The 56,302-nt window shown below is 66.5% G+C and carries 56 protein-coding genes (1 of these 56 cut by a window edge); 20 read left to right on the top strand and 36 right to left on the bottom strand.

The window, feature by feature from the left end; translation table 11 throughout:
* Positions 1-78 precede the first annotated feature (78 nt).
* Together L1787_RS12340 and L1787_RS12345 are read left to right on the top strand one after the other, a co-directional pair.
* Positions 79-1,022 (top strand): IS630 family transposase gene (locus L1787_RS12340; RefSeq protein ID WP_235708155.1). Its coding sequence is split into 2 segments (ribosomal slippage): positions 79-421 and positions 421-1,022, totalling 945 coding nucleotides; the frame shifts between segments, so codons are not numbered across the junction.
* Positions 1,023-1,103: 81 nt separating this feature from the next.
* Positions 1,104-1,373: a spike base protein, RCAP_Rcc01079 family gene (locus L1787_RS12345; RefSeq protein WP_235709168.1), complete on the top strand. Its 270-nt coding sequence runs from the start codon at positions 1,104-1,106 to the stop codon at positions 1,371-1,373.
* A gap of 17 nt (positions 1,374-1,390) precedes the next feature.
* Here L1787_RS12345 and L1787_RS12350 read toward each other — a convergent pair whose 3' ends face one another.
* From L1787_RS12350 to L1787_RS12365, 4 genes are all read right to left on the bottom strand, one after another.
* Positions 1,391-3,691 carry a xanthine dehydrogenase family protein molybdopterin-binding subunit gene (locus L1787_RS12350; protein WP_235709169.1) on the bottom strand — a complete coding sequence of 767 codons (2,301 nt, stop codon included), beginning with the start codon at positions 3,689-3,691 and terminating at the stop codon, positions 1,391-1,393.
* Complete coding sequence (locus L1787_RS12355; RefSeq protein WP_369415092.1) at positions 3,688-4,173, bottom strand: (2Fe-2S)-binding protein; 486 nt, start codon at positions 4,171-4,173, stop codon at positions 3,688-3,690. The genes L1787_RS12350 and L1787_RS12355 overlap by 4 nt, the downstream gene beginning before the upstream one ends.
* A 19-nt stretch (positions 4,174-4,192) precedes the next feature.
* Positions 4,193-5,050 (bottom strand): FAD binding domain-containing protein, encoded by an 858-nt coding sequence (locus tag L1787_RS12360; protein ID WP_235709170.1) that lies wholly within the window; start codon positions 5,048-5,050, stop codon positions 4,193-4,195.
* Between the two features lie 120 nt (positions 5,051-5,170).
* Entirely contained in the window at positions 5,171-6,187 is a 1,017-nt protein-coding gene (locus tag L1787_RS12365) for a GTP cyclohydrolase II (protein ID WP_235709171.1), read from the bottom strand.
* Between the two features lie 294 nt (positions 6,188-6,481).
* Here L1787_RS12365 and L1787_RS12370 point away from each other — a divergent pair, with 294 nt between their 5' ends.
* A complete protein-coding gene (locus tag L1787_RS12370) occupies positions 6,482-7,771 on the top strand; it encodes a CaiB/BaiF CoA transferase family protein (protein WP_255720494.1) in 1,290 nt (429 codons plus the stop codon).
* Between the two features lie 2 nt (positions 7,772-7,773).
* Positions 7,774-9,381, top strand: coding sequence for a thiamine pyrophosphate-binding protein (locus tag L1787_RS12375; protein ID WP_235709324.1), 1,608 nt, complete (start codon positions 7,774-7,776; stop codon positions 9,379-9,381).
* A 41-nt stretch (positions 9,382-9,422) separates the two neighbouring features.
* Here L1787_RS12375 and L1787_RS12380 read toward each other — a convergent pair whose 3' ends face one another.
* The 4 genes from L1787_RS12380 to L1787_RS12395 all read right to left on the bottom strand — a co-directional run bounded on the left by L1787_RS12380 (position 9,423) and on the right by L1787_RS12395 (position 11,459).
* Positions 9,423-10,328, bottom strand: coding sequence for an SDR family NAD(P)-dependent oxidoreductase (locus tag L1787_RS12380; RefSeq protein WP_235709172.1), 906 nt, complete (start codon positions 10,326-10,328; stop codon positions 9,423-9,425).
* Position 10,329: 1 nt separating this feature from the next.
* Positions 10,330-10,809, bottom strand: coding sequence for an SsrA-binding protein SmpB (gene smpB / locus L1787_RS12385; protein ID WP_235709173.1), 480 nt, complete (start codon positions 10,807-10,809; stop codon positions 10,330-10,332).
* 21 nt (positions 10,810-10,830) lie between these two features.
* Positions 10,831-11,163 carry a hypothetical protein gene (locus tag L1787_RS12390; RefSeq protein ID WP_235709174.1) on the bottom strand — a complete coding sequence of 111 codons (333 nt, stop codon included), beginning with the start codon at positions 11,161-11,163 and terminating at the stop codon, positions 10,831-10,833.
* A 92-nt stretch (positions 11,164-11,255) separates the two neighbouring features.
* Complete coding sequence (locus tag L1787_RS12395) at positions 11,256-11,459, bottom strand: DUF2842 domain-containing protein (RefSeq protein WP_235709175.1); 204 nt, start codon at positions 11,457-11,459, stop codon at positions 11,256-11,258.
* A 204-nt stretch (positions 11,460-11,663) separates the two neighbouring features.
* Here L1787_RS12395 and L1787_RS12400 point away from each other — a divergent pair, with 204 nt between their 5' ends.
* A complete protein-coding gene (locus tag L1787_RS12400; RefSeq protein WP_235709176.1) occupies positions 11,664-12,707 on the top strand; it encodes a COX15/CtaA family protein in 1,044 nt (347 codons plus the stop codon).
* Positions 12,708-12,760: 53 nt separating this feature from the next.
* On the opposite strand, the gene L1787_RS12405 is transcribed toward L1787_RS12400, so the two are convergent.
* The 12 genes from L1787_RS12405 to L1787_RS12455 form a co-directional block, all read right to left on the bottom strand.
* Positions 12,761-14,041 carry an O-acetylhomoserine aminocarboxypropyltransferase gene (locus tag L1787_RS12405; RefSeq protein ID WP_235709177.1) on the bottom strand — a complete coding sequence of 427 codons (1,281 nt, stop codon included), beginning with the start codon at positions 14,039-14,041 and terminating at the stop codon, positions 12,761-12,763.
* 110 nt (positions 14,042-14,151) lie between these two features.
* Entirely contained in the window at positions 14,152-14,538 is a 387-nt protein-coding gene (locus L1787_RS12410) for a hypothetical protein (protein WP_235709178.1), read from the bottom strand.
* Positions 14,539-14,614: 76 nt separating this feature from the next.
* The gene (locus tag L1787_RS12415) at positions 14,615-15,685 is read right to left on the bottom strand and encodes a class I SAM-dependent methyltransferase (protein ID WP_235709179.1); all 1,071 of its coding nucleotides are present in this window, start codon (positions 15,683-15,685) and stop codon (positions 14,615-14,617) included.
* Positions 15,682-16,821 (bottom strand): class I SAM-dependent RNA methyltransferase, encoded by a 1,140-nt coding sequence (locus L1787_RS12420; protein ID WP_235709180.1) that lies wholly within the window; start codon positions 16,819-16,821, stop codon positions 15,682-15,684. The genes L1787_RS12415 and L1787_RS12420 overlap by 4 nt, the downstream gene beginning before the upstream one ends.
* Positions 16,818-17,537: a TlyA family RNA methyltransferase gene (locus tag L1787_RS12425; RefSeq protein WP_235709181.1), complete on the bottom strand. Its 720-nt coding sequence runs from the start codon at positions 17,535-17,537 to the stop codon at positions 16,818-16,820. Before L1787_RS12425 ends, L1787_RS12420 begins: the two co-directional genes overlap by 4 nt.
* A gap of 5 nt (positions 17,538-17,542) precedes the next feature.
* Entirely contained in the window at positions 17,543-17,674 is a 132-nt protein-coding gene (locus L1787_RS25740) for a hypothetical protein (RefSeq protein WP_255720495.1), read from the bottom strand.
* Positions 17,671-18,339: an SCO family protein gene (locus L1787_RS12430; protein WP_235709182.1), complete on the bottom strand. Its 669-nt coding sequence runs from the start codon at positions 18,337-18,339 to the stop codon at positions 17,671-17,673. The genes L1787_RS25740 and L1787_RS12430 overlap by 4 nt, the downstream gene beginning before the upstream one ends.
* Before the next feature lie 5 nt (positions 18,340-18,344).
* On the bottom strand, positions 18,345-19,781 hold the full coding sequence (locus tag L1787_RS12435) for an MFS transporter (RefSeq protein ID WP_235709183.1): 1,437 nt from the start codon (positions 19,779-19,781) through the stop codon (positions 18,345-18,347).
* Positions 19,782-19,956: 175 nt separating this feature from the next.
* The gene (locus L1787_RS12440) at positions 19,957-20,319 is read right to left on the bottom strand and encodes a PRC-barrel domain-containing protein (RefSeq protein ID WP_235709184.1); all 363 of its coding nucleotides are present in this window, start codon (positions 20,317-20,319) and stop codon (positions 19,957-19,959) included.
* Between the two features lie 77 nt (positions 20,320-20,396).
* A complete protein-coding gene (locus tag L1787_RS12445) occupies positions 20,397-20,675 on the bottom strand; it encodes an exodeoxyribonuclease VII small subunit (protein ID WP_235709185.1) in 279 nt (92 codons plus the stop codon).
* An 11-nt stretch (positions 20,676-20,686) separates the two neighbouring features.
* Positions 20,687-21,613 carry a histone deacetylase family protein gene (locus tag L1787_RS12450; RefSeq protein ID WP_235709186.1) on the bottom strand — a complete coding sequence of 309 codons (927 nt, stop codon included), beginning with the start codon at positions 21,611-21,613 and terminating at the stop codon, positions 20,687-20,689.
* A complete protein-coding gene (locus L1787_RS12455) occupies positions 21,610-22,617 on the bottom strand; it encodes an L-threonylcarbamoyladenylate synthase (RefSeq protein WP_235709187.1) in 1,008 nt (335 codons plus the stop codon). The genes L1787_RS12450 and L1787_RS12455 overlap by 4 nt, the downstream gene beginning before the upstream one ends.
* A gap of 288 nt (positions 22,618-22,905) precedes the next feature.
* On the opposite strand from L1787_RS12455, the gene L1787_RS12460 reads away from it, so the two are divergent.
* The 6 genes from L1787_RS12460 (at position 22,906) to L1787_RS12485 (ending at position 30,663) form a co-directional block, all read left to right on the top strand.
* Positions 22,906-24,672: an acyl-CoA dehydrogenase family protein gene (locus tag L1787_RS12460; RefSeq protein WP_235709188.1), complete on the top strand. Its 1,767-nt coding sequence runs from the start codon at positions 22,906-22,908 to the stop codon at positions 24,670-24,672.
* Between the two features lie 323 nt (positions 24,673-24,995).
* Positions 24,996-26,219: an ABC transporter ATP-binding protein gene (locus L1787_RS12465; RefSeq protein ID WP_235709189.1), complete on the top strand. Its 1,224-nt coding sequence runs from the start codon at positions 24,996-24,998 to the stop codon at positions 26,217-26,219.
* 120 nt (positions 26,220-26,339) lie between these two features.
* On the top strand, positions 26,340-27,386 hold the full coding sequence (locus tag L1787_RS12470; protein WP_235709190.1) for an ABC transporter substrate-binding protein: 1,047 nt from the start codon (positions 26,340-26,342) through the stop codon (positions 27,384-27,386).
* 160 nt (positions 27,387-27,546) lie between these two features.
* Positions 27,547-28,839, top strand: coding sequence for an ABC transporter permease (locus tag L1787_RS12475; RefSeq protein ID WP_235709191.1), 1,293 nt, complete (start codon positions 27,547-27,549; stop codon positions 28,837-28,839).
* Between the two features lie 4 nt (positions 28,840-28,843).
* Complete coding sequence (locus tag L1787_RS12480; protein WP_235709192.1) at positions 28,844-29,686, top strand: ABC transporter permease; 843 nt, start codon at positions 28,844-28,846, stop codon at positions 29,684-29,686.
* Positions 29,687-29,937: 251 nt separating this feature from the next.
* The gene (locus L1787_RS12485) at positions 29,938-30,663 is read left to right on the top strand and encodes a hypothetical protein (RefSeq protein ID WP_235709193.1); all 726 of its coding nucleotides are present in this window, start codon (positions 29,938-29,940) and stop codon (positions 30,661-30,663) included.
* 21 nt (positions 30,664-30,684) lie between these two features.
* Here L1787_RS12485 and L1787_RS12490 read toward each other — a convergent pair whose 3' ends face one another.
* The 16 genes from L1787_RS12490 to L1787_RS12565 all read right to left on the bottom strand — a co-directional run bounded on the left by L1787_RS12490 (position 30,685) and on the right by L1787_RS12565 (position 46,376).
* On the bottom strand, positions 30,685-31,356 hold the full coding sequence (locus tag L1787_RS12490) for a phosphoribosylanthranilate isomerase (protein ID WP_235709194.1): 672 nt from the start codon (positions 31,354-31,356) through the stop codon (positions 30,685-30,687).
* A gap of 14 nt (positions 31,357-31,370) precedes the next feature.
* Positions 31,371-31,955, bottom strand: coding sequence for a biotin transporter BioY (locus tag L1787_RS12495; protein ID WP_235709195.1), 585 nt, complete (start codon positions 31,953-31,955; stop codon positions 31,371-31,373).
* Positions 31,956-31,964: 9 nt separating this feature from the next.
* Positions 31,965-32,936, bottom strand: a complete 972-nt coding sequence (locus L1787_RS12500; RefSeq protein WP_235709196.1) for a 5-oxoprolinase subunit C family protein — start codon at positions 32,934-32,936, stop codon at positions 31,965-31,967.
* Positions 32,933-33,802, bottom strand: coding sequence for a 5-oxoprolinase subunit B family protein (locus L1787_RS12505; protein ID WP_235709197.1), 870 nt, complete (start codon positions 33,800-33,802; stop codon positions 32,933-32,935). The genes L1787_RS12500 and L1787_RS12505 overlap by 4 nt, the downstream gene beginning before the upstream one ends.
* Before the next feature lie 13 nt (positions 33,803-33,815).
* Positions 33,816-35,177 (bottom strand): acetyl-CoA carboxylase biotin carboxylase subunit, encoded by a 1,362-nt coding sequence (locus tag L1787_RS12510; protein WP_235709198.1) that lies wholly within the window; start codon positions 35,175-35,177, stop codon positions 33,816-33,818.
* Positions 35,178-35,414, bottom strand: coding sequence for an acetyl-CoA carboxylase (locus L1787_RS12515; RefSeq protein ID WP_235709199.1), 237 nt, complete (start codon positions 35,412-35,414; stop codon positions 35,178-35,180).
* 46 nt (positions 35,415-35,460) lie between these two features.
* Positions 35,461-36,189 carry a LamB/YcsF family protein gene (locus L1787_RS12520; RefSeq protein ID WP_235709200.1) on the bottom strand — a complete coding sequence of 243 codons (729 nt, stop codon included), beginning with the start codon at positions 36,187-36,189 and terminating at the stop codon, positions 35,461-35,463.
* A 15-nt stretch (positions 36,190-36,204) separates the two neighbouring features.
* The gene (locus L1787_RS12525) at positions 36,205-37,191 is read right to left on the bottom strand and encodes an ABC transporter permease (RefSeq protein WP_235709201.1); all 987 of its coding nucleotides are present in this window, start codon (positions 37,189-37,191) and stop codon (positions 36,205-36,207) included.
* Positions 37,191-38,705 carry a sugar ABC transporter ATP-binding protein gene (locus tag L1787_RS12530; RefSeq protein ID WP_235709202.1) on the bottom strand — a complete coding sequence of 505 codons (1,515 nt, stop codon included), beginning with the start codon at positions 38,703-38,705 and terminating at the stop codon, positions 37,191-37,193. The genes L1787_RS12525 and L1787_RS12530 overlap by 1 nt, the downstream gene beginning before the upstream one ends.
* 20 nt (positions 38,706-38,725) lie before the next feature.
* Positions 38,726-39,796: a TMAO reductase system periplasmic protein TorT gene (torT, locus tag L1787_RS12535; protein ID WP_235709203.1), complete on the bottom strand. Its 1,071-nt coding sequence runs from the start codon at positions 39,794-39,796 to the stop codon at positions 38,726-38,728.
* 291 nt (positions 39,797-40,087) lie between these two features.
* Positions 40,088-41,146 carry a sensor domain-containing diguanylate cyclase gene (locus L1787_RS12540; protein ID WP_235709204.1) on the bottom strand — a complete coding sequence of 353 codons (1,059 nt, stop codon included), beginning with the start codon at positions 41,144-41,146 and terminating at the stop codon, positions 40,088-40,090.
* Between the two features lie 214 nt (positions 41,147-41,360).
* Complete coding sequence (locus L1787_RS12545) at positions 41,361-42,311, bottom strand: ABC transporter permease (protein WP_235709205.1); 951 nt, start codon at positions 42,309-42,311, stop codon at positions 41,361-41,363.
* Positions 42,308-43,246, bottom strand: a complete 939-nt coding sequence (locus L1787_RS12550; RefSeq protein WP_235709206.1) for an ABC transporter permease — start codon at positions 43,244-43,246, stop codon at positions 42,308-42,310. The genes L1787_RS12545 and L1787_RS12550 overlap by 4 nt, the downstream gene beginning before the upstream one ends.
* Before the next feature lie 18 nt (positions 43,247-43,264).
* The gene (locus L1787_RS12555; RefSeq protein ID WP_235709207.1) at positions 43,265-44,770 is read right to left on the bottom strand and encodes a sugar ABC transporter ATP-binding protein; all 1,506 of its coding nucleotides are present in this window, start codon (positions 44,768-44,770) and stop codon (positions 43,265-43,267) included.
* A gap of 4 nt (positions 44,771-44,774) precedes the next feature.
* On the bottom strand, positions 44,775-45,788 hold the full coding sequence (locus L1787_RS12560; protein ID WP_235709208.1) for an ABC transporter substrate-binding protein: 1,014 nt from the start codon (positions 45,786-45,788) through the stop codon (positions 44,775-44,777).
* A 135-nt stretch (positions 45,789-45,923) separates the two neighbouring features.
* Positions 45,924-46,376: a Fur family transcriptional regulator gene (locus L1787_RS12565; RefSeq protein ID WP_235709209.1), complete on the bottom strand. Its 453-nt coding sequence runs from the start codon at positions 46,374-46,376 to the stop codon at positions 45,924-45,926.
* A 191-nt stretch (positions 46,377-46,567) separates the two neighbouring features.
* Between L1787_RS12565 and L1787_RS12570 the strand changes: the two genes are divergently transcribed.
* From L1787_RS12570 to L1787_RS12610, 9 genes are all read left to right on the top strand, one after another.
* Positions 46,568-47,368 carry a DeoR/GlpR family DNA-binding transcription regulator gene (locus L1787_RS12570; RefSeq protein ID WP_235709210.1) on the top strand — a complete coding sequence of 267 codons (801 nt, stop codon included), beginning with the start codon at positions 46,568-46,570 and terminating at the stop codon, positions 47,366-47,368.
* Positions 47,369-47,501: 133 nt separating this feature from the next.
* The gene (glpD, locus tag L1787_RS12575; RefSeq protein WP_235709211.1) at positions 47,502-49,022 is read left to right on the top strand and encodes a glycerol-3-phosphate dehydrogenase; all 1,521 of its coding nucleotides are present in this window, start codon (positions 47,502-47,504) and stop codon (positions 49,020-49,022) included.
* A gap of 285 nt (positions 49,023-49,307) precedes the next feature.
* Entirely contained in the window at positions 49,308-50,396 is a 1,089-nt protein-coding gene (locus tag L1787_RS12580; RefSeq protein WP_235709212.1) for an ABC transporter ATP-binding protein, read from the top strand.
* A gap of 2 nt (positions 50,397-50,398) precedes the next feature.
* Entirely contained in the window at positions 50,399-51,466 is a 1,068-nt protein-coding gene (locus L1787_RS12585; RefSeq protein ID WP_235709213.1) for an ABC transporter ATP-binding protein, read from the top strand.
* Positions 51,463-52,338 carry a carbohydrate ABC transporter permease gene (locus tag L1787_RS12590; protein ID WP_235709214.1) on the top strand — a complete coding sequence of 292 codons (876 nt, stop codon included), beginning with the start codon at positions 51,463-51,465 and terminating at the stop codon, positions 52,336-52,338. The genes L1787_RS12585 and L1787_RS12590 overlap by 4 nt, the downstream gene beginning before the upstream one ends.
* Positions 52,339-52,454: 116 nt before the next feature.
* Positions 52,455-53,207 (top strand): carbohydrate ABC transporter permease, encoded by a 753-nt coding sequence (locus L1787_RS12595; RefSeq protein WP_235709325.1) that lies wholly within the window; start codon positions 52,455-52,457, stop codon positions 53,205-53,207.
* Between the two features lie 54 nt (positions 53,208-53,261).
* The gene (locus L1787_RS12600) at positions 53,262-53,543 is read left to right on the top strand and encodes a DUF2160 domain-containing protein (RefSeq protein WP_235709215.1); all 282 of its coding nucleotides are present in this window, start codon (positions 53,262-53,264) and stop codon (positions 53,541-53,543) included.
* A gap of 84 nt (positions 53,544-53,627) precedes the next feature.
* Positions 53,628-55,358, top strand: a complete 1,731-nt coding sequence (locus tag L1787_RS12605) for an ABC transporter substrate-binding protein (RefSeq protein ID WP_235709216.1) — start codon at positions 53,628-53,630, stop codon at positions 55,356-55,358.
* Positions 55,359-55,579: 221 nt separating this feature from the next.
* Positions 55,580-56,302 carry the 5' portion of a calcium-binding protein gene (locus tag L1787_RS12610; protein WP_235709217.1) on the top strand. Its footprint extends 3 nt past the window's final position, so only the first 723 of its 726 coding nucleotides appear in the window; its start codon is at positions 55,580-55,582; the stop codon falls past the right edge of the window.

Consider the following 56,302-nt stretch of genomic DNA (forward strand, 5'->3'; position numbering starts at 1 on the left):
CTAGAGCACTTTCGGCTTGCGGAGAATCGGGCAAATCAGATTCTGAGATGGTCGTGATCGCGTTCGGGAGTTCGCACGATGGCGCCGCTGTCCCATGATTTGAGGGTTCGTCTCGCAAGAGCCGTCGATGCCGGCGGCTCGGCTCGCCAGGTGGCGGCCCGCTTCGATGTGAGCCCGTCGACCGTCGTCAAGCTGATGCAGCGAGTGCGGGCGACCGGCAGCGTCGAGCCGGCCCGGATCGGCGGGTATCGCAAGCCGCTGCTGGCCGCTCACGAGGCAACGATCCGGGAGCTGGTGGCGGCAAACGGGAGCATCACGCTCGTCGAGCTGAGGGCGGCCATCATCGCGCGCGGCGGCCCGGCGGTGTCGCTGTGGGCGGTCTGGTCGATGCTGCAACGGCTCGGGCTCAGGCACAAAAAAAGTCGCTGAAGGCGGCAGAGCAGAACCGCCCCGACGTCGCGAAGGCGCGCCGGCGCTGGCGCGGTTTCCAGGGTTTCATGGATCCGGACCGCTTCGTCTTTCTCGACGAGACCGGAGCCTCAACCAACATGGTCCGCCGCACGGGCTGGGCCCCGAAGTCCGAGCGGCTCGTCGACCACACCCCGCACGGACACTGGCACACGACGACGTTCGTCGCTGGCCTCCGGGCGTCTGGGATCGTCGCGCCGCTCGTGCTGACCGGGCCGATGAACGGGCGGACCTTCCTCGCCTATGCCGAGCAGTTCCTCGCGCCAGCACTCTCGCCGGGCGACGTCGTGGTGATGGACAACCTCGCGGCGCACAAGGTCGCCGGGGTGCGCGAGGCGATCGCCGCGGCCGGCGCCAGCATCCTCTACCTGCCGCCCTACAGCCCCGACCTCAACCCGATCGAGATGGCCTTCGCCAAGCTGAAGGCGCTCCTGCGAAAGGCGGCCGCACGAACCCGCGACGAACTGTGGGATACGATTGGCGCACTCCTCGCCCGCTTCGATCCCGACGAATGTCGCCGCTACATCCGCCACTGCGGCTATGAGTACGACTGAGCCGAAAGTGCTCTAATCCCCGCCTGCGAAGGCGGCCGTACCCTTCTCGCGCGAAACGCAGCATCGAGAAGGACACCGACCATGCCTGCCGACAATCCCTTCCAATCCTATCAGCGGAGCGCATCGGCGCCCGCGAGCGACGCCTTCACCGTGACGCCGAGCGACGGGACCGATCTCGCCACCGTGGCGCGCGGTCTCTTTGTCGGCGGTGCCGGCAACGTCAACGTGGTGACCCTTGGCGGGACGACGGTGATGTTTCCGGGCGTCGCCGCCGGCACCATCCTGCCGTGCGGCGTCACGCGCGTTCTTGCGACCGATACCACCGCGACCAACATCGTGGCGCTCGTCTGAGGCCACGAAGGCCGTCGCTAAGCGGTTTCCCTCGCGCGGATCTGGGCCATGATGCGGGCGGGGGAGATCGGCAGGTGCGTCACGAACCCGGGTGCGGACAGGGCGGCATCGACCGCCGAGGCGATCGCCGCGCCGATTCCGGTGAAGCCGCCATCCATCGCGCCCTTGATGCCGAGCGGGTTGAGCGGCGTCGGCGCGGCCTCGGAGACCAGAACCTCGATATCGGGAAGCTCGCACGCGGTCGGGACGGGATAATCCGCATAGTTGATGGCGCGCGGATCGCCGAGCCCCGACACGTCGAGAGCCGTATAGAGCGCGCCGGCGATGCCTTCGAGGGCGCCGCTCGCAAGCTGGCTCTCGACGAGCGCCGGATTGACCGCGTTGCCGACATCGTAGGCGACGAAGGCGCGCGGAATGCGGACCATGCCGGTCTGCTTGTCGATCTCGGCGAGAACGATATGGACGCCATAGGGGAAGCTCAAGCCGTCGGCCTTCGCCGAGCCTTCGGTGACGAGGCCGCGCCCGCCCCGGTCCGACAGGAGGCCGCCGGGCTCGAGTGCCGCCGCGATGTCGCCGAGCGAAAGCGCGACGCCGAAATGACGGTCCGCCTCGCGAATCCGGCCGGACTGGATGGTGAGACGGTCGCCGGTATCGTCGAGAAGCGCTTGCGCGGCGTCGAGGATCAACTCGCGTGCCGCCTCGGCCGCATATTGCGCCGCGGTGATGACGAGTTCAGCGCTTGGCGGCACCGGCGATGACACGGTGTGGATCCGGTCGGTCTCGCCGGTCCTCACGCGGACCGTGTCGTAGTCGACGCCGACGATATCGGCGACGACCTGGGCAATCGTCGTCGGCATGCCCTCGCCGAGATCGCTCGCGGCGGTGACGATCTCGACGATGCCGATGCGGTCGACCGACAGGCGGACATGGGCGGCCTCGCCCATTCCGGCGACGTCCACGAACGCCGCGCAGCCGAGGCCGACGAGCTCGCCCTTCGCGCGCCGGTCGTCGGTGCGCTGGCGCAAGAGCTCGAGCGAGAAATGCTTCATCGTCTGGTCGACGAGATGCTGATAGCGGCCGCTGTCATAGACGATCGGGCGGCCGAGCGCGGCAAGGTGGCGATCGTGCGGCAGATCTTCGGGGGCGAGAAGGTTGCGCGTGCGGATCTCGAACGGATCGGCGCCCAAAGCGGCGGTGACGGCGTCGAGCAGGCGCTCGCGCACGAATGTCGCCTCGGCCCGTCCCGCGGCCCGGAAGCTGCCGGCGGGGGTGCGGTTCGTCATGCGCACGTGGGCGGTGCCGCGAAAAGCCTTGAAGCGGTAGGGGCCCGGCAGCATCGCGGTGAGGAACTCGGCGACCATCATGCCCTCGGCGCGGACATAGGCTCCGGCGTCGATCATCACGTCGACATCGAGGCCGAGGAGCGTGCCGTCCGGACCGACCGCGGCGCGCGCCTTCGCGGTCATGCCGCGGGTCTGAGCGGCGGCGTGAAGGTGTTCGCGCCGATCCTCCACCCAGGCGACGGGGCGCGCCAGAACGCGTGCGGCATGGGTGACGAGCACGTCTTCCGGGTCGATCTCGCCGTGCGCACCGCTGCCGCCGCCGAGATTGGGGACGTGGACGGCGATCCCGGCGCGCGGGAGGCCGAGCATCGCGGCGAGCGTGTCGCGATGATGGGGTGCCGAGCGGGCCGGGGCCCACAGGTCTACGATATCGCGCGCCGGATCCCATTGGGCGAGGAGGCTGCGCGTTTCCGCCGGAACGGCCCCGTCACGGGCGAGATCGACCTCGATGGCGACGACATGGGCGGCGCTCTGGAAGGCGCTGCCGAGATCGCCGAAGGCCTTGCGCACCGTCGCCGCTTCGTTGGACCGGGCGGCGTCCATCACGTTGGGGATCGGTCCGGCAGGGTCGAGTGTCGGCTCGAGCGGCGCGATGTCGAGTGCGACGCGCTCGGCCGCGTCGTCCGCGGCGGCCGCGCTCTCGGCGAACACCGCTGCGACGGGCTCGCCGACATAGCGCACGAGATCGCGGGCGAGGATGGGCTGGAGGAATGACGCGATCGCGGCCGGCGCCGGGCCGCGCACCGGGATCGGCGGGATCGCCGCGATGTCGGCCGCAGTCCACACCGCGACGACGCCTGCGACGTCGAAGGCGGAGCTGGTGTCGACGTCCTTCAGCCGGCCGAACGCCACAGGGGAGCGCACGATGCGCATATGGAGCTGACGCGGAAAGGCGAAATCCGCCACGAATCGACCGCGTCCGGTGACGAGCGCGCGGTCCTCGATGCGGGAGAGGGAGCGGCCGGAGTGCTTCATGATCCGTCCGCGCGCATCGCGATCTGTCCGGCCTTCAACGCCCGCAACACGGTCTGATATCCCGTGCATCGACACAGATTCGCGCCGAGGAGGCGGGTGAGGGCGGCCTCGTCCATGTCGGGCTCGCGCGTCAAGGCGCCGACGGCGAGCATCAGGAGGCCGGGCGTGCAGTAGCCGCAGCCGACCGCATTGTGGTCGAGGAGCGCCTGTTGCAGCGGGTGGAGCGTCTCCCCGTCGGAAAGGCCCTCGACGGTGCAAATGGCGCTCCCGTCGGCCTGGACCGCGAAGAGGAGGCAGGCCCGTATCGGCGCGCCGTCGAGAAGAATGGTGCAGGCCCCGCACACACCCTCGTCGCAACCGACATGCGTGCCGGTGAGGCGGCATTCGTCGCGCAGGGCATCGGCGAGGCTGGTGCGCGGCTCGACGCGGATCGTGCGCCGCTCGCCGTTCACCTCGAAGGTGACGTCGACCATACCGGTCATGAGGCTGTCCGCGGCGCGATCACCGGAACGACCTGTCGAGCGCGCGCGAGACGGCCGCGCGGGTCAATTCGCGCCGATAATCGGCGTCGGCGGCGAGGTCGGACACCGGATCGACGGCGCTCGCCACGAGGTCGGCGACCTCGCGAAAGAGCTGCCGGGTCGGCTCGCGGCGCTCCAGCATCGCCTCGGCCTCGGGGATCCGCCGGGGCGTCGCCTCGACGCCGCCGACGCCGAGGCGGACCTTGGTCATCTCGTCCTCGTCGCGCTGGTAGACGACGAGTGTCGAGGCGAGCGCATAGTCGCCGCTGCGTCGGCAGATCTCGGAAAAGCCGTAGCGGGTCGCGGCGGGGAGGAGGGGAATCTGCGCCTCAATGATCATCTCGTCGTCGGCGAGGGTGGTGTCCATCATGCTTTCGAAAAAGTCGGCCGCTTCGATATTGCGCACGCCGCGCGTCATCGAGCGGACGAGGAGCTCGGCGCCGAGAACAACGCTCGCGAGACACCATTCCGCCGCGGGGTCCGCATGGGCGAGCGCGCCGCAGAAGGTGCCGCGCATGCGGATCGGAAGGTGGCCGATATGGCCGGAAAGCTCGGCGAGGATGGTGGAGAGCGGGCCGTTCGCCGACAGGCGCTCGAAATCGGCATGCCGCATCAACGGGGGAACGCGTAGACGACCGGCCGATATCGTGGGCAACGCGGCATTCTCGATCCGGTTGAGGTCGATGAGGACGGTCGGTCGCGCGAGGCGCGCGGTCATCGTCGGCACGAGGCTCTGACCGCCGGCGAGAAGGCGTGCGTCATCACCATGCTGCGACAGCACGGTCAACGCCTCGTCGATCGACGTCGGTGCATGGTAGGCGAATGCTGCCGCTCTCACAGCGCTCCCCCTGCGCCCTATCGTGTCGGAACAGTGTGCGAAGCCGGTGAGAGGGTGCAAGCCAAGGGGCGCCGCCCGGCCTCGCGTTTCACAGTTATCGCAGGTTCGACCCGTGCACCGTCAGAGACGGTGCCCGCTTCGGCGACGCTTGGTTGCGAGATAATCCGCGTTCTGCGGCGTCACCGGCCCGATGAGGGGGACCGGGGTGACGCGGATGCCGGATGATTCGAGGCCGGCCGCCTTCGCCGGATTGTTGGTCATCAGGCGCACCTCCTCGAGGCCGAGCCGAGCGAGCACGGCCGCGGCGGCGGCATAATCGCGCTCATCATCGTGGTAGCCGAGCGCGACGTTGGCGTCGACGGTGTCGAGGCCGGCGTCCTGCAGGGCGTAGGCGCGCAGCTTGTTGACGAGGCCGATGCCGCGCCCCTCCTGCGCCGTATAAAGGAGGACGCCGCCGTCACTCGCAATCCGGTCGAGGGCGAGGCGGAGCTGGGCGCCGCAATCACATTTCAGCGAACCGAAGATGTCGCCGGTGACGCACGAGGAGTGGACCCGCACCAGCGTGCAAGGGACCATGTCGCCGACGGCGACCGCGCTGACACAGCCGCCGATCGCATTGCGGAACGCGGTGACGTTCGCCGTCGCGCCCGCTGCGAGGGGAACCGGGGCGCTCGCGATCGGCACGAAGGTGGAGGCAAGGGTCCGGCGGAAGGCGAGGACGTCGGCGACATCGACGGACAGTGTGCCCTCGGGCGCCGCGTCGACATGGCCGACGGTCATCGCGGGCAGTCGCTCGGCGAGCTTGGCGAGCTCGGTCGCCGCGCTCGCGAGGGCGCCGCCTTCGGTGATCTCCGCGCCGGCGAGTTCGGCCTCGCGGGCGCTCGCGAGCGCCATCAAGGCGGCGGCGTCCGCGCCGGGCAGGCGGATGAAGGACGGCGCTTCGCCGAGCGTCAGAAAGCTCGCCCGCGCGGTCGAGATCGCCAACGTGTCGGACAAAACCACGCCGCCATCGAGGGGCGCGACGAGGATTTTGCGCGTGCCGTCATCGAGGATCACCGGACGGCCCGCCCCGACCTCGCCGACACAGCGATGGGCGGCGATGAAGCCGGGCTCGTCGATCCGGCGGCGCGGCGTCATCGCGCCATCCCTCTGGGGCGAGAGGTGGGCGCCATGGGCGCGTCCGTCCTGGGCGGCGCTGGTGGGCATACGCAAAGTCTCACGCTCTTCGTCTCGATCCGGTCGTTCATGGTCCCGTCAGGTGAATTCGCGACGATCGGGCCGCGTGGCACCGACGGACACGGGAGCGGACTTGACATGGCCTTCAATTCGCGGCGAGGCAAGCCGAGGATGACATGCCAGCCGCCCGCAAGACTTTGTCGACGGGGCCGCGGCCCGGTATCGTGATGCCTCTCAATGCGCCTGGAGTTCCCCTTGGACAACGTTTCCTCCGCTCCACAATCGTCCGCGGGGCCGCTCGCCGGCATCCTCGTGCTCGACATGTCTCGCATTCTTGCCGGGCCGACTGCGACACAGCTTCTCGGCGATCTCGGGGCGGACATCATCAAAATCGAGCGCGCCGGCGTCGGTGACGACACACGCCGCTGGGGCCCGCCCTTCGTGCAGGATCACGAGGGCAAGGATACCGCCGAAAGCGCTTATTATCTTGCGGCAAATCGCAACAAGCGGTCGCTCGCGTTGGATCTTTCCACCGCGGAGGGGCAGGAGATCTGCCGCCTGATCGCGGCGAAGGCCGATTTCGCGATCGAGAATTTCAAGGTCGGCGGCGCCGCGCGCATGGGGCTCGATTATGCCTCGCTCTCGGCGATCAATCCCCGCCTGATCTACGCTTCGATCACCGGCTTCGGGCAAACCGGACCGCTCGCGAGTCGTGCGGGCTATGATTTCATGGCACAGGGGCGCGGTGGCATCATGAGCGTCACCGGCGAGCGGGACGACAAAGGCGGCACGCCGCAAAAGGTCGGCGTCGGCATCGCCGACGTGATGACGGGGATGTACGCGACCGTCGCGCTCCTCGCCGCCCTCGAGGCCCGGCACCAGACGGGGCGCGGGCAGTATATCGACCTGTCGCTGTTCGACTGCCAGCTCGCCTGGCTCGTCAACCAGGGAACGAGCCACCTGATGACCGGCGAGACGCCGACCCGTCTCGGCAACGGCCATCCGACCATCGTCCCTTATAATGCGTTCGAGGCGTCGGACGGGATGTTCATCCTTGCGATCGGCAATGACGGTCAGTTCGCGAAATTCTGCGCGGCGGCCGGTGAGCCGGCGCTCGCTCACGACCCGCGCTTTCAGACGAACCGGGCGCGCGTCGAGAATCGCGATGCGATCGAGGCGGAGGTCAACCGGCTGACGCGGCAGAAGACGGCGGCCGAATGGTCGGCGATCCTCGACCCGCTCGGCGTGCCGACCGGGCCGATCAACACGATCGCACAGGCCTTCGCCGAACCGCAGGCCGAGGCGCGCGGGGCCCGTGTGCGCCAGCCGCACCCGATCTCGGCGACCGGCTCGGTCGATACCATCGGCAACCCGATCAAATATTCCGACACGAAAGTGACCTATCGCCGTCCGCCCCCGATGGTCGGCGAACATTCGCGCGAGGTGCTGCGGGAAATTCTCGGCTTCGACGAGGCGCGGATCGATGCGCTCGCCGAAGCGGGCGCCGTCGATCTCGGCAAGGCCGAGCGGGAGGCCGTGTCGTGACGATCCGCAACGCCGACATCATCGCCCAGAAGCTTGCCGCGACCGGCGCCTCCCACGCCTTCGGCATTCCGGGCGGCGAGGTGCTCACCCTGATCGACGCGCTGGAGCGGGCGGGCATCCACTTCACGCTGACGAAGCACGAGAATGTCGCCGGCTTCATGGCCGAGGGCACGTGGCACGCGACCGGCGCGCCGGGCATCCTCGTCGCCACCATCGGGCCGGGCGTCGCGAACGCCGTCAACGTGATCGCGAACGCCTTCCAGGATCGCGTGCCGCTCATCGTATTGACCGGATGCGTCGACGATGCCGATGCCGACACCTACACCCATCAGGTGTTCGACCATGGCGCCCTTCTGTCCTCGATCGTGAAGGGCACGTTCAAGGCGAACGGCAAGAGCCTCAATCAGGTGATGGACAAGGCGCTGACGCTCGCCACCACGGGCCAGCCGGGGCCGGTCCATATCGACCTGCCGATCGCCGTCGCCGACGCGCCGGCCGAGACCGAGGCGACCGCGCCGATCGTCATCGGGGCGGGCTTCCGCCCAGTCGAGGGCCCGGAAATGCGCCGCGCCCGCCGCTGGATCGCCGAGGCGGAGCGTCCGCTCGTCATCGCCGGCGTCGATGCCGTCAACGACGACGCGGGCGAGGCGCTGCAGACCTTCTGCCGCCGTATCGGCGCCTCGCTGATCACCACCTACAAGGCGAAGGGCCTCCTCGACGAGAGCGACCGGCTCTCGCTCGGCGCGGCCGGCCTCTCGCCCCTCGCCGACAGGCACCTGATGCCGCTGGTGGAGGCGTCCGACTGTATCGTCCTCGCCGGCTATGATCCGATCGAGATGCGCCTTGGCTGGCGCAATCCCTGGCCGGACGACGCGAAGGTGATCGACGTCACGCCGGTGGTGCGCACCCACGGAATGCACCAGGTGGCGATCACCCTGTTCGGGGGCATCGCGGTGGCGCTCAACGATCTCGTCGACGGGGTCCATACGCCGCCGACCTGGGCGGGGGGCGAGCCGCAAAAGGTGCAGGTGGATCTGCGCCACGCTTTCGCGGCCGAGCCGGAGGGGTGGGGGCCGGCAACCGTCTTCCACACCCTGCGCGACGCGCTCCCCAAGGCGGCGGTGGTGACGGCCGACAGCGGCGCGCACCGTATCCTCCTCAGCCAGATCTGGCGCTGCGCGACGCCGCGCACCATGCTGCAATCCTCGGCGCTGTGCACGATGGGCTGCTCGGTCCCGCTCGCCGCCGGCTACAAGTACGCCAAGCCCGAGACGCCGGTCGTCGCCTTTGTCGGCGATGCGGGGCTCGAGATGGGGCTCGGCGATCTCGCGACGGTCCGTGATCTCGGCATCGCGCTGCCGATCGTCGTCCTCGTCGATGAAAGTCTCGCCCTCATCGAGTTGAAGCAGCGCGGCCAGCAACTCGCCAATCTGGGGGTGGACTTTGCGAAGACCGACTTTCCGGCCGTCGCGACCGCTCTCGGCGGGTACGGCGTCTGGATCGATGATGCCGAGACCTTGCGCACGGCGATGGCGGAGGCGCTCGAACGGCCGACCTTCACGCTCCTGTGCGCCCGGATCGGCCGGCGCGCTTATGACGGGAAATTCTGACCCGGACGATACCGCCGCCGCGGCCCGAGGGCCGGGGCGCGTCAGTCGGTTTCGTCGCTCTCGGCCCGTGGACGATCGAGGCGCTGGCTGAAGCCCGGCTCGACGCGCGGGTCGGGCTGGATCTCGGCATGGAAGGTCGGCACCAGCGCGTCGACCAGCCATCCGGGTCCGAACGGGGCGAGATAGGCCAGAAGCGCAAACGGAAGCGGGAAGACCGCCGTCCGCCGCCCGGCCTCCACCGCACGCACCATCTTGATCGCCGCCTTGTCGGCGCTGATCTCGAAGGGTTTGGCGCCCTGGTGCCGGGCCGACATCGGGCTCGTGACGAAGGCGGGGCAGAGGACCGTGACGGAGATCCCGTTCCGTTTCAGCCGCGGCCGGACGCCGTGAGCGTAGGCGATGAGGCCGGCTTTGGTCGCGCTGTAGACCGCAAGGTCCGGCGTCGGCAACAGGCCCGCGACTGAGGCGACGATGCCGATGCGCCGCATCGGCGCTGGCGCGCGGGACTGGGCGCGCATCCGCTCCGCCACCGCCCGCACGCTGTTGATCGTGCCGAGAAGATTGGTCCGCACGAGGCGCTCGGTGTCGGCCGCGCTCTCCAATTCGCGCGGCGAGGCGGGCCCGGCCGACAGCCCCGCATTGGCATAGAGGGCGCTGAGGGTGAAGCGCTCGCTCACGGTGTCGAGCCAATGCTCGAACGCCGGCGTCGTGATGTCGATGCGGCTCGATATGGCGCGCCCGCCGCGCGCCTCGACGGCGGCAGCGGCCCGGGCGAGCCCATCCTTGTCGCGGCCGACGAGGCCGATATGGAGGCCCGGCCGGGCAAGGCGCTCGGCGAGAGCGAGACCGATGCCGCCGGTCGCCCCGGTGATGATCACGAGGGCCGGCTTCGCCGGATCGTCGGCGAGCGTGGTGTCCTCGGACGCGTCGGCGGGAGGGATGGTCATCCTAGCCGCGCTCGCGCAACAGTCTCGCCTTGTCGCGCTGCCAATCGCGCTTCTTCTCGGTCTCGCGCTTGTCGTGGCTCTTCTTGCCGCGCGCGAGGCCGATCATCACCTTGGCGATGCCGCGGGCGTTGAAATAGAGGCGCAGCGGGACGATCGTCAGCCCGTCCTGCTGGATCGCGCCGATCAGCTTGTTCATCTCGCGCCGATGCATCAGGAGTTTGCGCGGCCGCTTGGTCTCGTGGTTGAAGCGGCCGGCCTCCTGATATTCCGGGATATAGGCGTTGTAGAGATAGAGCTCTCCGCCCGAATCGCCGGCATAGGCCTCGGTGAGGGTCGACCGCCCCTGGCGCAGCGACTTCACCTCCGTTCCGTGGAGCTGAATGCCGGCCTCGAAGGTGTCGAGGATCTCGTAGTTGAAGCGCGCTTTGCGGTTCTCGGCGACCGTGCGCGCGTTCGGATCTGGGTTTTTCGGCTTTGCCATCGTGGCTCTCGCGCGTCTTTCTCAGTAGACGCAGATCGCGAAATCGGTGCTGTCGGAGACCCAACAGGCGCGATCGCGGTTGGAACGGTAGAACGGACCGGGCAGCGGCACCTTGCGGTCGCCATAATCGGCAAACCCGTCGGCGACGCCCTGGTCGAACATCATGATCGTATAAGTCGGCTTCATCGGCGCCGACACATCGAAGCTGCCATCGCCGCCGAACTGCTCGAACGTACAGGGATAGCTGCCATTGTCCGTGGTCAGGCAGCGCGCCTGCTTCGCGTCGGCGGAGGCGAGGGAAAGGGCGGCCGAGGCGCAAACCGTGGCCGCTGCGATCAAAATTCGGTGGACCATCGGGCCGCTCCTTTGGCTTGGCCGAATAGAATAGGGATGCGGCGCCGCTTTCGCCAGCGCCGCGGCCAAGTTCGTGCGGCTCGGACGGGCGTTCAGGACGGGCGCTGCATCCAGGCGATCAGCGCGCCGATCGGGATCACCCACAAAAGACCGGCGATCGCATAATAAGCGAGTTGCACGACCCCGCTCGTCCCCGGCAGGAGCTTCGTCGCGAGCAGCATCGCCATCAGGCAGTAGACGAGCAGGAACACCACCGTGATTCCCGTTCCGATCAGCTTCTTGACGCGGACGTGCATCGCTCCCCCTCGTGAATCCGGCGCGCACGTTGCCACCGCGACACCGTGCCGTCCGTCTGCGACAGGCCTCGCTTTGGCAACGGACGATCCATCCTTTAGAGCATGACGAGGGCCGTCGTATACCGGCGGCCTGACGCATCGCATCAGGCGGTGTGTCTGAGGATGCCGCGAGCCCTCCATCGGGCGCGGACCGAAGGACCGAACATGCAGAACAACGCTCCACTCGTCTGGTGGCTGCGCATCGTCGCGCTTTTCGTACTCGCAACGCTGGTCCTCGGCGGGGCGACACGGATCACCGATTCCGGCCTGTCCATCACCGAATGGGCGCCGATCATCGGCGTCATTCCGCCGATGACGGATGCGGCCTGGGAACGGGCACTCGAAATGTACCGCCAGATCCCGGAATACCAGCTCATCAATCGGGGCATGTCGATGGGTGAGTTCCAGTTCATCTACTGGTGGGAGTGGTCGCACCGGCTCGTCGCGCGTGCGATCGGGATCGTGTTCGCCGTGCCGCTCGCCTTCTTCTGGGCGCGCGGCCAGCTTCCGGTCTGGTTGAAGCCCTGGGCGATCCTCCTCCTCGCGCTCGGCGGCCTCCAGGGCGCCGTCGGCTGGTGGATGGTGACGTCGGGCCTCGTCGACCGGGTCGATGTCAGCCAGTACCGGCTCGCCACCCATCTGACGCTCGCCTGCATCATCCTGATGATCACGGTCTGGCTCTCGGTGCGCCTGTCGGGCCGCGCAGGCCGGGTCGAGGCGCCGGGATCGGTGCGCGTCGGGGCGATCGCGATCGCGTACGCGGTGCTGGCGCAGATCTTCCTCGGCGCGCTGGTCGCCGGTCTCGATGCCGGCCACGCCTCCGACACGTGGCCCTTGATGCAGGGGCGGATCATTCCCGAAGGCATGTGGGTGCTCGAGCCGACATGGATCAACGTCTTCGAGAACCACCTCACGGTGCAGTTCGATCACCGCGTCTTCGCCTATCTCCTCACGATCCTCGTCGTGTGGCATGTCGTGGGCGCGGTGCGGGCGGAGGCCGGCAAGGGGCTCGCGCTCGCCATTTTCGGGCTGCTCGTCCTGCAGCTCGCGGTCGGAATCGGCGTCATTGTGATGCGCGTGCCGCCCTATCTCGCCGCCTTCCATCAGCTCGTCGCGGCGGTGCTCTTGTGGGTCGCGGTGGTCCACGCCACGCATTTCGCCTCGGCGCGCGAGAAGGCGGCGGCGAGGCTGGTGCGCGCGGCCGCCTGAGGCGAAGCGAGAAGAGAGCCTGACGCCCGCAAATGGCGCCAGGCTCCGCCGTGTCAGGCGGAAAGCGCCTGTTCGAGGTCGGCGATGATGTCCTCGACATTTTCGATGCCGACCGACAGGCGCACCACGTCGGGACCGGCGCCGGCGGCGGTCTTCTGCGCGTCGGTGAGCTGGCGGTGCGTCGTCGAGGCGGGGTGGATCACGAGGCTGCGCGTGTCGCCGATATTGGCGAGGTGCGAGAACAGCTTGAGGTTCGACACCAGCGAGACGCCCGCGTCATACCCGCCGGCGAGGCCGAAGGTGAACACCGCGCCTGCACCCTTCGGGCAATATTGCTGCGCGAGGCCGTGATAGCGGTCGCCCGCGAGGCCGGGATAGCTCACCCACGAGACTTTGTCGTGCGCGGAAAGATATTCGGCGACCTTCTGCGCATTCTCGCAATGGCGCTGCATCCGCAGCGACAGCGTCTCGATGCCGGTGAGGACGAGGAAGGCGTTCATCGGCGAGAGCGCGGGGCCGAGATCGCGCAGGCCGAGCACCCGGCAGGCGATCGCGAAGGCGAAGTTGCCGAAGGTCTCGGCGAGGATCATCCCCTGATATTCCTCGCGCGGCTCCGACAGCATCGGATAGCGCTTGTCCCCGGCGAAGGGGAACGTGCCGCCATCGACGATCACGCCGGCGATCGAATTGCCGTGGCCACCGAGGAACTTGGTCGCCGAATGGACGACGATATCGGCGCCGTGCTCGAACGGGCGGATGAGGTAGGGCGTCGCCATCGTGTTGTCGACGATGAGGGGGATGTTGGCGTCCTTCGCGACCTTGGCGATCGCCGCGATATCGGTGATCACGCCGCCCGGATTGGCGATCGATTCGATGAAGATCGCCTTGGTCTTGTCGGTGATCGCGGCGGCGAAGGAGGCCGGATCGTCGGCGTCGGCCCATTTCACGTTCCAGCCGAAATTCTTGAAGCTGTGCGTGAACTGGTTGATCGAGCCGCCATAGAGCTTGTTCGCGGCGACGAGCTCGTCGCCGGGGGCCATCAGGGCGTGGAGGGTGACGAGCTGGGCGGCGTGGCCGGAGGCGACGGCGAGCGCCGCGGTGCCGCCCTCGAGCGCTGCGACGCGCTCTTCGAGGACCGCGCAGGTCGGATTGCCGATGCGGGTATAGATGTTGCCGAAGGCCTGGAGGCCGAAGAGCGAGGCGGCGTGGTCGACGCTCTCGAAGACATAGGACGTCGTCTGGTAGATCGGCGTGGCGCGCGCGCCGGTCGTCGGGTCGGGTTGGGCGCCGGCATGGATCGCGAGCGTGTCGAATCCGATATCGTTTTCGGCCATTTTTGCTTCCTCCTGAGATGAAGCCGCTTGTTGCCGATTGCCCCACGGGCGTCAAACGACTTTCCGAGAGGCGGATGCGGACGGCCGTTCCGGCGCCGGATGGGCGCGCTTTAGGCGCGCGGGGCCTCGGGAGGATGCATCCTGTCGCCGGCCTTCGCCCGTGCCGATTGCAGCGCGGCGTTGGCGGCGCGAAGGGCGCTTTTCGCCTCGATCTTGCGGGCGAGCGGGCGGGTGCGCTTCAGCATCGTCGCGACCTTGCGGCCCGTCTTCGTTTCGACGAACACGAGGCCTCGATCGACGGCGCCGGAGCGCGAGCGCACATTCTTGAGGATCTGCCGAGCCGTCGAGGAGACCGAGACCGCAAGCACGATCCCGATCGCGATCAGGGGAACGCCGGTCGGCAGCGGCGTCCACACGGTCAACAGGCCCGCTGTCAGACAGAGGACCGATAAGGAGATAAAGGCGACCTTACGCGCCTGAACCGTCAAGACTTTCATGGGTGCTGTACCCGTTGCCTCGGCGACGTGTCGATGTCCGTATCATATACACCATTCGTGTGACGGACACACGACATTAGCCTCCTTGAGGCTTGCGGAAGACGAACACCTTCGAAACGAACGCCGGCCACATGGATTCGAGCGAGAGGCCGGCATCGGTGAACAATCCCGCGATGTCCGTCGTCAGATACGAGCGATAATATGGCTCGTGGAAGAGCTGCGGGAAGAGCTCCAAGAGCCCGTCGAGTTCGGGCGTGTCGCCGGTCTGCAGGCTATCCACGATGACGACCCGCCCGCCCGGAGCCACCGCACGGGCGATTTCGGCGGCGACGAGGGGGCGCACCTTCGGCGGCAACTCGTGAAACAGATAGATGTTGGTGACGAGATCGAACGCGCCGTCGGCGAAGGGGAGGTTCTCCGCGGCGGCGACGATCGCACCCGAGCCGTGGCGCGAGCCGATTGCCCCGCGCGCCATCGCGACATAGGGCTCCGACAGATCGGAGGCGATGATATTGAGGCGCGGAAAGGCGCGCCGCACGTCGCGCAGAAATGCGCCGGAGCCGGAGGCGACGTCGAGATGGCGCATGTGCCGCTGGTCCCGTGCCCGGACGAGGTCGGCGATCGGCACGAGGGCCTGGCGGCGCATCGCGGCGGCGGCGCCCAGGAAGAGGGTTTCGACCTGGGTCTCGTAAAGGGCGGCCGATTCCTCGCTCATCCAGCCGTCGGTCTGGAAGTGGAAGTTCTGCATGTAATAGCGTGGCCGGCCGCTGGCCTCGCGCTCGATTTCCTGATGGCTCCGCGTTGCGCGGCGGCGGATGATGTTCGGCAGGTCCGCGAGATAGAGCCGGCGCCGCTTGACGAGGCCGGCAAGGCCGCCGGGTTCGTCGCGCGGATAGGGGTAGAGGCCGTTCTCGATGTTCTCGAGATCGCGCAGGAGAAGATCGCGGACATAAGAGAGGAGGACGGCCCGGTCCGGCACGCCCGCCTCCGCTTCGATGACGGGCTTCGGAACGGGGGGAAGATCCTGCCCGACGCGGGCGGCAAGGCGTGTTCCCGAATAGCTTTGCGAGGCGTACCAGCCGACGCGCGCCGCCTGGATGAGTCCGAACCGTGCCCGCAGGGCGACCCGCTCGACTGGCCGCATCATTCTCTCCTCAGAACCGCCACAGCCTCGATATGGGCCGTGCCGACGAATTGGTCGACGGGCGTCACGGCCTCGATCGCATAGCCGCTCTCGGCGAGAATCGCACAATCGCGGGCGAAGGTTCCAGGGTCGCACGAAACCGCGACGATCCGCTTGACCGTGGATGCGGCGAGCGAACGGGCGAACGCCTCCGCTCCCGCCCGCGGTGGATCGAAGACGACGGTGTCGAACCGGGCGAGCTCCGGGAGCGACAGCGGGTCTTGCATCAGATTGCGGCGCACGACCGTCGCCCCGCGCCGGCCGCTCGCGTGGGCAAGGCCGGTCTCGAGCGCGGCGAGGGCGGGCCCGTCGACATCGGCAGCCGTCACCTTCGCAAAGCGGGTGAGGGGCGCGGTGAAGGTGCCGAGGCCGCAAAAGCCGTCGAACAGCGTTTCCGCGCCGGATGCGCCCTCACTGACGAGGGCGATGAGGTGGGCTTCGCCCTCGAGGCTCGCCTGGAGGAAGGCGGCCGGCGGAAACGGGATCGCGACCCCGTCGAAGCGCACGATCGGTGTCTCGCGGGCGAAGGCGAGATCGCCGTCCACGGTCAGGCGGACGATGCGCGGGTCGTCCGTCGCGAGTGGGGGCGGGGGGGCGCGCTTGTCCCGCCGCTTGCCGCGCTTCGGCTTCTTCGCGGCGCTCTTCTCGGTCGTGATCGCGACGTCGACGCCGTTTTCGCACAGCGTCGCGGTGACGCGCGCGCGGCCGCTCGTGGCGGCGGCGCCCGTCGCGAGGGCGCGGATCGCCGGAAGGGCCGCGCCGAGATCCGGTGCGAGCGCCGGGCAGGCCGCGACGTCGACGACCTCGTGCGAGCGGGCCGCCTGGTAGCCGACGGTGACGCCGCCCGCTCCCGCGACCGCGGTGAAGGTCGCGCGGCGGCGGCTCGCGAGCGGGGCGCCGCGCATCGGGGCGAGCGGCGGGGCAAGGCCGCGCGCGGCGAGCGCATCGCCGAGGCGCCCGGTCTTGAACACGCTATAGGCCGCCTCGTCCATATGAAGGGTCGAGCATCCGCCGCAGCGGCCGAAAAGGGGGCAGGCCGCGCGGCCCCTGTCGCGCTCGGCGGGCGCGAGCTCGGCGGTCTTTGCGAGCGCCACCGTCATGTCCGCTCCGCGGCGAGGAGATATTCCTGGTTGCCGTCGCCGCCCGGCACCGGCGAGGGGATCGTGCCGAGAATGGTGAAACCGGCCGCTGCGATCATCGCCTCGATGCGTGCAAGGACCGCCGCCACCGGCGCATCCTCGCGCACGATGCCGCCTTTGCCGATATGGTCCTTCCCGACCTCGAATTGCGGTTTCACGAGACAAGCGAGGCGCGCCGTTTGCGCCGTGAGGGTGAGGATGGCGGGCAAAATCAGCGTCAGCGAGATGAAGCTCACGTCGGCGACGACGAGATCGGGCCGATAGGGCAGATCGTCCGCGGTGAGGTGGCGGGCATTGACGCCTTCCATGACATGGACGCGCGGGTCGGCGGCGACCGCCTCGACGAGCTGGCCGTGGCCGACGTCGAGCGCCACGATTTCGGCCGCGCCTCGGCGCAGGAGCACGTCGGTGAAACCGCCGGTCGAGGCGCCGACATCGAGCGCGAAGGCGCCGGCCGGATCGATGTGGAAATGGTCGAGCGCGGCGATCAGCTTGTGGGCGCTGCGGCTCGCATAGGGGTCGGCCTCGGCGACGATCTCGGTGTCGGGGCCGACGCGCTGGCCGGGTCGGGCGGCGGCGATGCCGTCGACCGTGACGGCGCCGCGTAGGATCGCCTCGCGCGCCTGGCTGCGGCTGCGCGACAGGCCGCGCTCCACCATGAGCTGATCGAGCCGCATCGCGTCTATTGGCAGAGGAGGAAGCCGGCCTCCACCATCGCGCCGAACACCGCCGCCGCCGTCTCGGACCACATCACGATGCCGAGCGTCAGAAGGAAGGCGAACGCGCCGAGGGAAAGGCTGGCGACCGGGTTCATTCGTTGACGAGATCTCTCAACTGGGCGACGACTTTTTGCTGCGTGTCGGCGGCGAAGGATTCGTCCTGTCGCGCGCTCGGCTGCATATATGGGATGTAACCAGCATACGCGCCATTCTCATCGAAGAGAAGCGTGTCGGCGGTGTGGTTCATCGTGTAGCCGCCATTCGCGAACGGCACCTTTTCGTAATAGATGCCGTATTCGTCGGCCATCGCGCGGACGGCGTCGGGGTCGTCGGCGGTGAGGCCGATGATCCGCTCGTCGAAGGCGTTCAGATATTGCTTGAGGAGGGCGGGCGTGTCGCGCTCCGGGTCGACGCTGACGAAGACGATGTTCAGCTTGTCCGCGTCCTCGCCGAGCGCCTCCAGCCATTGATGGGCGTCGAGCATCGAGGTCGGGCACACGTCCGGGCAGTGGGTGAAGCCGAAGAACATCGCGCGCGGCTTGCCCTCGAGATCGGCCTCGGTGACCGTCTCCCCGTCATAGTTCGTGAGCGTGAAGGGGCCGCCGGCATTCTCGTAGCGGGCGCGGTGGAAGGCCGCGCCGACGGACGACGCGGCGTCGACGGACGGTTCTCCGAAGAAGGTCTTGCCGACATAGACCCCGGACACGACAGCCCCGAGGACCAGGACGAGGCCCCATAGGACCATCCGTACGCTCTTCATTTCGATCAGCCTTTTGCGTTTTCCGCACTATCGGCATCGGCATCGGCTTTTTGTAGGGGGTGCGTCCGTCGGTCCCCCTCGCTGATGGCGTCTTCGAGCGTTTGGTCGCCGTCGCCGGTCTCCGCGCTCGCCTCTTCGTCCGGAAGGGTCTCACCGGGGTTCGGCGCGAAGAACGGCGTTTCGAGGAGCGGGTCGTCCTCCGGGATCGGCTCCGGCGTCAACGCGCCGCCGACGGGGGCGGTGGAGAAGATGTCGAAGTCGGAGCGCATCTCCTCGTCCGGGCGCTCGCGGGTGAGGACGCGCACCATGATGAAAACGGCGAGCCCGATCGCCGCGATCGCCATCACCAGGAAGAGACCGCCGGGGCCGAAAATGTCCATCGCGAAGGCGGACAAAAGCGGGCCGACGGTGGAGCCGATGCCATAGAGGAGGATGAGGGCCGAGCTCGTCTCGACCATGTTGTCGGGCTCCGTCCAGTCGAACGCGTGCGCGGCGGCGAGCGAATAGATCGGCAGCATCGTGAAGCCGACGACGAGGCCGAGAACGAGGATCAGCGGGGCCGGCATGAAGTCGGAGAAGGTGAGGAGGAAGCTCGCCGCCGCCGTCGCCACCACGGCGACGAGGATGACGATGCGCCGATCCACGAAATCCGACACGCGGCCGAACGGGTACTGGCCGAGCGCGCCGCCCACCATCGCGGCGGAGACGAAGATCGCCGCCTCGTTCTTGGTGAAGCCGACATCGACGGCATAAATCGCGCCCAGCGAGAAGAGTGAGCCGGTCATCACGCCGCTGGTGAAGGTGCCGGCGAAGGCGGCGGGGGCCACACTGAAGAGAAGGTGCGGCCGGAAGCGCACGACGGGGATCGCCACCGGCTGGCTCGCGCGCGTCAGCGCCACCGGAACCGCGGCGAGCGACAGCATGATCGAGCAGAAGGAGAAAAGGGCGAAATTCGTCACCGGCATCGTGGTGATGATGAGCTGCCCGATCGTGATCGTCACATAGGTGATGATGACGTAGGTGCTCATGACGACGCCGCGGGTGACGTTCGTCGCTTTTTCGTTCAGCCAGCTCTCGACGATCACGAGGATCCCGGAGATGCAAAAGCCGATGGCGAAGCGGAAGATAATCCACTCGATCTCGCCGATGATGAGCGGGAAGGCGAGCGCGGCGGCCGACACGAGGCTCACCATCGCCGCGAAGGCGCGGATGTGGCCGGCGCGCAGGATCACGAACGGGGCGAACAGGCACCCCGCGACGAAGCCCGCATAATAGGTTGAGCCGAGAAGGCCGATCGACAGCCGATTGAAGCCTTCGACGTCGGCGCGCAGGGGCACAAGCGTCGATTGCAGGCCGAAGCCGAGATAAAGAAGGCCGACGCCGATGAGCAGCGCGGAGACGGGGGCGAGCGCCGCCCGCATACTGACCGAGCCCGTCGTCATGTGAACCCGCCTGGATGACCGAATTGAGTGATGGCGCGTTACGCTGACCCGAGCCTGTTGTCGAGCCACATTCTAGTTAAGCGAAACGACCTTTGCGCGCACCTGATATGACGCCGCGGCGGGGCCGACGCGCGACATGGGCTCAGCGCCGTCGTCGGCCTCTTCGCGGCGCCGCTCAGATCCAGAGGGTGCGGCCGTAAAAGCCGTGGATGTCGCGGTGGTAGGTGTCGTCCTGCCAGTTCGGCTCATCGTGCTTGGGAAAGCGCGGCGCCTTTTCGAGCTGGTCGCGCGAGACGGGGACGACATAGCCCTCTTTCGTCTCGTCATAATGCAGCAGGTCCCAGGGGAGAGGATGATACTCCTCGCCGATCCCGAGAAAGCCGCCGAAAGACATGATCGCGTAACGGACGCGTCCGTCGTCCTTGCCGATCACGATATCCTCGACGGTGCCGAGATGTTGGCCCTCGGTGCTGAACACCGGCGTGCCGACCACGCGCCCTGCGCGGATCGTGTCATAACGGGATGTGTCTTCGGCCATCGTCTTGTCGTCCTTGGCAATTTACAGGGGAAACCGACAAACCGGCTCGGCCGTTCCCGTCGCCCTGCGCGCCTGCGTCAAAATGGAATGTCGGACTCCCCGTCGAGCGGCTCGACGCCGGTGGCCGTCCCGTCGGTCTTCAGGCGGACCTTCTCGACGCGCATTTCGGCATTTTTCAGCAGCGTGTCGCAGCGCGTCTTCAGCGCTTCGCCGCGTTCATAATAGGCGATCGATTCTTCGAGCGGGACGTTGCCCTTCTCGAGCTTGTCGACGATGGCTTCGAGCTCGCCCATCGCGGCTTCGAAGCTGAGCTCTTCGACGGGCTTCGCTTCGGCGAGCGCGGGAGCTTCGGGCATGGTGTGATCCTTCAGGCTTTCGCGAGGGTTGCAACGTGGGCCGCCGCCGAGCGGCCGAGCGCGGCGAGATCATAGCCGCCTTCGAGGCATGACACGAGGCGATCGCCGCAGAACTCGTCGGCGATCTCCATCATGCGTTCGGTGATCCACACGAAATCGTCCTCCAGGAGGCGGATATCGCCGAGCGGATCGTCGGCATGGGCGTCGAAACCGGCCGAGAGGATGAGGAATTCGGGCGCGAAGGCGCGGACGGCGGGCATCGCGACGGTGTCGAAGATGTGCCGATAGGCGGCACCGACGGTCCCGGCGGAGAGGGGAAGGTTCACGATATTGCCGACGCCGCGCTCGGTCGGCGCGCCGGTGCCCGGATAATGCGGGCTCTGATGGGTCGAGACGTAGAGGACGCTGGCATCGCGCTCGAAGATGTCCTGCGTGCCGTTGCCGTGATGGACGTCGAAATCGACGATTGCGACCCGGCCGATCCCGTGCGCCTTCTGCACATGGCGCGCGCCGATCGCGACATGGTTGATGAGGCAGAACCCCATCGGATGCGCCGTTTCGGCGTGATGGCCGGGAGGACGGGAGGCGATGAACGCGTTCCGCGCTTCGTCCGCCATCACCGCGTCGATGGCGTTGATCACCCCGCCGCTCGCCAGACGGGCGGCGATGAAGGAATGGGGGCCGACATGGGTGTCGGCATCGAGCGCGATCATACCGCTGTCCGGGATCGCGGCGGTGAGGGTGTCGATATAGCTCGACGGATGACAGGCGGCGATCGCCTCATAGGGGGCCGGGGTCGGGCTGCGCCGATCGAGATGGGCGAATTGCGGACCGGACAAAGCCGTTTCCACCGACGCCATGCGGGCCGCGCACTCCGGGTGATTGCGCGGCGTCTCGTGGCGCGCGAAGGCGGGGTCGGTGTAGAGCAGCGTCGTCATGGATGGGGCTCGCTGGGCTCGGGGCGGGGCGCTGCCGCGCGCTGAAGGCGGTCGCGGATCGCGGCGCCGATGCCGTCCGCGGGGATGGGGGAGACGGCGATGACCGCGGCGCCGGTGGCGTCGAGGGCGCGCAGGCCAGCGTAGAGCATGCGCGCGGCCTCGCGCAAATCGCGCGTTGGCGACAGCCGCACCGTCCGCTCCGGCGCGGCGCGGCTCGTCTCGTCGCCGAAGGCGAGCCAGGCCTCGTCCGGCGCGACATCGGCCGCCTCGACATCGAGGCGGAGGCGCGCGCGGGGCGCATAATGGGAGGAAAGAAGGCCGGGCGAGCGGAGCGGTCCGTCGCCGATCGGGGCGGGGCGCTCCGCGAGCGGGCCGATGACCGCCTCGATCTCGTCCGCCGCGACCGCGCCGGGGCGTAAGATCGCGGGCGCGGGGCCGCTCATGTCGATCACCGTGGATTCGACCCCGATCGGGCAGGGGCCGCCATCGACGATGAGGTCGATCCGCCCATCGAGTTCCTCCGCGACGGCAGCGGCGGAGGTGGACGTCACGCGGCCCGACCGGTTGGCGCTCGGGCCGACGAGCCCGCCGATCCGCGCGGCGACGGCGCGGATGAGGGGTACGTCCGGCACCCGCAGCGCGACCGTCGGTCCGCCCGCGCAGGCGGTGTCGGCAAGAGCGGCATCCGTCCGGCGCGGCAAGACGATGGTCAGCGGTCCTGGCCAGAAGGCGGCGGCGAGCGCTGCGGCCGCCGGCGAAATCTCGGCAAAGCGCGCCGCATCCTCGAGGCTCGCGACATGGACGATCAGCGGATTGGTGGCCGGCCGGCCCTTCGCGGCGAAGACGGCGCCGACCGCGGCGGGCGAGGTGGCATCGGCGCACAGGCCATAGACGGTCTCGGTCGCAAGGGCGACGAGCCCGCCCTTCGCGAGCACCAGGACCGCACGGTCGACCGCCTCGTGCATCGGCTCGGCCGCGATCGTGGCCGTTGTGAGGGCGGCCATGTCAGCACCCACCCCGGATGGCGGCGCGGGCCGCTCTGGCGGCGCGTCGCGGCGGATAGAGGGCGCACGGAGTGGGCATGGCGTGGGGCTGGGTCAAATGTCGCAAGGAATTGGGTCTGTCGATCGGAACGTGGCCGGCGTCGGGCGGTCGTCGCGGATGGTCGCTTCGACGGACAGATAACGGGTGCGACCGCGCCCAACAAGATTGCCAATGCCGGCGGCGGATGCGTCCCGCCTCGGGACGCGGTAAGTAGAGGACAAAGCAAGAGGCGGAGCGGGGGGGACATCATGACCTATCAGGCCCAAGTCGAAGATATCGTCTTCGCGCTCGAGAAGGTCGCCGGTCTCGGCGCGGCGCGCGATGCCGGTATCGGGGCCGATCTCGGGGCCGAGGACGTGCGCGCCATCGTCGGCGAGGCGGCCCGGTTCGCCGAGACGACGCTCGCGCCCCTCAACGCCGTCGGCGACCGCGAGCCGACGCGCCTCGAAAACGGCGTGGTGACGACGGCGCCCGGCTGGCGCGAGGCCTATCGCCTCTGGATCGACGGGGGCTGGGGCACACTCACCGGCAATGTGGAGCATGGCGGGCAGGGCCTGCCGATGGCGCTCCAGACCGCGCTTTGCGACATCTGGAACCAGGCGAACGCGTCGTTCGCGCTCAACCCGATCCTCACCGTCGGCGCGATCGAGGCGCTGGAGGCGCACGCCTCTGAGGAGCTGAAGGCGCTCTATCTGCCGAACCTCATAGCCGGCACGTGGACGGGGACGATGAACCTCACCGAGCCGCAGGCGGGTTCGGATGTCGGCGCGCTGAAGACGCGCGCGGTGCCGGACGGGGATCGGTATCGCCTGTTCGGCCAGAAGATCTTCATCAGCTATGGCGAGCATGACCTTTCGGACAACATCGTCCACCTGGTTCTCGCCCGCCTGCCGGACGCGCCGGACGGCACGCGGGGCATTTCGCTCTTTCTCGTGCCGAAATTCCTCGTCGAAGCGGATGGGACGCTCGGCGCGCGCAACGACGTCACCTGTGTCGGCCTCGAACATAAGCTCGGCATCCACGCCTCGCCGACCTGCACCATGGCCTATGGCGACAAGGGGGAGGGCGCGATCGGCTACCTGATCGGCGCGCCGCACCAGGGGCTGCGGGCGATGTTCACGATGATGAACAACGCCCGCGTCCAAGTCGGCGTCCAGGGCATGGCGATTGCGGAGCGGGCGCGCCAGCAGGCGCTCGCCTTCGCCAAGGAGCGGCGCCAGGGCCGGGCGAGCGGGGCGACGAGCGGCGATTCGGTGCCGATCATCGCGCATCCCGATGTTGCGCGGATGCTGTTGTCGATGCAGGTGCTGACGGAGGCGGCGCGCTTCATCTGCTATTCCTGTGCCGTCGCCATCGACCGCGCCTGCGCTGGTGGATCCGATGCCGCCTTCTGGCAGGCGCGGGCCGATCTCTTGACCCCGATCGCCAAGGCGTTCTCGACCGATATCGGCGTCGAGGTCGCCTCGATCGGCATCCAGGTGCACGGCGGGATGGGCTTCGTGGAAGAGACCGGCGCGGCGCAATATTACCGCGACGCACGGGTTTTCCCCATCTACGAGGGCACGAACGGCATTCAGGCGATCGATCTCGTGCGGCGCAAGATCGGCCTCGAGGATGGGCGCGTTCTGACCGCCTATCTCGACGAGCTGTCCGAGATCGCACACCGGGCGCGCGGCGCGAACCGGCTGGAGCTGTCGGGCCTCGCACAGCGACTCGACGTGGCGATCGAGGCGGTGGCCAGCGCGGCGCACGCGTTGCAGGAGAAAATGGCGCGCGGCGAACTCGACGAGGCGCTCGCCGGGGCGACGCCGTTCCTGCGCGCCATGGGGACGACCGCCGGTGGCGCCTATCTGTGCAACGCGGCTCTCCTCGCCAGCAAAGGCAACGAGGGCCGCCGCGCCGCGCTGGCGCAATTCTACGCCGAGGCGATGCTCGTCACCGTCCCGGCGCTGACGAGCGCCGCGGTCGACGGCGCATCCGACGTTCTCGCCGCGGCGGCCTATCTCGAGGCGTAACGCGCGCCGGGCCGCTCCGCCCCCGGCGGAGGCAAAAATCCGGGGATTGGCGGATCGCCGGCCGAACGCCGATCCGCGCGGCCGCGACGCGCCGGCAACGGCCTCGCGGCGCGCTCGATCGCGGGGTCATGGCTGCGGCGGCCGGGGCGGCATCCGAAATATTCTGTTCGGCTCCGGGTTCGTTTGTTCCCGACCCATTGCCCCAATGTGAACACATTTTTCTCGCCCGACCGCCGTCTGTTCTCCTCCCGCCGATCGGCATGGAGGCAACCTGGCCCGATCATTGCTAGTACACCCGTTGGTTGACCGCCGGATGTCGTCGAATGAGCACCGGTGACACGTGGCCGGTCTCCATCGGATTTGATGACGCCGACCACGAAGGGTTGACGATCGGCAAGGCGGCGTGCCGTACTTGCTCTAAATTGAAACGGAGGCAGGTTCTGGCCAATCAAGCGGAACGATCCGTCGGCGCTGCGGTGACCTTCGACGGAGTGCAAAAAAGCTACGACGGGGAGACCCTCGTGGTGAAAGATCTCAACCTCAAGATTGCAGAGGGCGAGTTCTTGACGATGCTGGGCCCCTCCGGTTCAGGCAAGACCACATGCTTGATGATGCTGGCAGGGTTCGAGCCGCCGACCCACGGTGAAATCTACCTCGACGACAAGGCCATCAGCCAACTTCCGCCGCACAAGCGGGGCATTGGCATGGTCTTCCAAAATTACGCCTTATTCCCGCACATGACGGTGGGGGAGAATCTCGCCTATCCGCTCAAGGTGCGGGGGATGTCGAAATCGGAGATCCGCGACCGGGTGGAGCGGGCGCTCGGCATGGTCGAGTTGTCCGGTTTCGGCGGCCGCCGCCCGGCGCAGCTCTCGGGCGGCCAACAACAGCGCGTCGCCGTCGCCCGTGCGCTGGTGTTCGAGCCCAATCTCGTCCTGATGGACGAGCCGCTCGGCGCCCTCGACAAGCAGCTGCGCGAGCAGATGCAGTATGAGATCAAGCACATCCACGACAATCTGGGCGTCACGATCGTCTACGTGACGCACGACCAGACCGAAGCGCTGACGATGTCGGACCGGGTCGCCGTCTTCAATGACGGGGTGATCCAACAGCTGTCTCCGCCCGAAACGCTCTATGAGAATCCGACGAATTCCTTCGTTGCGCAATTTATCGGTGAGAATAACAAGCTTTCTGGAACCGTATCAAAGGTGATCAACGGGGAATGCGAAGTCGAGCTTGACACCGGGGCGACGGTTCATGCGACGGCCGTCAACGTTGACGGCGAAGGTTCGCGCACAACATTGTCATTGCGACCCGAGCGCGTGTATATCGGGCCGGAGGGCACCGATAATACGCTCGATGGCCGGATCGAAGAGCTCATCTATCTGGGGGAGACGATCCGGGCCCGACTGACGGTCGCGGGCAACGACCAATTCATCGTCAAGGTGCCCAACCGGGGCTCCAGTACGGGTCTGACCGAGGGCGCGTCCGTCACGGTGGGATGGTCCACGGCCGACTGCCACGCGCTCGATCCGATCGCGACCTGACATAACGGCCGGCTCCCCGGCGGGGCCGAATGCACATCACCGGCGTCCAAGCTGGTGCGAGGAACAAGAGGGAGACGAGTTTTGCTGAAGCAACTAGCACTCACGGCCGCGGCGTCCGCCATGGCGATTACCGCAGCGACCGCCCAGGACAGCCTGACGATCGTGTCCTGGGGCGGGGCCTATTCTGAGAGCCAGCTCAAGGCCTACGACGAGCCCTATACCGAAAAGACCGGCGTTCAGATCCTCCACGAGGACAAGTCGAACCAGGCGCTCGCCGGCATCCGCAGCCAGGTCGAGGCGGGCAATGTGACCTGGGACGTCGTCGACATGCTCCAGTCCGACGCGCAGCGCGCCTGTGACGAGGGCCTGCTCGTCGAGATCGAGTTCGACGAGTGGCTCGCCCCCGCACCCGACGGCACCCCGGCGTCCGAGGACTTCATCGAGGGGACGACCGGCGACTGCTTCGTGCCGCAGATCCTCTATGCGACGATGTTCGCCTACAACACGAACGCCTTCCCGGACGGTGGGCCGAAGACGATCGCGGACGTGTGGGACCTCGAGAAGTTCCCCGGCACGCGCTCCTTGGAGAAGATCCCGCAGAAGAATCTCGAATGGGCCCTGATGGCCGACGGCGTTCCGGCCGACGAGGTGTATGAGCTCCTCGCGACGGAAGAGGGCCAGGACCGCGCCTTCGCCAAGCTCGACGAGATCAAAGGCAACGTCATCTGGTGGGAGGCCGGCGCGCAGCCGCCGCAGCTCCTCGCCGACGGCGAGGTGACGATCGCCTCCGCCTATAACGGCCGCATCTTCAACGCGCAGGTCAACGAGGACCAGCCGTTCGAGATCATGTGGGACGGTCAGATGTTCGAGGTCGACGGCTGGGTGGTCCCGGTCGACAACGACAATCTCGAGCAGATCAAGGACTATCTGTTCTTCGCCACCGACACGCAGCGCCTCGCCGATCAGGCGAAGTACATCGCCTATGCGCCGGCGCGTGAATCCTCGGTGCCGCTCGTCGGCAATCACGAGGCGACGGGCGTGGACATGAAGCCCCACATGCCGACCTCGCCGGAGAACTTCCAGAACGCCGTTCGCTTCGACGTCGAGTTCTGGGCCGACTATGGCGACGCGATCGAAGAGCGCTTCAACGCCTGGCTCTCCTCCTAAGCGAGAGCGACGGGGCGGCGCGCGTCGCCGCCCCACCTTCCCCGACGGGCGTGGTGCGCCCGAACCTGATGCGGCGAACGACGGATGACGTTTTGCTTATGACCGATCGTCTGGGGTGTGCGGTCCCCCTCCTGGGGACGAGCGACAAGGACAGCGCGCAATGACCGATGCAGCCGTTTCCCCCGGAATGGGTCTCAATCAGACCGCCAGCAAATCCGCGCCACTGACCACGGCCGACGGCAAGCCCCTCAAGGCGGCTCTGCGCAAGGCGAACGGACGGGCGCGGCGCAACGCGCTCCTGTTGGTCGCGCCGCTCTTCGTGTTCCTGCTCTTCACCTACACCATTCCCATCGTTCAGATGATGGCGCGCTCGGTGATGAACCCCGAGGTCGCGAACAACCTGCCCAACACCAGCGCCGCAATCGGCGATTGGGACGGGGAGGGGCTTCCGAGCGAAGAGGTCTTTGCCGCGATGGCGCAAGACCTCAAGAATGGCGGACGCTCCACCATCGGCCGCGTCGCCGCCCGCCTCAACACCGACATGCCGGGCCTGCGCTCCACCATGATGGGCGCGATGCGCGATGCCGACGAGTTCCAGGCGCCGTTCAAGGAGGCGCTCCTCGCCGATGACGACGATTGGGGCGATCCGCGCCTGTGGACGCTGATCAAGCGCGAGACGCGTACGATCACGCCGGCTTATTATCTGCGCGCGCTCGACTACGAATATGATCAGGCGGGCGAGATCGTGCCCCGGCCGGAAAATCTCCAGGTCTATCGGTCGATCTTCTGGCAGACCGCGTGGATGAGCGGGCTCATCACGATCCTCACCATCCTGATGGGCTATCCGGTCGCCCATCTCCTCGCGACGCTGCCGCTGAAACGCGCCAACCTCCTGATGATCCTGGTGCTGCTCCCGTTCTGGACCTCGCTTCTCGTGCGAACGTCGGCGTGGATCGTGCTGTTGCAGCAGGAGGGCGTGGTCAACAACTTCCTCGTCTTCTTCCAAATCGTCGACGACAATGACCGCATGCGGCTGATCTACAACCGGATCGGCACCATCATCGCGATGACGCACATCCTGCTGCCGTTCATGATCCTGCCGCTCTATTCGGTGATGAAGACCATTCCGCCGAGCCTCACCCGCGCGGCCCGGTCGATGGGCGCGACGCCGCTGCGGGCGCACCTCACCGTCTATATGCCGCTCACCATTCCGGGGCTCGCGGCCGGCGTCCTGCTCGTCTTCATTCTGGCGATCGGGTACTATATTACCCCGGCGCTGGTCGGCGGCGAAGGCGGCATCTTCATCTCGAACCTGATTGCCGACCGGATGACGGGCTCGCTCTCCCAGCTCCGTCTCGCGCTCGCCCTCGCGACGATCCTCCTCGTCGGCGTCCTCGTCCTCTACTGGCTCTTCAACCGCCTCGTCGGTGTCGAGCGCCTGAAGTTTGGGTGATCCGATGGCTCTTCCCGATCACGCCACCCGCCTCGAGCGTGTCTGGCACCGCACCTATCTGATCATCTGCGGCCTGATCTTCTTCTTTCTGGTCGCGCCGATCATCGTCATCATCCCGCTGTCGTTCAACGCGACGCCCTATTTCACGTTCACGAAAGAGATGCTGACGTTCAACCCGGACGGCTATTCGATGCGCTGGTACGACGACCTCTTGTCGTCGCGCGAGTGGATCCGGTCGATCCAGAACTCGTTCTTCATCGCGATCACCTCGACCATCATCGCGACGACGCTCGGCACGCTTGCCGCGCTCGGCCTGTCACGCCGCGAGATGCCGGCGCGGGCGGCGATCACCGCCTTCCTCATCTCGCCGATGATCGTGCCCCTCATCATCACGGCGGCCGCGCTCTTTGCGTTCTATGCGCGGGCGAACCTGTCGCAGACCTATTTTTCGATCATCATGTCCCACGTCGTCCTCGGCGCGCCCTTCGTGGTGATCACCGTGACGGCGGCGCTCTCCGGCTTCGACAATCAGCTCATTCGCGCCTCCCAGTCGCTGGGGGCGAACCAGGTGACGACGTTCTTCAAGGTCATCCTGCCGCTGCTGTTGCCGGGCATCATCGCGGGCGGCCTCTTCGCCTTCATCACCTCGCTCGACGAGGTCGTCGTCGTCCTCTTCCTCGCGGGACCGGAGCAGACGCCGATGACGGTGCGCATGTTCTCCGGGCTGCGTGAGGAGATCAGCCCGACGATCCTGGCGCTCGCCTCGATCCTGGTCGCGCTGTCGATCGGTTTGTTGACGATGATGGAGCTGTTGCGCCGCCGCACCGAGCGCCAACGCAGCGGCTAGGCCGGGAGCCAGCGTCGATTGCCGTGGGTTTCCACGCCACGGCATACGGAAAGTTGTAAAAAGTTGCCGCAAAATTTGCGTCCTACGGATCGATTTTGAGTAAAGTCGATTTACTCGCCTTGATTGACGAATGGGACGGGCACACCTCGTCCTTGCCGGCGTCGGCCGGGCGAGGCGACACTGTTTGAATGCGATGAGGCGCTATGGAGGATCGTGCGAATTCGGTCGATGACCGATGCACCGACGAACCGTTGGCAGACACGCCCGGCGACATGATGGACGCCGGACCCTCAAGGCCTCCGGCCGGCGCCGCTTCCGATCTCGACGCGTTGGCGAGCGAGGCGCTGGCCAACGCGCGGCTCCAGGGGATCGCATCCATCGTCGCGGCTTTGCCGACGGCCGCGATCCTCGTCAAGGGGAGCGCCGCCGTCGTCGCGATCAATGCCGCGGCGCGGGCGCTCTGCGCCGAAAGCCACGTCTTCGTCGATTCCCACGGCCGGCTCCGCGCGCACGATCCGCAGCTCGAGGCGCACATCATCGCGACCGTCGTCGGCGCGCAGGACAATCCCGGCGAGCCGCAGCGCTTGCGGCTGTCGCGGCCGGAGGCGGATGGGGAGATCTTCGCCTCGATCGCGCATGTCGGCGGCCAATGGGGCACGGCGAGCATGCCGGGCGCGGAGAAGTTCGCCGGCGGCGCGCTCGACGCCGTGATCGTGCATCTGAGCCGCGAGGCGGGGGCGAGAGGCCGGGTGATCGACGGGATCAAGGGCCAATATGGCCTCGCCGATATCGAGGCGCGCGCGGTCTATGCGATCTATCGCGGCGACACGCAGGCCGCGTTCGCGCGGAGCGAGGAGATCCATGTCGCGCTGGTGGACGCGATCTGGGAGCGGGCGATGGCCCGCCTCGGCGTCAACCGGCGGCGCGATGTGGTGCGCCGCGTGGCGATGTTCACCGAATTGAGCGGCGATAACTGAGGCCGGTGGCGGCCCGGCCCGTCAGGCCCCGTAGACCGCGTCGTCCGCCGCCCGGATCGCGTCGAAAAAGGCGGTGAGGCGGGCCGGATCCAACGCCGTGTTCGGCCGCAATCCCGTGCAGACATCGAGCCCGAAGGGACGCACCTTGCGGATCGCGTCGGCCGCGTTCGACGGGTTGAGTCCGCCGGCGAGAAAGACCGGCGTCGTCACCGAGGCGACGCAGGCGGCCGACACGTCCCAGTCGTGGACGCGGCCGGTGCCGCCGAGTTCGTCGACCGAAGGGCGGCCGGAATCGAGAAGGAAGGTGTGCGGTCCGGCCCCATAGGCGGCCATGATGTCGACCGCGCCGCGATCTTCGACATGGATCACCTGGACCCGCCGCAGCCACGGCGCGCGTCGTTCGAGCGCGTCATGGACGGCCGGATCGACGTGCTGGACGATCTGCACCGTCGCGACGGCGCAGCGTTCGGCGTGGGCGAGGATCGCATCCGGCTCGGATTCGTAGGTGAGGATCCAGGGCGAGATCGGGGCGGGCACATGGGGGGTGATCGCCCGGGTGGTGTCGTCCGGGATCGGGCCGACTCCCGTCGGCATCGGACCGACGAAGCCGAGCGCGTCCGCGCCCGCCGCGATGGCGAGCGCAGCCTCGTCCACGGAGCGGATGCAACAGATCTTGACGCGTGTTCTGCGCATCCGTCCGGCCTCGCTCAGCGGGAAAACCGCTCGATGAGGTTCCAGGCGAACGGCATGACCGCCGTGCCGAGCGCGATCTTGACGATCGAGGCGGCGATGAACGGGGTGAGGCCGAGCGCGAGGACAGGCTTGTCCCAGCCGATGAGCGCGCCGAGATAGAGCGTGCCGGTGGCGAGGATGATGGCGGTGCCGATGGTCATCGCGGCGAGCGTCGTCGACACGCGGCGGTCCCAGCCGCGCTCGGCGAGCCAGCCGGTGACGACGGCGGCGAGGAAGAAGCCGATCAGATAACCGCCGGTCGGGCCCATCATGTAGGCGAGGCCGAGGCCGCGCTCGGGCGTGCCGGAGAACACCGGAAGGCCCATCGCGCCCTGGGCGAGATAGAGGGCGACGGTCGCCGCGGCGAGACGCCAGCCGAAGGCCATGCCGATCACCGTGATGGCGAAGGTCTGCATCGTCATCGGCACCGGATACATCGGGACGTGCACTTTCGCCGAAACCCACAGCACGAGGGAGCCGGCGACGGCGAGCATCACGTTGCGCGCGAGGCTGGGCGTCAGAAGGCGGTCGGCGAGAACTGGAGCGGATCGCGTGGTCATAAGGGGTCCTCAGGCGATTGAATCGCGTAGTTTGGCGAACTCTGCCCGCTGTTCATGGCGTGCAGCGAGCGCCTCGTCCATCGTCACGGCGACGAACCGTACCGTCTTGTTCGGTTGGAGCTGTCCGATCAAGTCCATATCGGCGGAAATCACCGTCCCGACCATGAAGTAGCCGCCACCCGACACGGCGTCGCGGTGGAGAACGATGGGCTCCGTGCCGCCGGGGATCTGGATCGAGCCGTAAGGATAGCAGGCATCGGTGATGTTGGAGGGGTCGGAGCCCGCGCCGAAGGGCTGTTCGCGCTCGACAAACTCCATCGGCCGGCCGCCCCGAAAGCGGTAGCCCATGCGGTCGGCCTCGGGCGCGACGGTCCAGGTGTCCTCGAAAAAGGCGGTCTGCGAGGCCGCGGTGATGCGGTGGATATAAAGCCCCGGCAAAGCCCGCAGCTCGACGTCTCCGGTGGGGATGCGGCGCAGCTCGGTCGGGATATAGCGGCCGTCCTTCGGAAGATCGGAGGGTCCGAGGGGAAGCTCGTCGCCCGCCGCGATCGCGCGACCCTTGAAGCCGCCGAGCGCGCCGATCGGGTAGGTCGAGCGGCTGCCGAGCGCGAGCGGCGTATCGATCCCGCCGGAGATCGCGATATAGGCGCGCGCCCCGCTCTTCAGATAGTCGAAGGTCAGGCGCTGGCCGCCCTTGACGCGGAAGCTCGTCCAGGTCGGCATCTCGGTGCCGTCGACCTTCGGCGGAAGGTCCGCGCCGCAAACGGCGACGATCCGGTCGTCGGCGAATTCGAGCTCCGGCCCCATGAAGACGGCTTCGAGCCCGGCCGCCCCCTCGTCATTGCCGACGAGAAGGTTCGCCGCGATCAGCGCGCGCCGGTCCATCGCCCCGCCGACGGGAATGCCGAGATGGAAATAGCCCGGCCGCCCGAGATCCTGGATGGTGGTCAAAAGGCCCGGATTGATGACGGTAACGGTCATTTCAGCGCCTCCAGGAGCTTGGCGTTGTAGGCGTCGATCCCCTTGTTGAAGTCGGCGAGATCGAAGGTGACTTCGGCCATTTTCGGAATGAAGCGCTCGGCCTCGACCTCGGCGAGGAGATGGTCGTAGGTCGGCCGGTCGATCGGCTCGAACTTCACGATGTCGCCGGGGCGGAAGAAGACCATGAAATCGCGCAGATAGGGCGCGCTCTGGGTTGGGTCGAAGATCGGCATCGGGGTGATGCCGAACATCTGGTACCCGCCGGCGCCGCGCACCGAATAGATGCACGAGAAGCAGCCGCCATAGCCGACCGTCTGTTTCGGCGTGTCGGTGCGGGGGCGCAGATATTTCGGCACTTCGATCTGCCGGGCGCGCTCGACCATCTGATAGAGGAACGGCAGGCCCGACACGAAGCCCACCATCGACACGAACCAGGGCGAAGCGGAGTGCGCGGTGATGAAGTCCTCCACCGAGGCATAGCCGTTGATCCGCGCGGCATATTCGATGTCGGAGCCGGAGGGATCCTGATGGCGCTCGCGAAAGCGCATCAGCGTCTCGTGCGTCCAGGGGTCCTGGTAGAAGACCGGAACCTCGATGATGCGCGTCGTGAGGCGCGACTCGGCCGTGTCGGCGACGCTCTCCATCGACTTCAACTGCTCGAGCAGCGCCTCCGGGTGGATCTTGTCCGGATTGAAGCCGATCTGGAAGGACGCGTTGGCGGGGCAGATCTCGGTGACGCCGTCGATGTCCGCATCGCGCACGGCGTTGGTGATGGCGAGAGACTTGAAGAAGGCGTCGAGGCTCATCGCCTCGTCGACCTCGACGAAAATCTGTTCGTCGCCTCCGAAACTGTAGCGTGCGCTCATTCAAGCTTCTCCGTCACAGGTGTTTGGCATTGTCGTCCAACCAGGTCTCAAGCCACGTGATGTGCGCCTCGCCGCGCCGGACTTCGGGCGCCTTAAGGAGCGCGGTGAAGAGCGGGAGCGTCGTCTTGAGGCCCCCGATCGTGAGTTCGCTGAGCGCCGCGCCGAGCCGGTCGAGCGCCGCCTCGCGCGTTTCGTCCCAGACGATGAGCTTGCCGAGGAGGGAATCGTAGAAGGGCGGCACCTCGTAGCCCGGATAGAGCATCGAATCCCACCGCACCCCCGGCCCGCCGGGCAGCCGCAACGCGTCGATCCGGCCGGGGAAGGGCATGAAATTGTTCGCCGGGTCTTCCGCGTTGAGGCGAACCTCGATCGCGTGGCCGCGGCGGACGATCTCGTCCTGCCGGTGGGGAAGGGCGCCGCCGCCGGCGATCTTCAGCATCTCGCCGACGAGATCGATGCCGGTGATCATCTCCGTCACCGGATGCTCGACCTGGATGCGGGTGTTCATCTCGATGAAATAGAAGTCGCCGCTCGTCTCGTCATAGAGATATTCGAGCGTGCCGGCGCCGGAATAGTCCACCGCCTCGGCGAGGCGGACGGCGGAGGCGGTGAGGGCCTCGCGCACCGTGGCCGGCAGCGCGGCGGAGGGGGCCTCCTCCCACACCTTCTGGCGACGGCGCTGAAGCGAGCATTCGCGCTCGAAGAGGTGGACCGCCCGCGTCCCGTCGCCGAGGATCTGGACCTCGACATGGCGGGCGGGGTGGACGACCTTTTCGACATAGAGACCGCCATCGCCGAAGGCGGCCGCGGCCTCGCCGCTCGCCTGGGAGAACAGCCGCTCGAACTCCGCGCCGTCATTGGCGACGCGGATCCCGCGGCCGCCACCGCCGGCCGCCGCCTTGATGATCACCGGATAGCCGATGGAATCGGCGATCTTGCGTCCCTCCTCGAGCGAGGCGACGCGGCCCTCGCTGCCGGGAACCGTCGGAACGCCGGCAGCCTTGGCGGCCTCGCGGGCGGCGACCTTGTCGCCCATCTTCGAGATGACGTCGGCGGACGGGCCGACGAAGGTGAGACCGGCCTCGGCGACGCGCGCTGCAAAGGTCGCGTTCTCGGCGAGGAAGCCGTAGCCCGGATGGACGGCGTCGGCGCCCGCGGCCTTCGCCGCCTCGATGATATTGTCGATCGACAGGTAGGATTTCGCGGCCGAAGGCGGTCCGATGAGGGCCGCCTCGTCGGCGATCTTGACGGCGAGGCTTTCGGCATCGGCGACGGAATAAGCCTGCACGGTCTTGATGCCGAGTTGCCGCGCGGCGCGGATGATCCGCACCGCGATCTCGCCGCGATTGGCGATGAAGAGGGTCTCGATCGCCACTTAGGAGGCGACCTCCGCGAGCACCATTCCGGCCGTCACCGGCTCCTCATTGTCGGCGACGAATTTCGTGATGGTGCCGGCGATCTCCGACTTCACCTCGGTGAAGGTCTTCATCACTTCGACGAGGCCGATCACGTCGCCGACCGCGACCGTATCGCCATCCTCTTTGAAGGCTGGCTGATCGGGCGCGGGCTTGCGGTAGAAGGTGCCCGGAAGGGGGGAGCGGATTTCTGCCATCGTCGTTTCCAGCGTGTTCTCGTTGAAAAAGGGGGCCGCCCAAGGATCAGGCGGCGTCGAGCCAGGGGGTGACGGCCGTTTTCACCGCCTTGGCGATTTCGACCGCGTTCGGCGTGTCGGAGTGGACGCAGATCGCGTCGGCCTTCACTTTGATCTCGCGGCCGGTGGTCGTGTTGGTCGTCCCGTCGCGCACGGCCTGGAGGCAGCGATCGGCCGCCTCGGCCGGGTCCATCGCCTCGTGGGTGCGGGTGATGATGATGAAGCCGTCATCGCCATAATCGAGGTCGGCGTAGAACTCGGCGATGAATTTGAGGCCGCGCGAGGGGTAGATCACCTCGTGCAGCGTGTTGGTCATTCCCATCACCGGCAGGTCGAAGATCTCCGCCGCGTCGGCGACGGCGTTCGCGACATGCTCGTTGCGCGCGGCCATACCGTAGAGCGCACCGTGCGGCTTGATGTGGCTCATCTCCATGCCCTCGGCGCGCAGAAAGCCGGCGAGGGCGCCGATCTGATAGATGAGCGCGTTGGCAATCTCCTCGCGGCTCATCTTCATCTCGCGCCGGCCGAAGCCCTGAAGATCGGGCAGCGAGGGATGCGCGCCGACCTTGACGCCGTGCGCCTTGGCGAGAAGCACCGTCTCGCGCATGTGGTTGGGGTCGGACGCGTGGAAGCCGCACGCGACATTGGCGACGCTGATCAGCGGCATGAGCGCTTTGTCGTCGCCCATTTTGTAGAGCCCGAAGCTCTCACCCATGTCGCAGTTGATGATGGTCATCGCGGATCCCTCCAATCAATCCTGCAGCGAAGCCATCATGCGAATCCTAATGCGATCTGCAATGACGGCCAGGATCAACAATCCACCGAGGACAACGGTCTGCAGGTAACTCTCGATCCGCGCGAGGTTCATTCCGTTCTGGACGAGGACGATGAAAAGCGCCCCGAGCACGACGTTTTCGACCCGGCCGACGCCGCCGCGCAGCGACACGCCGCCGATGATGCATGCGGCAATTGATTCAAGCGGCATCGAGGCGCCGATATTGGCTTCGCCGGTGTCGAGCCGTGCCGTCAGCAGCATCCCGGCGATCGCGGTGAGCGTCGCGCAGATGATGTACGTCACGAAGAGGACGCCCTTGGTGTTGATGCCGGAAAGGGTCGAGGCCTTGGTGTTGCCGCCGACGGCGTAGAAATAGCGCCCGAGCCGCGTCCAATTGACGATCAGCCAGACGACGATGATGAGGAGGACGGCGAAATAGATCGGCACCGGAACGCCCCAAAGCGTGCCGAAGCCGAACACGTCGCCGAAGGTTTGCGGCATGCCGTAGACCGGCGTTCCGCCCGTGAGGTAGAGCGCGATGCCGAAGCCGACCGACGAGATGCCGAGCGTCATGATGAACGGCGAGACGCCGAAGACGGCGACGCCGATCCCGTTCGCGACGCCGATCGTCGCCCCCGCCGCGATCCCTCCGATCGAGCCGACGACGATCGCGAGCCACGCCATGTCCGGCGCCATTCCCGCGACGGTCGACATCGTGAGTGCGCCGACGACGGAGGTGATCGCGAGCGTGGTGCCGACCGACAGGTCGAAGCCGCCGGTGAGGAGGGCGAACATCTGCCCGAGCGAGACGATCACCAGATAGACCGACTGGCGCACGACGTTGGTGAGGTTCTGCACCGTCAGAAAGTTGTCGGACGCGAGGGTGAAGATGACGAGCGCGGCGAGGAGCAGGAAGGGCAGGACCCCGACGGTGACGAAAATCCGCTTCAACGTGTGCGCCATCAGGCCGCCTCGCGCTCGAAGAAATGGGACAGGAGCGCTTCTTCGGTGATGGCCTCGCCCTCGAATTCGGCGCGGATTCGGCCACGATAGAAGACGATGGCGCGGTGGGACATGTGGAGGATCTCCGGCAGGTCGGAGGAGATGAGGACGACCGCCGCGCCGCGTTCGGCAAGGTCGGCGATGAAGCGATAGATCGCCGCGCGCGTGCCGACATCGACGCCGACCGTCGGCTCGTCGAAGACGTACACCTTGGTCTCGCGCGTCAGGCACTTGGCGAGGAGCACCTTTTGCTGATTGCCGCCGGAGAAATGGTCGACCGTGCGCTCGATGCGCATCGGGCGCAGCTCCATCCGCTCGGCGAGCGTCGTCGCAAGGCGCTTCTCGGCGCGTCTGTCGAGGCCGAGGCCCTTGGCAAGCGGCGGCTCGGCGAGGGCGGGCAGGGTGATGTTCTCCCGCACCGGGCGAATCATCACGAGGCCTTCGTCGCGCCGGTCCGGCGGAACGTAGAAGAGGCCGCGGTCCATCATCTCGCCCGGTTTGCGGCCGGTGACGTCCTCCCCGTCGAGGTGGACCGTGCCGGACTGGATGCGCTCGAGGCCGAAGGCGGCCCGCATCACCTCCGATTTGCCGGAGCCGACGAGCCCGGCGAGGCCGACGATCTCGCCGGCGCGCACATCGAGCGAGGCGGCATCGACCGAATGGCGCGCGGTGGTGAGGTCCGCGATCGTGAGCCGGACGTCGCCGATCTCGGAGCGCACCTCCGGGAAGAGCTCGGCGATCTCCCGCCCGGTCATCAGCTCGATGAGGCGGCCTTCGGCGACGCCGGCCTCTTCCGTCGCGACGAACTTGCCGTCGCGCAGCACGGTGATGCGGTCCGCGATGCGGCGGATCTCCTGCATCCGGTGGGTGATATAGATGATGCCGACCCCGCCCGCCTTCAGCCGGGCGACGAGCTCGAAGAGTTGGTCGGTCTCCCGTTCGGTGAGGGAGGCGGTCGGCTCGTCGAGGATGAGGACGTTGAGTTCGGCGCGGAAGGCCTTTGCGATCTCGACCATCTGCTGCTCGGAGCGCGTCAGCGTCTCCACCCGCGCGTTCGGCTTCAAGGGAAAGCCGAGCCGGTCGATGATCTCCACCGCCATCCGCTTGAGGCGCCGCTTGGCGAGGAGGCCGCCCACCGTCACCTCGGCGCCGAGAAAGAGGTTTTCGGCGACCGTCATTTGCGGCACCAGCGAGAATTCCTGGAAAACGGCGGATATCCCGCGGGCGCGCGCATCGTGGACGGAGGCGAGACGCATCGGCTCGCCGCGAAAGCGGATTTCGCCGGCGGTCGGCTGGTTGGCGCCGGCGAGGATCGAGATCAGCGTCGACTTACCGGCCCCGTTCTCGCCGAAGAGGACGTGCACCTCCCCGGCGCGCACGCCGAGGCTCACATCGTCGAGCGCGAGGACGCCCGGATAGCGCTTGGAAAGCCCCCGCACCTCGATCAATGCGGGCTCGGACGTCGCTGCGGTCATCGCGGCGCGCGGCGCTCGGCCTACTCGACGCGGAAGACGGGGCGGAAGCCGTCCGGCGCCAAGGTCGATGAGGTGTCGAAGTCGCCGACCGTATCGGCGGTGACGACGAAGATCGCCGGCCCGACATGCTTCAGATAGTCCTTGCCCTCGAGGATCCTGACGGCCTGATCGACGGCGATGCGGCCTTGGATCACCGTGGAATCCGTCGGTGCGGCGAGGATCTGACCGCGCCGGATCCCCTGATGGACGCCGGGCGTATAGTAATAAGAGAGGACCTTGATCTGATCGGTGAGCCCGCGCGAACGCAGGATCGGCACGGCCGCCTCCGCGGTGACCGCGGTGCCGACGATATAATCGAGATCGGGATGGGCGCCGAGCGTGTCCTCGATGAGCGCGGACTGCGCCTCCTTGCCGGTGTCGCCATATTTGGTCTCGACGACCTCGATCGCCGTATCCTTGACGGCGTCCTGGAAGCCTTTGTTGCCGGCCTCGACCCAGCCGGCGCCGGCGGGTCCAGGGAACCAGGCGACCTTCACCGGGTCGGAGCCCGCCGGATGGAGCTCGGCGAGATAGGCGCCGGTCTTCGATCCCATCTCGCCGAACGAGACGAGCGATTTCGCCGACAGCTCCGGCGAGGACATGCCGTTGATCACGTCGATCACCGGAATATCCTTCGAGCGGACTTCGGCGACGAGGTTGTTGAGGCCGTCATAGGAGATCGCGCCGATGATGACGGCATCGGCACCGGCCGCGACGCAATCCTCGATCTGGCTGATCTGCTTTTGCAGCTCGGTATAGCCGCCCGCCTCGACGACCTGCAGCTTGACGCCCTGACGCTTGGCCTCCTCGGTGACGCCATAATCGACGCCGAGCCAATAGGCGTCCTTCATATGCGGGAAGGAGACGCAGATCTCGAAGGGCTCGTCCGCCTTTTCGAGCGGGGTGTATTCGGTCGTCGTGCGCGGGCTCGCCATGTCGAAAGGCGGATCCCAAACCTCGACCTCGTAGGGGAACCAGTCGTCGGCCTGTGCCGGAAGAGCGACGAGCGACAGAAGAGCGGTGGCCATCAAGAGCCGAGACGCGATAGGCATCGAGCAAGTCTCCTCTTTATTGGTTCTTCTTCGAGACGGACCCCCGGCGCCGGTGCGGCGGCGAACGATGATCCGGATTCGCGCGTGATTGCGCTGCTCACCAACGTCTAAATTGTCGAACGTCTTTTCTTCTGCTGCAAGGTGAGAAAACGGGCGTGCGCGATCGATCGTGCGTCAATGCCGCCGAACGAATGGGCACGGCGTTCGGCGCACGCGGGCGTAACCCGGATGGGATTTCGGATCGGGTCGGCCGCGGGGCGATCGTCGGGATCGTCGTGCGGCCGATGTCCATCAGGCGGCGCCGCGGATCGGTGGGGGCAGCGTTTCCGGCGGCAGCTCGGCGCGGACGGCTTGGAGATGGACCGCTTGCTCGTTGTGGCAGCTCGGGGCGGCGGGATGGTAGACGAGGATCTGATTGCGCCCGGCCGCCTTGGCGCCATAGAGCGCCGCATCGGCGGTCCGGCACCAGACCGACGCGTTGACGACGGCGCTCGTCAGCGCACAAACGCCGAAGCTCGCCGTGATGGACAGGTCGGGCGCTTCATCGAAACGAAGGTGGGCGAGAGCGCTTCTGAACCGGCGCAGGCGCTGCGCCGCCGCCTCGACGCCGACCCCGGAGAAGGCGACCGCGAACTCTTCCCCGCCGAGGCGCGCGGTGGTCGCTTCGGGGCCGAGCGCGGTGCGGCAAAGATCGGCGACGCGCGCGAGGACGGCGTCGCCCACCTGGTGGCCATAACGATCGTTGACCGATTTGAAGAAATCGAGATCGAAGATCGAAAGGGTCGCCGGCGTATGGTGGCGCTGATACCCGTCGACCAGGCGCTTGAGCCGCAGCATGAAGGGCCGCCGCCGCATCAGCCCGGTGAGATCGTCGAGCGCCGCACGCTCGCGCAGGAGCAGCTCGTTGACGACGCAGCGGGCGAGATTCTTCATGACCGTCATCTCGACGGTGTCGAAGGCGTGGGGCGTTTGGTTCATCACCCACAGAACGCCGAGCGGCAGCTCGCCGGACGCGAGGAGCGGGACGGCCGCGAACGCTCCGATCGGTGCATCGGCGTCGGCGCTTGCAAAACGCGGATCACCGCTCACGTCCGTGATCCGAAGCGGTGCGCCATGTTCCATCACCTCCCGGCAAAGGGCGCCGATATCGCTCTGCGAGAGGGGGGCGCGCTCGATCGGCGAGGAGAAGCCGTATTTGGAGCTGTTGACCACGGAGACACCGACGGTCGGCACCTTCAGCATGATTTTCAGCGTATCGAGAATGTGCGCGAACGGGTGGGCCGGATCGTCTTCGTCGATCCAGCGAGCCGAGGGCACTTCGATCTCGGCTTCGGCGATATCATTGACCACTGAGACGAACCTGGGCGTTCAAAATTCCATATACTGGAAGGCATACCCGGGGAAATCGTTCCCCTTCCACTGAACTCGTATCGGACATACGCCGCATAGGTCGAGGCCGCTCCCAAGCCAACAATCACCGTGGTCAGGCGACGCGAGTGGATAATCCGCCGAACTGTGTCTAGTTGATGTCAAAAATTCGTTCAATTGCGGAAATGTCTGATTCTTAACGTTCCGACGATCGCGACCCTCCCGCGAGGGTGATGACGGCGATGATGATCAGCCCCGTCAACAGGAGGCGGACGCCCGCGCCGAGCCCGAATGTGTTCAGCATCGTGACGAGCAGAAAGAGGAAGAGCGCCGCGCCCCACAGGCCCGGAATGTTGGAAAAACCGCCCGCCACCGAGGTGCCGCCGATGACGACGACGGCGACGGAGGCGAGAAGATATTCTTGCCCCATATTGAGCGCCGCACCGCCGGAAAAGCCGGCGAGGACATATCCGCACGAGGCGGCGAAGACGGCGCACATCACGTAGGTGAGGAAGCGGACGCGGTTGACCTCGAGCCCGGCGAGGCGTGCGGCCCGCGCGTTCTGTCCGATCGCGATCACGGTGCGGCCATAAATCGTCCGGTTGAGGACGACATGCATCACCGCCGCGATGAGGATCACGAGAAGGGCGAGGATCGGCATGCCCGCGATCTTCGCCGTGGTGAAGTCGGCGAGCATCGTCGGCGGCTTCACGCGCAGGCCGCGATTATACCAGATCGCCGCCGATTGGATGATGAAGCTCGACGACAGCGTCGCGATGATCGGCGGGATACGCAGGACCCGGATCAGCCCGACATTCAGCACCCCGACGACGACGCCGACGGCGACGGCGATCAGATAGCCCGGCAGGATCATCCAGTTGAGGCCGTCCATGATCTTCATCGAGACGGTGCCGGCGAGCGTCATGGTGGCCGGGATCGACAGGTCGACATTGCCGGGCCCGAGCGTGACGACGAACATCTGGCCGATCGCGACGATGACGAAGAAGGTCGCGAAGGTGAAGGCGACGGAGAGAACCTCGCCCGCGCCCTGACCCTGGGTGAAGGCGGCCGTCGCGATCCAGACCGCGATCGCCGCCGCGAAGGCGAAGAGCCAGGGCTGGCGGAAGAAGGTGGTGATCGCCTTCATCGATCGGCCTCCGTGCGCCCGATCACGGCGCGCAGCGCCAGGACGAGAATGAGGATCGCCCCCTGCGCGCCGATCTGAAAGTCGGGATTGAGGCGCAGGAAGGAGAGGAAGGACGCGGCGAGGGTGAGCGTCACCGCGCCGATCACGGCGCCGATCGGCGAGACGCGACCGCCGACGAACTCAGACCCGCCGAGGATCGCCCCGGCGATCGACAGGAGCGTGTAGCGCAGCGCGATATTGGCGTCGGCCGAGGTGGTGAGGCCGACGAGGGCGATACCGGCCAGCGCGCCGAAGGTGCCGGCGGCCATGTACATCGTCACCTTGACCCTGAGGAGCGACCAGCCGGCCCGCGCCACGGCCCGCGGATTGCCGCCCGCCCCGCGCAGCACCGCACCATAGGGCGAGCGCATCAGGACGACGTGGACGACAAGCGCGATGACGACACAGGCGATGACCGGGAAGGGGACGTAAGCCGGCTTCAGCGTCATCAATTCGCGGATCCACCCCGGCGCCTTGCCGCCGGGCGTCGGCAGAATGAGGATCGCAAGCCCGAGCCAGACGAAGGAGAGGCCGAGCGTCACCACGATCGAGGGCAGGTTGCGCAGATGGACGAGCGCGCCCACCGCGCCGTAGGCGAGAATGCAGGCAAGCAGCGCCGCGACCCCGAGGATCGGCGTATCGTTCAGCCATGTCGCGGTGATGCAGGCGGTCAGCGAGACATAGGAGCCGATCGACAAGTCGAGATCGTTGACGGTGAGGACGCACATCTGCGCCAGCGTCGCGAGCGCGATCGGCACGGCGAGATTGAGGAGGAGGTTCAGCCCGAAATAGCTCATCGTGCGCGGCTGAAGATAGAAGATCGCGCCGAGAAGGATGGCGAGCGAGAGGGCAGGAAGGGCGCTGCGGAGAAGGCGCGCGAGCATCGGGCGGCTCATCGAGACATCGGCCTCATGTCAGGCGTCTTGCCGGAAGGAGGCCTGGATCACGGCCTCTTCGGTGAGCTCGGAACGGGTGAGGTCCGCGACGATCGCCCGCTCGCGGAAGACGTAGATGTGATCGCAGATCAGAAGCTCGTCCATTTCCGTCGTGTACCAGAGGAAGGTGCGGCCCTTTTCGGCCTCCTCGCGAATGATTTTGTAGACCTCTTGCTTGGTGCCGACATCGACGCCGCGCATCGGATCGTCCATCAGGATGATGTCGGCGTCGGAGGCGAGGGCGCGCGCGAACAGCGCCTTTTGCTGGTTGCCGCCCGACAGGGACAGGAGCGGGTTCCACACGCTCGGCGCGCGAATGCCGATCCGCTCGCGCCAGCGCTCGGCGAGTTCGCCCTCCTTCGCCTCGGAGATGAAGCGGCCTTGCTTGAGGGCGTGGAGCGAGCCGATGCCGATATTCTCCGCGATCGACCAGAGCGGGAAGGCGCCGTCGGTCTGCCGGTCGCCGGCGACGAAGGCGACGCGCCCGTCGACGATGGCGGCGCCCTTGGTGCGACCGGCCCTTGCGAAGACGTCGAGGAGGGTGTCCGTCTGGCCGTGACCGGCGAGGCCCGCGAGGCCGACGATCTCGCCCGGATGGGCGGTGAGGCGGGCGCCGCCGCCGCGCGCGTCGATCGCGACCTTCGGCGCGCCGGTGTCGCGCCGGCTCTGCGTGGAGGCGGCCGCGGCATGGCCGCCGACGCTGCCCATCGCGGCGACGAGCCCATCACGGTCGAAATGCGCCGCCGGCTCGTCGGCGACGACGAGACCGTCTTTCATGACGACGACGCGGTCCGAAATGTCGAGGACTTCGCCGAGAAGGTGCGAGATGAAGACCGCGCTGCCGCCGCCGTCCACGAACCGGCGGATATGGTCGAGGAGCTGGCGGGCGATCGTCTGGTCGAGCGAGGAGGTGGGCTCGTCGAGGATGACGAGCCGGACGGGGGTCGCGGTCTGCGAAAAGGCGCGGGCGATCTCCACCATCTGACGCCGCGCGATCGACAAATCGGCGACGACCGCGCCCGGCGAGATGCCGTGCCCCGGAAAGATCTCGTCGAGCTTGGCGCGGATCAGCCGCCCCGCCTCGGTCCGCCAGGACAGACCCGTCAGCGAGGGATGCTCGATGCGTGCATTCTCCGCCACCGTCAGATTGGGACAGAGCGACAATTCCTGGAAGATGCACCGGACGCCGCGCTCGCGCGCCCGGGCGATCGCGTAGCCGGCCGTCACGTCGTCGCCACCGATCGCGATCGTGCCTTCGTCGGCCGTCAGCGTGCCGGCGAGGACGTTCATCAACGTCGACTTGCCGGCGCCGTTATGGCCGACGAGACCGACACAGGTGCCGGGCGGCACGTCGAGCGAGACGCCGCCGAGGGCGACGACCGCGCCGAAGCGCTTGGCGATGGCGGACAGGCGAACGCCGTCGCCCGCCTCGCCCGCGACGGGGGCGGGCGCTGCCGCGCCGCCCACGCTCTCGTTCGGCGTCATCGGTCTACTGCGCGGCCGAGATGACCTCTTTCGCATCGTCGAGCGAGTACTCGATATTGGCGACGCCGCCCTCCTCGGTGTTCGCGAGGCCGTCCTCGAGATTGTCCTGATCGATGCGCAGGAAGGGGACGGTGAGGTCTTTCGGCACGTCCGCGCCGTCGAGGATCTGCTGGGCGACCCAGAAGGCGAGCGTCGACACGCCCGGCGCGATCGAGACGGACATGGTCACGTAACCGTTCGCGTCCTTCTGCTCCTTCCACCAGGTCAGCTCGTCGTGGCGGTTGCCCATCACGATGATCGGCATGTCGCGGCCGGCGGCGCGGAAGGCCTGCGCTGCGCCGTAGCCATCGCCGCCTTGGGTGACGACGCCGTTGATCTCGGGAAGGCTCGGCAGGATGCCGGCGACGGCCTTCTGGGCGACGTCCTGCGCCCAGTCGCCATGGACCGAGCCGACGATCTTGAAGTCGGGGTGCTCGCTCACGCCCTCGTGGATGCCGGCGGAAATCTCGTCGTCGACGAAGACGCCGGCGAGGCCGCGGATTTCGAGAAGGCTGCCGCCCTCGGGAAGCTGTTCGGCGAGGAAGGACACCTCGTCCTTGCCCATCTGTTTGAAGTCGACCGCGATGCGCCAGGCGCACGGCTCCGTAACGATACCGTCGAAGGAGACGACGGTGACGCCGGCGTCGCACGCTTCGCGGACCGCGCCGTTGAGACCTTCGGGCGAAGCAGCGTTGAGGACGATCGCGTCATAGCCTTGCAGGATGAGGTTCTGGATCTGCGCGGCCTGTTCGGTCACCTGGTTCTCGGCGGTGGTGAACGCGTCGGCCTCGGCGACGACGCCCTCGCCGACGGCCTCCTCGGCGACCTTCTCCCACGATTGGAGCATCGCCTGGCGCCACGAATTGCCTGCATAATTATTCGACAACGCGATGCGCTTGTCCGACGTGTCGGCTTGCGCCGGAGTCATCGCCGTGGCCGCCAAAAGTGCCAGGGAAAGCGCTGTGATGCGTGGGGTCATATGCTCCTCCAACTCGTTTTTATGATTGCCGGAAGGCAAGTTGCCACAACCGGACGACGCCGAAATACCACAGAGGGTTGGGTCGATAAAACGAATGGTAGGACGAATTCGCAGGGAAATGAAAGCGGCCGAACGTTACTCTTCGTCTGCCTTTTCGCGCGGCCGGTCCTTGCGGCGGCAATAAAGTTCGAGCCGGTGCCGGACCACGTCATAGCCGAGTTCCTTGGCGATTTCGGCCTGAAGGCGCTCGATCTTGTCGGAGCGGAACTCGACGACCTCGCCGGTGTCGATATCGATGATGTGATCGTGGTGGGGCAGGTCCGTCGTCTCGAAGCGGGCGGGGGTGCCTTCGAATGAATGGCGGTGGACGATCCCCTGCGCTTCGAGCGCGGCGAGTGTGCGGTAGACGGTGGCGAGCGAGACCGATGAATCGATATCGCGCGCGCGGCGATGCAACTCGGTCGCGTCCGGGTGATCCGCCGCTTCCGACAGGACCTTCAAGATCGCCGTACGCTGGCGCGTGATGCGCACGCCATCGGCGCGCAACGCTTGCTCGAGCTTCTCGGCGGAGGCGGTCACATCAGTCATGGCGCGCTAAAGGTACGGTGTCTCACAGGGAAGGACAATTCGGCTGCGGGTGCGTAGCAACGCCCGTCCGCAGTTGGCAATGGTCCGCGACCGCCAAAGGCCACCCGCGGTCCGCGGGTCGCACCCTGCGGGCTTTCGGTTTTTTCGATTTTCGATTAACCCGATAAAAAACGAAAACACAGGTGGTCTAGATGGAGGACGACGAAGCCCAGGCGGCGAAGCTCGTCGACGTTGCCGCGCGGCAGGATGCGATCGTGTCGCGCGCCAAAGTGAGGGGGCGCGTCACGGTCGACGAGCTGGCGCTTCACTTCAATGTCACGCCGCAGACGATCCGCAAGGATCTCAACGATCTCGCGACCCGCCGTCTCATCACCCGCGTCCATGGCGGGGCGATCAGCCCGTCCGGTACGGCCAATCTCGAATATGAAAAGCGCCGGTTGATCGCCGACGGGGAAAAGACCGCGATCGGCGCGCTCGCGGCTTCGCTGATCCCGAACGATGCTTCGCTCTTCATCAATATCGGCACCACGACGGAGGCCGTGAGTGAGGCGCTTCTCGACCATGCGGCGCTGATGATCATCACCAACAACATCAATGTCGCGAACCGGATGCGGCTTTATCCACGCTTCGAGGTGGTGATCGCCGGCGGGGTGGTGCGCGGGTCCGATGGTGGGGTCGTCGGCGAGGCGGCGGTCGATTTCATCCGTCAATTCAAGGTCGATTATGCGGTGATCGGCGCCTCGGCGATCGATCAGGATGGCGCGCTTCTGGATTTCGATTTCCGCGAAGTGAAAGTTGCGCAAGCGATCATTGCGAACGCCCGGCACGTCATTTTGGTGTCGGACGCCACCAAGTTCGACCGCGCCGCGCCGGTGCGGATCGGCCATCTGTCGCAGGTCCACACCTTTGTGACCGATCGGTGCACGGAACCCGTGCGTGCCGTGTGCGTCGAGCACGGCGTGAGGTTGCTGGAAACGAACGCGACCGGCTGACGGTGGGCGCCGCGCCCGGTCCGGGAGCGTGGTGCGAAGCCGGCTCGCCGCGCGACGGGGCGTTACGCGGCGATGGTTTCGTTTGACATTCGTTTCATTTCGTTCAACACTCACAACGTTTGATGGAGGTCTTGTGAGCGAACCCGAGATCGTGGATGTCCTGGTCGTCGGTGGTGGCATCAACGGATGCGGCATCGCGCGGGATCTCGTGGGGCGCGGCTACTCGGTCGCGCTCGCGGAGATGAACGATTTCGCCTCCGGCACGTCGTCCTGGTCCACCAAGCTGATCCACGGCGGCCTGCGCTATCTCGAGCATTACGAGTTTCGTCTCGTCCGCGAAGCGCTTCTCGAGCGGGAGGTGCTGTGGTCGATGGCGCCGCACATCATCCGCCCGCTGCGCTTCGTCTTGCCCCATCACAAAGGGCTTCGTCCGGCCTGGCTCCTGCGCCTCGGCCTCTTCGTCTACGACAATCTGGGCGGCCGGAAGCGCCTTCCCGGCACGAAGACGCTCGACCTCACGACCGATCCCGCCGGCGCTCCGCTGAAGGACATTTACACCCGCGGGTTCGAATATTCCGATTGCGCGGTCGACGATGCCCGCCTCGTCGTCCTCAATGCGCGCGACGCGGCCGATCGCGGCGCGGCGATCCATTCGCGCACCGAGGTCGTCGCGGTGGAGGACGCGGGCGCATCGTGGACCGTGCGGCTTCGCACGGCGGAGGGCGAGCGGACGATGTCCGCGCGGATGATCGTGAACGCGGCCGGACCGTGGGTGGACCATGTGCTCGGCGCCGCGTTCGGCCGACACGAGGCCCATCATGTCCGCCTCGTCCAGGGGAGTCACATCGTCGTCAAAGGGCTCTTCGAGCACGACCGGGCCTATATTTTCCAGAACGACGATCAGCGCATCATCTTCGCGATCCCCTATGAGGGCGCCTTCACCCTCATCGGCACCACGGACCGGGATTATGAAGGCGACCCGCACGATGTCGCGATCACCCCGGAAGAGACGCGCTATCTCCTCGAAAGCGCGAGCGGCTACTTCAAGCGTCCCGTGCGCGAGGAGGACATCGTCTGGACCTTCTCCGGCGTCCGCCCGCTGTTCGACGACGGCGCCTCGAAGGCGCAGGAGGCGACGCGCGATTATGTCCTCAAGACCGAAGGCGGGGCGGGGCGGGCGGCGCTCCTCAACGTGTTCGGCGGCAAGCTCACCACCTATCGCAAGCTCGCCGAGGCAGCGGTCCACAAAGTCGGCGAGCTAATCGGCGAGAAGGGCGAGCCGTGGACGGCGGGCGCGCCGCTTCCGGGCGGCCACATGCCGGTCGATGTCGCCGCCGCCTATGGGGAGACGCTGGCGGCCGAATTCCCCTTCCTCGATCCGTTTCACGCCGCGCGCCTTGCCCGCCTTTATGGCAACCGCGCCCAGGAAATTTTGCGCGGCCGCGCGAGCCGCGCCGATCTCGGCCGTCATTTCGGCGCCGATCTTTATGAAGCGGAAGTGCGCTATCTGATTGCATTTGAGTGGGCAATGAACGCAGAAGATGTATTGTGGAGGCGGACCAAGCTCGGCCTCCGGTTGAGCGAGGCGGAGGCCGCCGCGCTCGACGCCTTCATGTCCGAGACGGTTCGCGCCGAGAGCCTCGCGGCCGAATAGACGCCTCACCGGGCCGAACGCGCCCGGCGACACGCGGAAGACCACAGGCCGGCGAACCGGCCACCTCGACAGGCTGGGAGAACCGGCCACCTCGACCAGCCGGTGGAGCCGGCACCTCGACAGGCCGGGAGAACCGGCCGCCTCGACAGGCCGGACGAACCGGCCGGGCGCACGAAAGCCGGATCAACCGGCGGCGTCCCAAAAGGCCGGACCATACCGGCCACGGAGGAAACGGCCGGCTCTGCCGGCGACGCGGGCCGCCGCGCGGCCCGAGGGGGAGGGGGAATGCTCGAGCTCTTGGAGGTCGAGAAGCGGAGTGGTGGCGCGGTCCATCTGGCCGACATTTCGCTTCGGCTCTTGCCGGGCACGCTCAACGTGCTTCTCGGCCCGACCCTGTCGGGCAAGACGAGCCTCATGCGCATCATGGCCGGGCTCGATCGGCCGAGTTCGGGCCGGATCCTCGCCGACGATATGGATGTGACCGGCGTTCCCGTGCAGCAGCGCGACGTCGCGATGGTCTATCAGCAGTTCATCAATTACCCGGCGATGACGGTCTTTGAGAACATCGCCTCCCCGATGCGCATCGCCCGCAAGCCAAAGGCCGAGATCGAGGGCACGGTCGAGCGCGTTGCCGACCTCTTGAAGCTGACGCCTTATCTGCGCCGGATGCCGCTTCAACTGTCCGGCGGCCAGCAACAGCGCACCGCGCTCGCCCGCGCACTCGCCAAGAATGCCCGCCTCGTGCTCCTCGACGAGCCGCTCGCCAATCTCGATTATAAGCTGCGGGAGGAGCTGCGCGCCGAGCTTCCGAAGATCTTCGCCGCCTCCGGCGCGATTTTCGTCTATGCGACGGCCGAGCCGGAGGAGGCTCTCCTCCTCGGCGGCAACACGGCGACGCTGAGCCAAGGCCGCGTCACCCAGTTCGGCCCGACGGTCGACGTCTATCGCCGGCCCAACACGTTGATCACGGCCCGCATTTTCGCCGATCCGCCGCTCAACGTGATGGCGGTCGAAAAGCGCGGCGCCGCGTTCGCTCCGGTGGAGGGGGGCGGGCGTCAGATCCCCGTCCCGCCGGCCTATGAGGGGCTTGCCGACGGGCCCTATCATATCGCGATCCGGCCCCATCACGTGACGCTCGCGACGACGGACGGCGCCGCCTCGCTTCCCGCGACGGTGATCGTCACCGAGATCACCGGCTCGGAGAGCTTCGTTCACCTCAAGACGCTCGGCGAGAATTGGGTGCTTCTCGCGCACGGGATCCACGACCTGCCGCCGGGCCGGCCGGTCGAGATCCACCTTCCTTTGCGGCACATCATGGTCTTCGACGCGGACGGTGCGTCCGTCGATGTCGGAGCGGTCAGGAAGGCGGCATAAAGATGGCCGAGATCACCCTCGACGGTATCCGCCACGCCTACGGCCCGGTTCGCGGGCCGGACGATTACGCTTTGAAAACGCTCGACCATGTCTGGACCGACGGCGGCGCGTTCGCCCTTCTCGGCCCGTCGGGCTGCGGCAAGACCACCCTTCTCAACATCATCTCCGGCCTCATCACACCGACTGAGGGCCGCATCCTCTTCGACGGCAAAGACGTGACGCTGCTGCCGCCGGAGGCGCGCAACATCGCGCAAGTCTTCCAGTTCCCGGTGGTCTACGACACGATGACCGTCGCCGAGAATCTCGCCTTTCCCCTCAAAAATCGCGGTGTGAAAAAGGCCGACGTGCGGGCCCGCGTCGCGACGATCCTCGAGATGCTCGACCTCGCCGCGCTCGCCGACCGGAAGGCGGCGAGCCTCACCGCGGACCTCAAGCAGAAGATCTCGCTCGGCCGCGGCATGGTGCGCGAGAACGTCGCCGCGATCCTGTTCGACGAGCCGCTCACGGTGATCGACCCGCACCTCAAATGGCAGCTCCGCTCGCAATTGAAGCGGCTCCATCGCGAGTTCGGCCACACGATGGTCTATGTGACCCACGATCAGACCGAGGCGCTGACCTTCGCCGATACGGTGGTGGTGATGGTCGAGGGCGAGGTCGTCCAGGTCGGAACGCCCGAGGAGCTTTTCGAGCGGCCACGCCACACCTTCGTCGGCTATTTCATCGGCTCGCCCGGCATGAACGTCTTCCCCGTCCGCCTCGACGGGGCGACGGCGCATCTCGATGGCGAGACGATCGATCTGCCCGCCGCCGCCAGCGCCCCGCCGAGCGCCCGCACCGAGCTCGGGATCCGGCCGGAATTCGTGACGCTCGGCGAGACGGGCATTCCCTTTACCATCACCCGCGTCGACGATGTCGGTCGCGAGCGGATCGTCCATGGCGAGATCGCCGGTCGTCCGGCCTCGGCCATCGTGCCGGAGGAGGGGGAGGTGCCGGCGATGCCGCGCGCCACTTTCCGGCCCGACCGGATCAACCTTTACGCCGACGACTGGCGGATCGAGTTCTCCTCATGACCAAGACCGAGAACAACCGCGCCTGGTTCCTCGTCCTCCCGGTTCTGATCCTGGTGGCGATGAACGCGATCATCCCGCTGATGACGGTCGTCAATTATTCGGTGCAGGAGACCTTCGGCGACAATCTGTTCTTCTGGTCGGGCACCAGCAACTATGTGGCCGTGCTGACGTCGGAGCGGTTCATCCACGCGCTGCTGCGCCAGTTCGCCTTCACCGGGATCATCCTCCTGATCGAGATCCCGCTCGGCGTCGCCATCGCGCTCGCCATGCCGCGCTCGGGCGTGTGGTCGAGCGTCTGCCTCGTGCTGATGGCGTTGCCGCTCCTCATTCCGTGGAATGTCGTCGGCGCGATGTGGAACATCTTCGCGCTGCCCGATATCGGCCTGCTCGGCTGGGGCCTCAATTCGCTCGGGTTCAACTACAATTACACCAATCAGCCGGTGTCGGCCTGGTTCACCATCGTCCTGATGGACGTGTGGCATTGGACCTCGCTCGTCGTGCTGCTCGCCTTCGCGGGCCTACGCTCGATCGACGAGGCGTATTATCGCGCGGCGAAGATCGACGGCGCGTCGCGCTGGGCGGTGTTCCGCTATATCCAGCTTCCGAAGATGCGGCAGGTTCTGATCATCGCGGTGCTGCTGCGCTTCATCGATTCCTTCATGATCTACACCGAACCGTTCGTTCTCACCGGCGGCGGGCCGGGCAATGCGACGACGTTGCTGTCGATCGACCTCGTGAAGGCGGCGCTGGGTGAGTTCAATCTCGGTATCGCGGCGGCGATGTCGATCATCTACTTCTTGATGACCCTGCTCGTCTGCTGGCTCTTCTACACGCTGATGACGCAGCGCGACGCACGGGAGAACGCGTCATGACCGACACGCCGATGACGAACGCGATCCCCGCCGAGGCCGCCGCCGCGCGTGCCACCGCCCAACGCCGCCGCCTTCGGCTGCGCTGGCTGGTGCCGACGCTCTACATCATCTTTCTGATGTTGCCGATTTACTGGCTCATCAACATGAGCTTCAAGACGACGAACGAGATCCTCGCCGGGTTCAGCCCGTATCCGCAGCGGTTCACCATCGATTCCTACGTCGAGATTCTGACGAACCCGGTCTGGTACTGGGGCTATATCAACTCGATCATCTACGTGGTGATCAACACCATCATCTCCGTCACCGTGGCGCTGCCGGCCGCCTACGCCTTCTCGCGTTACCGCTTTCTGGGCGACAAGCATCTCTTCTTCTGGCTTCTGACCAATCGCATGGCGCCGCCGGCGGTGTTCGCGCTGCCCTTCCTGCAGCTTTATTCGTCGATCGGTCTCTTCGATACCTATTGGGCGGTGGCGCTCGCGCACTGTCTCTTCAACATTCCGCTCGCCGTGTGGATCCTGGAAGGTTTCATGTCCGGCGTTCCGAAGGAAATCGACGAGACGGCCTATATCGACGGCTACTCCTTCCCGAGATTCTTCGTGAAGATCTTCATGCCGCTGATCGCTTCCGGCATCGGCGTCACGGCCTTCTTCTGTTTCATGTTCTCATGGGTCGAGATGCTGCTCGCAAAGACGCTCACCTCGGTCGACGCGAAGCCGATCGCGGCCGTGATGACGCGCACCGCGTCCACCTCCGGTTACGAGCTCGGTCTACTCGCGGCCGCCGGCGTGCTGACGATCATACCGGGCGCGATCGTGATCTATTTCGTCCGCAACTACATCGCGAAAGGGTTCGCGCTCGGACGGGTCTGACGGGACGACGGCGCCGCGCGAGCGCGCCGGACAATCGGATTTCGGGAGGGTGTTATGGGTCTTTCTTGGATGGCGTGGACCTGGCAGACGGCGCTCTTCTTCGCCGCAATCGCCGGTCTCCTCCTTGCGATGTCGGCCTGGGAATATGCGCGGCCCGGCGGCCACCCCCGGATCGGCGTCCTCGGCCTCTACACCACCCGCGGCGACCGGCTGTTCATCTCACTCCTCGCCGCCGCCTACATCCATCTCGGCTGGCTCGCCTTCGCCGCCGGGCCCTTGTGGTGGGCCTCGCTGATCGCGATCGCGGTCGCCGTTCTCGTCTTCGCCTTCGTCTGAAGGCAACGCCATCACACCTCGTCGCCAAAGGCGAGGGTGACGTCCGAGGCCGCAAGGCCGGGTCAAAAAAAGAAGGGAGACACTATGAAACGCCTCTTGATGGCCTCCACCTGCGCGATGGCGCTGGTGACGGCGGCACCGGCGCTCGCGGACATCGCCGCCGCCGAGCGATGGATCGACGACGAATTCACCGAATCGACCCTGACGCGGGACGAGCAGGTCGCCGAGATGCAATGGTTCATCGACACGGCCCAGCCCTTCCAGGGGATGGAAATCAATGTCCTCTCGGAGACGATCCCGACCCACACCTACGAATCGGAAGTCCTCACCAAGGCCTTCGAGGAGATCACCGGCATCAAGGTGAACCACCAGCTCCTCGGCGAGGGCGAGGTGGTGCAGGCGGTTCAGACGCAGATGCAGACGAACCGCAATCTCTACGACGCCTACATCAACGACTCGGACCTCATCGGCACCCACTCGCGTCTTCAAAGCGCGGTGAACCTCACCGACTGGATGGCCGGCGACGGCGCTGACGTCACGAGCCCGACGCTCGACCTCGACGACTTCATGGGCATTTCCTTCACCACCGGGCCGGACGGCAAGGTCTGGCAGCTTCCCGACCAGCAGTTCGCCAACCTCTACTGGTTCCGCAAGGATTGGTTCGACGACCCGGACAACCAGGCGAAGTTCAAAGAGAAATATGGCTACGATCTCGGCGTGCCGGTGAACTGGTCGGCCTATGAGGATATCGCCGATTTCTTCACCAACGACGTGAAGGAAATCGACGGTGTGCGCATCTACGGCCACATGGACTACGGCAAGCGCGCCCCCGACCTCGGCTGGCGGATGACGGATGCGTGGCTGTCGATGGCGGGTGAGGGGGACAAGGGCCTTCCGAACGGCCGCCCGGTCGACGAGTGGGGCATTCGGATGGAGAAGGATTCGTGCAATCCTGAGGGGGCGTCCGTGACCCGCGGCGGCGGCACCAACTCACCGGCCGCCGTCTATGCGATCGCCAAGTGGGACGAGTGGCTGCGCAAATACGCTCCGCCCGCGGCGGCCTCCTACGACTTCTACCAGTCGCTGCCGGCGCTCAGCCAAGGCAACGCGGCCCAGCAGATCTTCTGGTACACCGCCTTCACCGCCGACATGGTGAAGCCGAAATCGGAGGGCAACAACACCGTCGACGACGAGGGGATGCCGCTCTGGCGCATGGCGCCGTCGCCGCACGGGCCCTATTGGGAAGAGGGCATGAAGCTCGGTTATCAGGACGCCGGCTCCTGGACGTTCCTGAAATCGACCCCGCTCGACCGGCTGAAGGCCGCCTGGCTCTACGCCCAGTTCGTGACCTCGAAGACCGTCGACGTCACGAAGAGCCACAAGGGCCTCACCTTCGTGCGCGACTCCACCGTCCGTGACGAGAGCTTCACCGAGCGCGCGCCGAAGCTCGGCGGCCTCATCGAATTCTATCGCTCGCCCGACCGGGTGTTGTGGACGCCGACCGGCATCAACGTGCCGGACTATCCCAAGCTCGCCCAGCTCTGGTGGCAGTATATCGGTGACGTGAACTCCGGGAACCTCTCCCCGCAAGAGGCGATGGACCGGCTCGCCGCCGAGATGGACCAGATCATGGCCCGCATGCAGGTGGCCGACGAGAAGGCCAACGTCTATGGCGGCTGCGGCCCGCGCCTCAACGAGGAGCGCGACGCGCAATATTGGTTTGACCAGCCCGGCGCCCCCAAGCCGAAGCTCGCCAACGAAAAGCCTCAGGGCGAGACGATCGCTTATGAAGAGCTGATCAAACGCTGGCAGTGAGCGCCCGTTCGCGGGCGGTGTGACACGTTCGGCCCACCCTTCGGGGTGGGCCGAATATTTTGTGCAGGCCTCAAATTTTTGATGCTTTTTTGCCTCAATGAGGTCACGGTGGCTGTTGGGGTGTGGCCGTGGCTCTCTTATGGCGTGAGGTCGCGCTTCTTGAAACGTTAATAAATCAATTTAAGATCGTGTAGTTTAACTGGCGCGACAAAGAGGGTGTTATGTCGAACGTTAAGTTTTACCAGTCTATTGATATGATGAATACGGTGCTTGTTCCAGGTGAGTTGGTGTCGGCGACACACAAAAAGGTTGTCTTCGATGCGTTGAGCTTTGGCTATGATATTGTATCAGTCTATTCTGGTCGATTTTTTGTCGATAGTCGGGGAGAGCTCGATGGAGTTATTAGATCGATCACTCAGTTTGATTACGGGCAGAAAACATACTCCGCCAAAAAAGTTAATGTAGATGCTGGGGATTTCGTCAAGATCAACAATATTCTTGATGCCTACGAACTTGTGCTCAATGGTCCCGATAAAATCATCGGTTCTAACTACAGTGACAGGATCCTTGGATTTTCTGGGAATGACGTGATTTCTGGACGAAGTGGCGACGATGAATTGTACGGAAATATCGGGCGAGATACGCTGAAGGGCGACATCGGCGACGATTGGCTCAATGGTGGCCCACAGAATGACATTCTATTTGGCGGGCCAGGTCGCGACTATTTCGAGTTTGACTCTTGGTCTGGCGTGGACACCGTGAGGGACTTTAAGAGCGAGGATACGATTGTCATCGATCGAGGTCGGGATTCTGACTTCTTCGGCGCTCGACTGCGAGACGTTGATATCGTCGATGGAAAGAAATTCGACAAGATTTTTGTTTTTGACCATTTTGTTGCAAAGGTATTTGGTCATGATGTCGAATATTCAGATATTGCATTCGTG

It is taken from the genome of Acuticoccus kalidii (assembly GCF_021556395.1).
In the GTDB taxonomy this organism is placed as follows: Bacteria; Pseudomonadota; Alphaproteobacteria; order Rhizobiales; family Amorphaceae; genus Acuticoccus; species Acuticoccus kalidii.

Coding starts and splice junctions, on each gene's coding strand:
- L1787_RS12450 (WP_235709186.1), bottom strand. CDS start 21,613: ATGACGACGCTGCTCTACACCGACCCCGCCTTCGCGCGCCACGAGACG.
- L1787_RS12455 (WP_235709187.1), bottom strand. CDS start 22,617: ATGGCCGCCCTCACAACGGCCACGATCGCGGCCGAGCCGATGCACGAG.
- L1787_RS12415 (WP_235709179.1), bottom strand. CDS start 15,685: ATGATGCGGCCAGTCGAGCGGGTCGCCCTGCGGGCACGGTTCGGACTC.
- L1787_RS12515 (WP_235709199.1), bottom strand. CDS start 35,414: ATGGCAGAAATCCGCTCCCCCCTTCCGGGCACCTTCTACCGCAAGCCC.
- L1787_RS12425 (WP_235709181.1), bottom strand. CDS start 17,537: ATGCGGCTCGATCAGCTCATGGTGGAGCGCGGCCTGTCGCGCAGCCGC.
- L1787_RS12570 (WP_235709210.1), top strand. CDS start 46,568: ATGGAGGACGACGAAGCCCAGGCGGCGAAGCTCGTCGACGTTGCCGCG.
- L1787_RS12405 (WP_235709177.1), bottom strand. CDS start 14,041: ATGGCCGAAAACGATATCGGATTCGACACGCTCGCGATCCATGCCGGC.
- L1787_RS12480 (WP_235709192.1), top strand. CDS start 28,844: ATGGCTCTTCCCGATCACGCCACCCGCCTCGAGCGTGTCTGGCACCGC.
- L1787_RS12350 (WP_235709169.1), bottom strand. CDS start 3,691: ATGAAGCACTCCGGCCGCTCCCTCTCCCGCATCGAGGACCGCGCGCTC.
- L1787_RS12490 (WP_235709194.1), bottom strand. CDS start 31,356: ATGCGCAGAACACGCGTCAAGATCTGTTGCATCCGCTCCGTGGACGAG.
- L1787_RS12590 (WP_235709214.1), top strand. CDS start 51,463: ATGACCAAGACCGAGAACAACCGCGCCTGGTTCCTCGTCCTCCCGGTT.
- L1787_RS12525 (WP_235709201.1), bottom strand. CDS start 37,191: ATGGCGCACACGTTGAAGCGGATTTTCGTCACCGTCGGGGTCCTGCCC.
- L1787_RS12395 (WP_235709175.1), bottom strand. CDS start 11,459: ATGCACGTCCGCGTCAAGAAGCTGATCGGAACGGGAATCACGGTGGTG.
- L1787_RS12500 (WP_235709196.1), bottom strand. CDS start 32,936: ATGACCGTTACCGTCATCAATCCGGGCCTTTTGACCACCATCCAGGAT.
- L1787_RS12505 (WP_235709197.1), bottom strand. CDS start 33,802: ATGAGCGCACGCTACAGTTTCGGAGGCGACGAACAGATTTTCGTCGAG.
- L1787_RS12380 (WP_235709172.1), bottom strand. CDS start 10,328: ATGACCATCCCTCCCGCCGACGCGTCCGAGGACACCACGCTCGCCGAC.
- L1787_RS12560 (WP_235709208.1), bottom strand. CDS start 45,788: ATGACCCCACGCATCACAGCGCTTTCCCTGGCACTTTTGGCGGCCACG.
- L1787_RS12475 (WP_235709191.1), top strand. CDS start 27,547: ATGACCGATGCAGCCGTTTCCCCCGGAATGGGTCTCAATCAGACCGCC.
- L1787_RS12420 (WP_235709180.1), bottom strand. CDS start 16,821: ATGACGGTGGCGCTCGCAAAGACCGCCGAGCTCGCGCCCGCCGAGCGC.
- L1787_RS12355 (WP_369415092.1), bottom strand. CDS start 4,173: ATGACCGGTATGGTCGACGTCACCTTCGAGGTGAACGGCGAGCGGCGC.
- L1787_RS12440 (WP_235709184.1), bottom strand. CDS start 20,319: ATGGCCGAAGACACATCCCGTTATGACACGATCCGCGCAGGGCGCGTG.
- L1787_RS12430 (WP_235709182.1), bottom strand. CDS start 18,339: ATGAAGAGCGTACGGATGGTCCTATGGGGCCTCGTCCTGGTCCTCGGG.
- smpB (WP_235709173.1), bottom strand. CDS start 10,809: ATGGCAAAGCCGAAAAACCCAGATCCGAACGCGCGCACGGTCGCCGAG.
- L1787_RS12555 (WP_235709207.1), bottom strand. CDS start 44,770: ATGACGCCGAACGAGAGCGTGGGCGGCGCGGCAGCGCCCGCCCCCGTC.
- L1787_RS12345 (WP_235709168.1), top strand. CDS start 1,104: ATGCCTGCCGACAATCCCTTCCAATCCTATCAGCGGAGCGCATCGGCG.
- L1787_RS12390 (WP_235709174.1), bottom strand. CDS start 11,163: ATGGTCCACCGAATTTTGATCGCAGCGGCCACGGTTTGCGCCTCGGCC.
- L1787_RS25740 (WP_255720495.1), bottom strand. CDS start 17,674: ATGAACCCGGTCGCCAGCCTTTCCCTCGGCGCGTTCGCCTTCCTTCTG.
- L1787_RS12465 (WP_235709189.1), top strand. CDS start 24,996: ATGAGCACCGGTGACACGTGGCCGGTCTCCATCGGATTTGATGACGCC.
- L1787_RS12470 (WP_235709190.1), top strand. CDS start 26,340: ATGGCGATTACCGCAGCGACCGCCCAGGACAGCCTGACGATCGTGTCC.
- L1787_RS12365 (WP_235709171.1), bottom strand. CDS start 6,187: ATGACGCCGCGCCGCCGGATCGACGAGCCCGGCTTCATCGCCGCCCAT.
- L1787_RS12530 (WP_235709202.1), bottom strand. CDS start 38,705: ATGACCGCAGCGACGTCCGAGCCCGCATTGATCGAGGTGCGGGGGCTT.
- L1787_RS12595 (WP_235709325.1), top strand. CDS start 52,455: ATGTTGCCGATTTACTGGCTCATCAACATGAGCTTCAAGACGACGAAC.
- L1787_RS12410 (WP_235709178.1), bottom strand. CDS start 14,538: ATGAAAGTCTTGACGGTTCAGGCGCGTAAGGTCGCCTTTATCTCCTTA.
- L1787_RS12565 (WP_235709209.1), bottom strand. CDS start 46,376: ATGACTGATGTGACCGCCTCCGCCGAGAAGCTCGAGCAAGCGTTGCGC.
- L1787_RS12545 (WP_235709205.1), bottom strand. CDS start 42,311: ATGAAGGCGATCACCACCTTCTTCCGCCAGCCCTGGCTCTTCGCCTTC.
- L1787_RS12445 (WP_235709185.1), bottom strand. CDS start 20,675: ATGCCCGAAGCTCCCGCGCTCGCCGAAGCGAAGCCCGTCGAAGAGCTC.
- L1787_RS12600 (WP_235709215.1), top strand. CDS start 53,262: ATGGGTCTTTCTTGGATGGCGTGGACCTGGCAGACGGCGCTCTTCTTC.
- L1787_RS12460 (WP_235709188.1), top strand. CDS start 22,906: ATGACCTATCAGGCCCAAGTCGAAGATATCGTCTTCGCGCTCGAGAAG.
- torT (WP_235709203.1), bottom strand. CDS start 39,796: ATGCCTATCGCGTCTCGGCTCTTGATGGCCACCGCTCTTCTGTCGCTC.
- L1787_RS12435 (WP_235709183.1), bottom strand. CDS start 19,781: ATGACGACGGGCTCGGTCAGTATGCGGGCGGCGCTCGCCCCCGTCTCC.
- L1787_RS12550 (WP_235709206.1), bottom strand. CDS start 43,246: ATGAGCCGCCCGATGCTCGCGCGCCTTCTCCGCAGCGCCCTTCCTGCC.
- L1787_RS12520 (WP_235709200.1), bottom strand. CDS start 36,189: ATGACCATCATCAACTGCGACATGGGTGAGAGCTTCGGGCTCTACAAA.
- L1787_RS12605 (WP_235709216.1), top strand. CDS start 53,628: ATGAAACGCCTCTTGATGGCCTCCACCTGCGCGATGGCGCTGGTGACG.
- L1787_RS12400 (WP_235709176.1), top strand. CDS start 11,664: ATGCAGAACAACGCTCCACTCGTCTGGTGGCTGCGCATCGTCGCGCTT.
- L1787_RS12580 (WP_235709212.1), top strand. CDS start 49,308: ATGCTCGAGCTCTTGGAGGTCGAGAAGCGGAGTGGTGGCGCGGTCCAT.
- L1787_RS12495 (WP_235709195.1), bottom strand. CDS start 31,955: ATGACCACGCGATCCGCTCCAGTTCTCGCCGACCGCCTTCTGACGCCC.
- L1787_RS12585 (WP_235709213.1), top strand. CDS start 50,399: ATGGCCGAGATCACCCTCGACGGTATCCGCCACGCCTACGGCCCGGTT.